Annotated in this window: 53 protein-coding genes; 19 read left to right on the top strand and 34 right to left on the bottom strand. The window is 73.3% G+C overall.

The features are described from left to right. The first annotated feature begins 141 nt into the window (after positions 1 to 141). Positions 142 to 924 (top strand): lysophospholipid acyltransferase family protein, encoded by a 783-nt coding sequence (locus tag VM324_07190; GenBank protein ID HVL99059.1) that lies wholly within the window; start codon positions 142 to 144, stop codon positions 922 to 924. 117 nt (positions 925 to 1,041) lie between these two features. Here the strand turns inward: VM324_07190 and VM324_07195 are convergent, their stop codons facing one another. The 5 genes from VM324_07195 to VM324_07215 form a co-directional block, all read right to left on the bottom strand. Then, positions 1,042 to 2,100 carry a L,D-transpeptidase family protein gene (locus VM324_07195; protein HVL99060.1) on the bottom strand — a complete coding sequence of 353 codons (1,059 nt, stop codon included), beginning with the start codon at positions 2,098 to 2,100 and terminating at the stop codon, positions 1,042 to 1,044. Between the two features lie 178 nt (positions 2,101 to 2,278). Further along, positions 2,279 to 5,011 carry a pyruvate dehydrogenase (acetyl-transferring), homodimeric type gene (aceE, locus tag VM324_07200; GenBank protein ID HVL99061.1) on the bottom strand — a complete coding sequence of 911 codons (2,733 nt, stop codon included), beginning with the start codon at positions 5,009 to 5,011 and terminating at the stop codon, positions 2,279 to 2,281. A 23-nt stretch (positions 5,012 to 5,034) separates the two neighbouring features. Continuing rightward, a complete protein-coding gene (locus VM324_07205) occupies positions 5,035 to 5,724 on the bottom strand; it encodes a UdgX family uracil-DNA binding protein (GenBank protein ID HVL99062.1) in 690 nt (229 codons plus the stop codon). Between the two features lie 102 nt (positions 5,725 to 5,826). Continuing rightward, positions 5,827 to 6,075, bottom strand: coding sequence for a DUF6504 family protein (locus VM324_07210; protein HVL99063.1), 249 nt, complete (start codon positions 6,073 to 6,075; stop codon positions 5,827 to 5,829). Between the two features lie 163 nt (positions 6,076 to 6,238). Next, positions 6,239 to 7,156, bottom strand: coding sequence for a glycine betaine ABC transporter substrate-binding protein (locus tag VM324_07215; protein HVL99064.1), 918 nt, complete (start codon positions 7,154 to 7,156; stop codon positions 6,239 to 6,241). Between the two features lie 82 nt (positions 7,157 to 7,238). On the opposite strand from VM324_07215, the gene VM324_07220 reads away from it, so the two are divergent. Further along, a complete protein-coding gene (locus tag VM324_07220) occupies positions 7,239 to 8,129 on the top strand; it encodes a hypothetical protein (protein HVL99065.1) in 891 nt (296 codons plus the stop codon). A gap of 11 nt (positions 8,130 to 8,140) precedes the next feature. Here the strand turns inward: VM324_07220 and thiE are convergent, their stop codons facing one another. Together thiE and VM324_07230 are read right to left on the bottom strand one after the other, a co-directional pair. Next, the gene (gene thiE / locus VM324_07225) at positions 8,141 to 8,794 is read right to left on the bottom strand and encodes a thiamine phosphate synthase (protein ID HVL99066.1); all 654 of its coding nucleotides are present in this window, start codon (positions 8,792 to 8,794) and stop codon (positions 8,141 to 8,143) included. A gap of 82 nt (positions 8,795 to 8,876) precedes the next feature. Next, complete coding sequence (locus tag VM324_07230) at positions 8,877 to 9,224, bottom strand: hypothetical protein (GenBank protein HVL99067.1); 348 nt, start codon at positions 9,222 to 9,224, stop codon at positions 8,877 to 8,879. 72 nt (positions 9,225 to 9,296) lie between these two features. On the opposite strand from VM324_07230, the gene pknB reads away from it, so the two are divergent. From pknB to VM324_07245, 3 genes are all read left to right on the top strand, one after another. Continuing rightward, positions 9,297 to 11,216 (top strand): Stk1 family PASTA domain-containing Ser/Thr kinase, encoded by a 1,920-nt coding sequence (gene pknB, locus VM324_07235; GenBank protein ID HVL99068.1) that lies wholly within the window; start codon positions 9,297 to 9,299, stop codon positions 11,214 to 11,216. Between the two features lie 98 nt (positions 11,217 to 11,314). Beyond that, positions 11,315 to 11,818 (top strand): M48 family metallopeptidase, encoded by a 504-nt coding sequence (locus tag VM324_07240; GenBank protein ID HVL99069.1) that lies wholly within the window; start codon positions 11,315 to 11,317, stop codon positions 11,816 to 11,818. Between the two features lie 257 nt (positions 11,819 to 12,075). Then, the gene (locus VM324_07245) at positions 12,076 to 13,677 is read left to right on the top strand and encodes a hypothetical protein (GenBank protein ID HVL99070.1); all 1,602 of its coding nucleotides are present in this window, start codon (positions 12,076 to 12,078) and stop codon (positions 13,675 to 13,677) included. A 530-nt stretch (positions 13,678 to 14,207) separates the two neighbouring features. Here the strand turns inward: VM324_07245 and VM324_07250 are convergent. After that, on the bottom strand, positions 14,208 to 15,251 hold the full coding sequence (locus VM324_07250) for a GntG family PLP-dependent aldolase (protein HVL99071.1): 1,044 nt from the start codon (positions 15,249 to 15,251) through the stop codon (positions 14,208 to 14,210). Beyond that, positions 15,244 to 16,281 (bottom strand): ATP-dependent 6-phosphofructokinase, encoded by a 1,038-nt coding sequence (locus VM324_07255; GenBank protein HVL99072.1) that lies wholly within the window; start codon positions 16,279 to 16,281, stop codon positions 15,244 to 15,246. The genes VM324_07250 and VM324_07255 overlap by 8 nt, the downstream gene beginning before the upstream one ends. Positions 16,282 to 16,441: 160 nt before the next feature. Here VM324_07255 and glpK point away from each other — a divergent pair, with 160 nt between their 5' ends. Continuing rightward, positions 16,442 to 17,932 carry a glycerol kinase GlpK gene (gene glpK / locus VM324_07260; GenBank protein ID HVL99073.1) on the top strand — a complete coding sequence of 497 codons (1,491 nt, stop codon included), beginning with the start codon at positions 16,442 to 16,444 and terminating at the stop codon, positions 17,930 to 17,932. A gap of 4 nt (positions 17,933 to 17,936) precedes the next feature. Here the strand turns inward: glpK and VM324_07265 are convergent, their stop codons facing one another. Both VM324_07265 and VM324_07270 read right to left on the bottom strand, forming a co-directional pair. Further along, positions 17,937 to 19,127, bottom strand: a complete 1,191-nt coding sequence (locus VM324_07265) for a glycoside hydrolase family 3 N-terminal domain-containing protein (protein ID HVL99074.1) — start codon at positions 19,125 to 19,127, stop codon at positions 17,937 to 17,939. 11 nt (positions 19,128 to 19,138) lie between these two features. Further along, a complete protein-coding gene (locus tag VM324_07270) occupies positions 19,139 to 19,897 on the bottom strand; it encodes a lysophospholipid acyltransferase family protein (protein HVL99075.1) in 759 nt (252 codons plus the stop codon). A 112-nt stretch (positions 19,898 to 20,009) separates the two neighbouring features. Here VM324_07270 and VM324_07275 point away from each other — a divergent pair, with 112 nt between their 5' ends. Then, positions 20,010 to 20,474 (top strand): hypothetical protein, encoded by a 465-nt coding sequence (locus tag VM324_07275; protein ID HVL99076.1) that lies wholly within the window; start codon positions 20,010 to 20,012, stop codon positions 20,472 to 20,474. A 1-nt stretch (position 20,475) separates the two neighbouring features. Here VM324_07275 and VM324_07280 read toward each other — a convergent pair whose 3' ends face one another. The 8 genes from VM324_07280 to VM324_07315 form a co-directional block, all read right to left on the bottom strand. Further along, complete coding sequence (locus VM324_07280) at positions 20,476 to 21,435, bottom strand: ROK family protein (GenBank protein HVL99077.1); 960 nt, start codon at positions 21,433 to 21,435, stop codon at positions 20,476 to 20,478. Then, positions 21,436 to 22,554 (bottom strand): Vms1/Ankzf1 family peptidyl-tRNA hydrolase, encoded by a 1,119-nt coding sequence (locus VM324_07285; protein ID HVL99078.1) that lies wholly within the window; start codon positions 22,552 to 22,554, stop codon positions 21,436 to 21,438. A 222-nt stretch (positions 22,555 to 22,776) separates the two neighbouring features. After that, on the bottom strand, positions 22,777 to 23,307 hold the full coding sequence (locus VM324_07290) for a hypothetical protein (protein HVL99079.1): 531 nt from the start codon (positions 23,305 to 23,307) through the stop codon (positions 22,777 to 22,779). 96 nt (positions 23,308 to 23,403) lie between these two features. Then, positions 23,404 to 23,532 (bottom strand): hypothetical protein, encoded by a 129-nt coding sequence (locus VM324_07295; GenBank protein HVL99080.1) that lies wholly within the window; start codon positions 23,530 to 23,532, stop codon positions 23,404 to 23,406. Positions 23,533 to 23,730: 198 nt separating this feature from the next. Further along, entirely contained in the window at positions 23,731 to 24,195 is a 465-nt protein-coding gene (locus VM324_07300; GenBank protein ID HVL99081.1) for a VOC family protein, read from the bottom strand. Between the two features lie 509 nt (positions 24,196 to 24,704). Next, a complete protein-coding gene (locus VM324_07305; protein HVL99082.1) occupies positions 24,705 to 25,427 on the bottom strand; it encodes a hypothetical protein in 723 nt (240 codons plus the stop codon). Next, entirely contained in the window at positions 25,428 to 25,955 is a 528-nt protein-coding gene (locus tag VM324_07310) for an SRPBCC family protein (protein ID HVL99083.1), read from the bottom strand. Positions 25,956 to 25,981: 26 nt separating this feature from the next. After that, positions 25,982 to 26,815 carry a rhomboid family intramembrane serine protease gene (locus tag VM324_07315; protein ID HVL99084.1) on the bottom strand — a complete coding sequence of 278 codons (834 nt, stop codon included), beginning with the start codon at positions 26,813 to 26,815 and terminating at the stop codon, positions 25,982 to 25,984. A 118-nt stretch (positions 26,816 to 26,933) separates the two neighbouring features. Between VM324_07315 and VM324_07320 the strand changes: the two genes are divergently transcribed. Beyond that, on the top strand, positions 26,934 to 28,229 hold the full coding sequence (locus VM324_07320) for a hypothetical protein (protein ID HVL99085.1): 1,296 nt from the start codon (positions 26,934 to 26,936) through the stop codon (positions 28,227 to 28,229). Positions 28,230 to 28,235: 6 nt separating this feature from the next. Here VM324_07320 and VM324_07325 read toward each other — a convergent pair whose 3' ends face one another. Both VM324_07325 and VM324_07330 read right to left on the bottom strand, forming a co-directional pair. Further along, complete coding sequence (locus tag VM324_07325; protein ID HVL99086.1) at positions 28,236 to 29,018, bottom strand: PIG-L family deacetylase; 783 nt, start codon at positions 29,016 to 29,018, stop codon at positions 28,236 to 28,238. 22 nt (positions 29,019 to 29,040) lie between these two features. Further along, entirely contained in the window at positions 29,041 to 30,837 is a 1,797-nt protein-coding gene (locus VM324_07330; protein HVL99087.1) for an AMP-dependent synthetase/ligase, read from the bottom strand. A gap of 264 nt (positions 30,838 to 31,101) precedes the next feature. On the opposite strand from VM324_07330, the gene VM324_07335 reads away from it, so the two are divergent. From VM324_07335 to VM324_07350, 4 genes are all read left to right on the top strand, one after another. Next, entirely contained in the window at positions 31,102 to 31,470 is a 369-nt protein-coding gene (locus tag VM324_07335; GenBank protein ID HVL99088.1) for a hypothetical protein, read from the top strand. Positions 31,471 to 31,494: 24 nt separating this feature from the next. After that, positions 31,495 to 32,298, top strand: coding sequence for a hydrogen peroxide-dependent heme synthase (hemQ, locus tag VM324_07340; GenBank protein ID HVL99089.1), 804 nt, complete (start codon positions 31,495 to 31,497; stop codon positions 32,296 to 32,298). A 94-nt stretch (positions 32,299 to 32,392) separates the two neighbouring features. Next, positions 32,393 to 34,066 (top strand): iron ABC transporter permease, encoded by a 1,674-nt coding sequence (locus tag VM324_07345; protein HVL99090.1) that lies wholly within the window; start codon positions 32,393 to 32,395, stop codon positions 34,064 to 34,066. Beyond that, on the top strand, positions 34,063 to 35,142 hold the full coding sequence (locus VM324_07350) for an ABC transporter ATP-binding protein (protein HVL99091.1): 1,080 nt from the start codon (positions 34,063 to 34,065) through the stop codon (positions 35,140 to 35,142). Before VM324_07345 ends, VM324_07350 begins: the two co-directional genes overlap by 4 nt. A 124-nt stretch (positions 35,143 to 35,266) precedes the next feature. Here the strand turns inward: VM324_07350 and VM324_07355 are convergent, their stop codons facing one another. The 6 genes from VM324_07355 to VM324_07380 all read right to left on the bottom strand — a co-directional run bounded on the left by VM324_07355 (position 35,267) and on the right by VM324_07380 (position 38,147). Continuing rightward, a complete protein-coding gene (locus VM324_07355) occupies positions 35,267 to 35,947 on the bottom strand; it encodes an ACT domain-containing protein (protein HVL99092.1) in 681 nt (226 codons plus the stop codon). A gap of 105 nt (positions 35,948 to 36,052) precedes the next feature. After that, positions 36,053 to 36,508: a methylglyoxal synthase gene (locus tag VM324_07360; GenBank protein HVL99093.1), complete on the bottom strand. Its 456-nt coding sequence runs from the start codon at positions 36,506 to 36,508 to the stop codon at positions 36,053 to 36,055. 142 nt (positions 36,509 to 36,650) lie between these two features. Beyond that, the gene (locus VM324_07365; protein HVL99094.1) at positions 36,651 to 36,926 is read right to left on the bottom strand and encodes an HU family DNA-binding protein; all 276 of its coding nucleotides are present in this window, start codon (positions 36,924 to 36,926) and stop codon (positions 36,651 to 36,653) included. Between the two features lie 158 nt (positions 36,927 to 37,084). Next, entirely contained in the window at positions 37,085 to 37,435 is a 351-nt protein-coding gene (locus tag VM324_07370) for a hypothetical protein (GenBank protein HVL99095.1), read from the bottom strand. 66 nt (positions 37,436 to 37,501) lie between these two features. After that, positions 37,502 to 37,654: a hypothetical protein gene (locus VM324_07375; GenBank protein ID HVL99096.1), complete on the bottom strand. Its 153-nt coding sequence runs from the start codon at positions 37,652 to 37,654 to the stop codon at positions 37,502 to 37,504. 133 nt (positions 37,655 to 37,787) lie between these two features. After that, complete coding sequence (locus VM324_07380) at positions 37,788 to 38,147, bottom strand: ArsC/Spx/MgsR family protein (protein HVL99097.1); 360 nt, start codon at positions 38,145 to 38,147, stop codon at positions 37,788 to 37,790. Positions 38,148 to 38,189: 42 nt separating this feature from the next. Here VM324_07380 and VM324_07385 point away from each other — a divergent pair, with 42 nt between their 5' ends. Together VM324_07385 and VM324_07390 are read left to right on the top strand one after the other, a co-directional pair. Continuing rightward, a complete protein-coding gene (locus VM324_07385; GenBank protein ID HVL99098.1) occupies positions 38,190 to 39,587 on the top strand; it encodes an amidase in 1,398 nt (465 codons plus the stop codon). A gap of 2 nt (positions 39,588 to 39,589) precedes the next feature. Beyond that, on the top strand, positions 39,590 to 40,357 hold the full coding sequence (locus tag VM324_07390) for an SDR family NAD(P)-dependent oxidoreductase (GenBank protein ID HVL99099.1): 768 nt from the start codon (positions 39,590 to 39,592) through the stop codon (positions 40,355 to 40,357). 20 nt (positions 40,358 to 40,377) lie between these two features. Here VM324_07390 and VM324_07395 read toward each other — a convergent pair whose 3' ends face one another. The 4 genes from VM324_07395 to VM324_07410 form a co-directional block, all read right to left on the bottom strand. Continuing rightward, on the bottom strand, positions 40,378 to 40,617 hold the full coding sequence (locus tag VM324_07395; GenBank protein HVL99100.1) for a glutaredoxin domain-containing protein: 240 nt from the start codon (positions 40,615 to 40,617) through the stop codon (positions 40,378 to 40,380). Positions 40,618 to 40,647: 30 nt separating this feature from the next. After that, a complete protein-coding gene (locus VM324_07400) occupies positions 40,648 to 45,192 on the bottom strand; it encodes a glutamate synthase-related protein (protein ID HVL99101.1) in 4,545 nt (1,514 codons plus the stop codon). A 126-nt stretch (positions 45,193 to 45,318) separates the two neighbouring features. Beyond that, the gene (locus tag VM324_07405) at positions 45,319 to 47,259 is read right to left on the bottom strand and encodes an ABC transporter ATP-binding protein (protein ID HVL99102.1); all 1,941 of its coding nucleotides are present in this window, start codon (positions 47,257 to 47,259) and stop codon (positions 45,319 to 45,321) included. Between the two features lie 55 nt (positions 47,260 to 47,314). Next, positions 47,315 to 49,339: an ABC-F family ATP-binding cassette domain-containing protein gene (locus tag VM324_07410; GenBank protein ID HVL99103.1), complete on the bottom strand. Its 2,025-nt coding sequence runs from the start codon at positions 49,337 to 49,339 to the stop codon at positions 47,315 to 47,317. 74 nt (positions 49,340 to 49,413) lie between these two features. Between VM324_07410 and VM324_07415 the strand changes: the two genes are divergently transcribed. The 3 genes from VM324_07415 to VM324_07425 all read left to right on the top strand — a co-directional run bounded on the left by VM324_07415 (position 49,414) and on the right by VM324_07425 (position 52,333). Beyond that, entirely contained in the window at positions 49,414 to 49,812 is a 399-nt protein-coding gene (locus VM324_07415) for a hypothetical protein (GenBank protein ID HVL99104.1), read from the top strand. 19 nt (positions 49,813 to 49,831) lie between these two features. Next, positions 49,832 to 50,044 (top strand): hypothetical protein, encoded by a 213-nt coding sequence (locus VM324_07420; protein HVL99105.1) that lies wholly within the window; start codon positions 49,832 to 49,834, stop codon positions 50,042 to 50,044. Between the two features lie 159 nt (positions 50,045 to 50,203). Beyond that, positions 50,204 to 52,333 (top strand): HDIG domain-containing protein, encoded by a 2,130-nt coding sequence (locus VM324_07425; protein HVL99106.1) that lies wholly within the window; start codon positions 50,204 to 50,206, stop codon positions 52,331 to 52,333. Between the two features lie 90 nt (positions 52,334 to 52,423). Here VM324_07425 and VM324_07430 read toward each other — a convergent pair whose 3' ends face one another. Together VM324_07430 and lat are read right to left on the bottom strand one after the other, a co-directional pair. After that, the gene (locus VM324_07430; protein ID HVL99107.1) at positions 52,424 to 53,983 is read right to left on the bottom strand and encodes an aldehyde dehydrogenase family protein; all 1,560 of its coding nucleotides are present in this window, start codon (positions 53,981 to 53,983) and stop codon (positions 52,424 to 52,426) included. Beyond that, the gene (gene lat, locus VM324_07435; GenBank protein HVL99108.1) at positions 53,984 to 55,306 is read right to left on the bottom strand and encodes an L-lysine 6-transaminase; all 1,323 of its coding nucleotides are present in this window, start codon (positions 55,304 to 55,306) and stop codon (positions 53,984 to 53,986) included. It lies immediately after the preceding gene. A 116-nt stretch (positions 55,307 to 55,422) separates the two neighbouring features. Between lat and VM324_07440 the strand changes: the two genes are divergently transcribed. Both VM324_07440 and VM324_07445 read left to right on the top strand, forming a co-directional pair. Further along, positions 55,423 to 55,869, top strand: a complete 447-nt coding sequence (locus VM324_07440; protein ID HVL99109.1) for an Lrp/AsnC family transcriptional regulator — start codon at positions 55,423 to 55,425, stop codon at positions 55,867 to 55,869. Between the two features lie 4 nt (positions 55,870 to 55,873). Beyond that, positions 55,874 to 56,461 carry a class I SAM-dependent methyltransferase gene (locus tag VM324_07445; protein HVL99110.1) on the top strand — a complete coding sequence of 196 codons (588 nt, stop codon included), beginning with the start codon at positions 55,874 to 55,876 and terminating at the stop codon, positions 56,459 to 56,461. A gap of 59 nt (positions 56,462 to 56,520) precedes the next feature. Here the strand turns inward: VM324_07445 and VM324_07450 are convergent, their stop codons facing one another. After that, a complete protein-coding gene (locus VM324_07450) occupies positions 56,521 to 57,000 on the bottom strand; it encodes a hypothetical protein (protein ID HVL99111.1) in 480 nt (159 codons plus the stop codon). Positions 57,001 to 57,270: the final 270 nt, after the last annotated feature.

The raw sequence follows: 57,270 nt of genomic DNA on the forward strand, positions 1-57,270 counted from the left end.
CCCCCGAGGGGCCCCTCAACCCACCCGCTCGACAGCCCGCCGGCCGCGGCCCGCCTCGAGGGAGTCGACCGGTACCGCCGCGCCGCGTAACCTTCGCTCTTCACGCACCCCCGCCCCCCTTGGCCCGAGGAGTCCACGCCCATGGAGCCGGTGTACACACCTGTGGTCGGTGCGGCGATCGCCTTCTTCAAGATCATGGGATGGGACCTCCGCGTCCGGGGGAGCGAGCACGTCCCGGCCGAGGGGCCCGCCGTCCTCGCCACCAACCACATCGGCTACCTCGACTTCGCGTTCGTGGGCTACGCCGCGCGCGACCAGGGGCGCCTCGTGCGGTTCCTGGCGAAGAAGGAGATCTTCGACCACCCGGTCGCGGGGCCGCTCATGCGCGGCATGAAGCACATCGCGGTCGACCGCTTCGGCCGAGCCGACGTCGCCGTGCGCGCCGCGAGCGACGCCCTGCGCCGCGGCGAGGTCATCGGCATGTTCCCCGAGTCGACGATCAGCCGCTCCTTCGTGCCGGCGGCCGGCAAGACGGGCGCCGCCCGGATGGCGATGAACGCCTCGGCGCCGCTCGTGCCGGGCGCGGTCTGGGGGTCGCAGCGGATCGTCACGAAGGGCCGCCCGCCGAACTGGCAGCGGCGCGTCGTCATCACCGTCGACTTCGGCGCCCCGATCCCCTACGAGCCCGACGACGACGCCGGGGAGGTCACCAAGCGCCTCATGGCCCGCATCGGCGAGCTCGTCGAGCGGGCCGCCGAGGAGTACCCGCAGCGACCCGCTGACGACGACGACCGCTGGTGGCTGCCCGCCCACCTCGGCGGCACCGCCCCGACGACCGCGGAGGCGGAGGAGATGGCGGTCAAGGAGCGCATCCGCCGCCGCACTCGGCGCCAGGCCGAGCGCAAGCGCGAAACGGGCGCCTGAACCCGGCCCACCACACAGCCACTGCCGTTGCCGCACGTCACCCGACGTGCGCCCCGGCGCCCGGCCGTTCCCGCCGCGGCGGGAGCGCGGTTCCTCGTCTGACGTGCCGCCGGCGCCCTACGCGCGCAGCGAGACGATGGCCGCGCCCTCACGGACGAGGTCGTAGAGCTGGACCACGTCGGTGTTCGTGAGACGCACGCAGCCCTTCGACGCGTCGGTGCCGATCGAGTCGACGTTCGCGGTGCCGTGGAAGCGGATCGCGGGCGCGTCCCAGTTGATGGCGCGGACGCCGAGGGGGTTGTTCACCCCTGGGCCGATGGTGGGCGGCATGTTGGCTCCCCAGCCGTTCGGCGAGGGGTTGACCCACGTCGGCATGTGGCGCTTCGCCGTGACGGTGTACCGCCCGACCGGCGTGGGATGGTCGCCCGTCCCCACCGCGACGTCCCAGGAGTGGGTGATCACGCCGCCCCGGTAGAGGTAGAGCTTGTGCTCGAGCTGGCGGAGCAGGAGCACCTGGTCGAAGGACGCCGTGGTGACCTCGGGCGCGACGGGGTGGACGACGAGGTCGACGGCCTCGTCGCCCTCGGTCACCGCCTCGTAGAGGCTCTCGGCGCCGGCCTCGGTGTCAACGACCCGCCCGTCGCTGCCCGCGACGATCTGCACCCAGCCCGTCGAGTAGTCCAGGGCGGCGTCCGTGGGAGCGAGGTTCACCTCGGCGGCGATCGCGTCGACGAAGTCGCGCGCGCCCTCCTCGGAGTGCGTGACGGTGACGTCCCGCGCGAAGTCGAGCTCCTCGCCGAACCAGCGCATGCGAGCGTAGCCGATCCACCCGGGGTGGGCGCTCGCGTCCACGGCTGCGGCGACTGCCTCCTCGGCGTCGCTCGTCGCTCCGAGCTCGCGGGGGGTGGTGGACCACTCCTCCGTCTGCCAGCGCACGGTCACCGGGCGGTCGAGCTCGGGCGCGATGGACTCCTCGACGGCGGCGAGCGCCTCCTCGGCCGTGAGGCCGCTGACGTCCACGCCGGCCACGGTCGCGGTCGGCAGGATGCGCCCGTCGTAGCTCCCCGCGTACGCAGCCGTCCCGTAGCCGACCACCGCACCGGCGGCCAAGGCCGCGAGCCCCACCACGGCGCCGGTCCCCCACAGCCACCTGCGCCGGTGTCCACGCTCAGGCACGACCGGCTCCCCCGCCGCGGGGACGGAAGGCGCACCCTCCAAAACGTCCGTGGTCATCGCGCCCCTTCGCCCCTGCTTGCCTTCCCTGCCCATGAGCAACATGGATCGCACCACGCCGCAGTAGAAGACGGGAGTCTAGTGCAAGCGCGCGCACCGTGCCGCTGGACTTTCGACCACGTCAAGGAACCGCAGTCGTCGCGTCGGGGTCGACGTCGTAGCGCGCGATGGCCTCGGCGACGGTCGCGTGCTTCACGTCCCCCTCGAGGGCGAGCTCGTGGAGGATCGCCACGACGATCGACGCGGCGTCGACCCGGAAGTGGCGACGCAGCGCGGCACGGGTGTCGGACCGGCCGAAGCCGTCGGTGCCGAGCACCCCGTAGGGCCTCGGCACCCACCGGGCGACGAGACCGGGCACGGCCGCCTGGTAGTCCGACACGCCCACGACCGGTCCCTCGGCGTCCGCGAGGAGCTGCGTGACGATCGGCCACCGCGGCTTGTCGGTCGGGTGGAGCTGGTTCCAGCGGTCGCAGTCGACCCCGTCCCGGTGCAGCTCGACCCAGCCGGGGGCGCTCCACACGTCCGCGTCGACGTCCCACTCCTCGCCGAGGAGCCGGGCGGCCTCGAGCGCCTCGCGCATGATGCTGCCGCTCGCGAGGATCTGCGCGCGGTGGCTGCGTTCCCCCTCGGCCTGCTGGTAGCGGTACAGGCCCCGGAGGACAGCCCCCTCGTCGAGGCCCTCGGGCATCGGCGGCTGCACGACCGGCTCGTTGTAGACGGTGAGGTAGTACATGACGTCGGGCGAGCGGCCGGTCGCGTCGCCGAACATGCGCCGGATGCCGTCCTCGACGATCACCGCGATCTCGTAGGCGAACGACGGGTCGTAGGCGACCACCGCCGGGTTCGTGGCCGCCATGAGCAGCGAGTGGCCGTCCTGGTGCTGCAGGCCCTCCCCGTTCAGGGTCGTGCGGCCCGCGGTCGCGGCCATGAGGAACCCGCGGGCACGCTGGTCGGCTGCGGACCAGATCGAGTCGCCGGTGCGCTGAAAGCCGAACATCGAGTAGAAGACGTACACCGGCAGCATCGGCTCGGCGAACGTCGCGTAGCTCGTGCCGGCGGCGTGGAAGGAGCCCATCGAGCCGGCTTCGGTGATCCCCTCGTGGAGGATCTGGCCGTCCCTGGCCTCGCGGTAGGCGAGGAGCATCTCGCGGTCGACGGGCTCGTACTGCTGCCCGTGCGGCGAGTAGATCTTCTGCGACGGAAACAGCGAGTCCATGCCGAAGGTCCGCGCCTCGTCGGGGATGATCGGCACGATCCGCCGGCCCAGCTCGTCCGCCTTGAACAGGTCCTTGAGCAGCCGCACGAACGCCATGGTGGTTGCGACCTCGTGCTTGCCCGAGCCCTTCTTCAGCTCCGCGTAGGCGTCCTTCGCCGGCAGCTTCAGGGGCTTGGCGCGCAACACCCGTCGCGGCAGCGAGCCGCCGAGCTCGCGGCGACGGTCCATCATGTACGCGATCTCCTCGGAGTCGCGGCCGGGGTGGTAGTAGGGCGGCAGGTCGCCCTCGAGCTCGGCGTCGGAGATCTCGAGGTAGAGACGGTCGCGGAACTTCTTCAGGGCCTTCTGGGTGAGCTTCTTCATCTGGTGGGTGGCGTTGCGCGCCTCGAAGTCCGGCCCGAGCGTCCACCCCTTGATGGTCTGCGCGAGGATGACCGTCGGCTGCCCGGTGTGCTCGACGGCGGCCTTGAACGCGGCGTAGACCTTGCGGTAGTCGTGCCCCCCACGGTCGAGGACCGGCAGGTCCTCGTCGGTGAGCCCGCTCGCGGCGAGGATGCGCTGCAGCTCGTCGCTGTCGAAGAACTGCTCACGGATGTACTTGCCGCTCGAGGTCGTGTAGGTCTGGAACTGGCCGTCGGGGGTCTCGTTCATCTTGCGGACGAGCTCGCCGTCGCGGTCGTGGGCGAGCAGCTCGTCCCACTTGCGGCCCCACACGACCTTCACGACGTTCCAGCCCGCGCCCCGGAAGTAGGCCTCGAGCTCCTGGATGATCTTGCCGTTGCCACGCACGGGGCCGTCGAGGCGCTGGAGGTTGCAGTTGATGACGAAGGTGAGGTTGTCGAGCTCCTCGCGGCCGGCCACGCCGAGGGCGCCGAGGGCCTCGGGCTCGTCCATCTCGCCGTCCCCGAGGAAGCACCACACCCGCGAGCCGGAGGTGTCGGCGATGCCGCGGTTGTGGAGGTAGCGGTTGAACCGGGCCTGGTAGATCGCGTTGATCGCGCCGAGCCCCATGGAGACCGTGGGGTACTCCCAGAAGTCGGGCATGAGCCGGGGGTGTGGATAGCTCGACAGGCCCTCCGACGAGCTCTCCTGGCGGAAGCCGTCGAGCTGGTCCTCACTCAGGCGGCCCTCGAGGTAGGCGCGCGCGTAGATGCCCGGCGAGGCGTGGCCCTGGATGAAGATCTGGTCACCCGCCTGGGTGGTGTCGTCCCCGCCCGCGGCACCGCTGCCGCCCTTCCCCGCGGCACCGCTGCCGCCTTTCCCCCGGAAGAAGTGGTTGAACCCGACCTCGTAGAGCGACGCGGACGAGGCGTACGTGGCGATGTGGCCGCCGACGCCGATCTCCGGACGGTTCGCGCGGCTGACCATGACCGCGGCGTTCCAGCGGATGTAGGCGCGGATGCGCCGCTCGATGTGCTCGTCGCCGGGGAACGGCGGTTCCCGCTCCGGCGGGATGGTGTTGATGTAGTCGGTGGAGGTGAGCGCCGGCACGCCGACCTGGTTGGCCTGCGCCTCCTGGAGCAGCCGCAGGACGAGGTAGCGCGCGCGATCACGCCCGTGGGCGTCGATCACCGCGTGGAGGGAGTCGAGCCACTCTCGCGTCTCGGCGGGGTCGGCGTCGGGCAGCTGGCTCGGCATCCCGTCGACGATGACCTTGTCGCTCACCGTTCCCTCCTCGATCGCGGGCCGTTGTCGTCCAACCCTAGTGCGCCCGACCGGCCGAGGAGGCGGGCCGCCGCGGTGAGATCATCGACGAAGTCGGCGCGAGCCTCGGCGCGGGCGTCCTCGTCGGGTCGCCCGCCCCCGCGGGCCCGAAGGATAGACGAGGGGTGCACGGTGGCGATGACCGTGCGCCCGTCCTCCCACGCGATCGGCTCACCGCGCTGGGCCGTGACCCGGAACGACCGGCCGAGCAGGGCCTTCGCGGCGGTCGCCCCGAGCACGACGATCACCTTCGGGTCGACGACCGCGATCTCGGCGTCGAGCCACGGGCGGCAGGCGGTGATGTGCTCGGTCTTCGGCGTGGCGTGGATCCGCCGCTTGCCGCGGGGGGTGAAGCTGAAGTGCTTGACGACGTTGGTGACGTACGCGGCCTCACGGTCGATGCCGGCGGCCTGCAGCCCTTCTCCGAGCTCGCGGCCCGCCGGGCCGACGAAGGGGTGACCCTCCCGGTCCTCGCGGTCGCCCGGCTGCTCGCCGAGGAGCATGAGCGGCGCGGGCGCCGGCCCCTCGCCGAACACCGTCTGGGTGGTGCCCTCCCACAGGGCGCAGGCGCGGCAGCCGGCGGCGGCTTCGCGCAGCTCGGGCAGGGTCGCGCGCTCGGGGACGAGGGGCGCGGCGGCGGCGCTCACCGGGCCGGCCCCCCCGATGCGCCGAGCGCGACTCGCACGACACCTCGTCGGGGGATCATGGCAGCGGTGTGCCCGCGCTGGCGCCGCGTTGAACGTCGGTCGCTAGTCCCACACCCGGTCGAGGCGCCAGGCGCCGGCTTCGTGGACGAGCTCGTACACCCCGCCCCCCGCCTCGACCCGCCAGAGGTCCCGCTGGGGTACCTCGATCGCCCCGCCCGACCAGTAGCCGGCGTCCTCCCTCCAGTGGCCGAGCACCGCCCGCACCCGGTAGCTGGCGCCACGCCAGGAGAACCGCGTCGGGCCCGTGCGGTCGACGTCGACCTCGACCGGTTCCCGGTAGCGCTTGGCCATTCGTCCCTCCGCGGTTGCGCGGCTGCGCGAGCGGCGTGGACGTGGCAGCGTGGCGGCCGGCTCACGCCTTCCCTCGCGTCCGGCCGCCACGCCGTGGTTGCCAGGACCGAATCGAACTTCCGTTCGATCCCGACGGGCACGGTACGCCCGCGACCAGCCCGCGTCAAGACGGTGGGGGGAGGACCTCGTCGAGGAGCTCCTCGGCGAGCTCCTCGGGCTCGGCGCCGCCCACGACCTCTCCGTTCAGGCGGGCGAGGCGGTCGGTGTCGAGCAGCGCGACGACCGGGGCGAGGGCAGCCGCGACCTCCGGCGCCCGCTCGAGGGTGCGGCTGCGCGCGACCGGGGCGACGACGAAGGCAGGGAACACGACGAGGTCGTCGCTCACCGGCACGAGACCGGCCCGCCGTGCGGCCCCCGAGGTGGCCGTGGCCAGACCCGCGTAGCACGAGCCGTCCGCGACCTGCTCGATGGCCTGTTGCTCGTCCGCGGCCACGAGCTCGACGTCGTCGACGTTGAACGCGTACGCCCGGGCGAGGTCGGCGAGCCCGCCGGGCCGCCGGATGAAGTCCCGGTCGGCGCAGAGCCGTTGCCCGGACAGCCCACGTGACAGCCACGAGAGCGTGGCCGGCTCGTCGGCGGGCAGCTGGGACTCGCGGACGAACAGGGCGAGGGTGGCGTTGGCGGCAGCCGGCTCCAGCCAGGTGAGGTTGCGCTCCTCGTCGGCCCGGCGCACCCGCTCGTAGGACTCCGTGGGGTCAGCGGGCGGGGTCTGCTGGTGCAGCCCGAGCGCCCACGCGGCGCCCGTGTAGTCCCAGAACAGGTCGATGTTGCCCCGGATGGCCTCCCGCCGCAGGTCGACGGTGCTCCCGAGGTCCGCGCGGATCTCCGGGGCGAGGCCCGCGCGGTCGAGGGCGACGATGCTGAGCGCCGCGAGCAGGCGCTGCTCGTCGGTGGAGCCGACCCCCACGACAACCGTCGGGGACGGACGCGACGTCGCGGGCAGGCACGCCGTGACGGCGAGCACGCACGCGACGAGGGCGGCGAGCACGATGCGGGGCCGATGCGGAGCGCAGGGGCGCATACGGCGAGTCTGCCGTCAGTTGCCCGGTGCCGCCGACGCTACGCTGGTCGGCGCCCTCCCTTTCGAGAAGGACCGTAGCCGCATGCACCGAAGAGCTCTGCTGAGATCCGCCGGCCTGGCAGCGGGGGCTCTCGCCGCCGGTGGAGCCCTCGGCGCGTGCGGCGAGGAGGCGCAGCCCCCCGGGCGACCCCCCGGCAAGGCGTCGGTGGAGACGAGCACCGGCGAGGAGCAGAGCCTGGTCGTGATCAGCGCCTCGTTCGAGACCCTGGCCGGCACCGACCGGCGGTTCGCGTTCGGGGTCACGACCGCCGACAGCGTCCCCCTGCGCGAGGCAGACCTCGACGTCCGGGTCCACGACCTCGAGGGCAACGAGCTCGCGGGGCCGTTCCCCGCGGAGTTCGTCGACGCCGGCGGACCGCTCGGCGTCTACGTCACCCGCATCGACGTCCCCGAGCCGGGACGCGTCGTCGTCGTCGTCCGCGACGGGGACGCCGTCGGCGAGGTGGCGGTGAGCGTCGTCGCCCCGGAGGACAGCAAGCTGCCGGTGCCCGGCGAGGCCGCGCCCGTCACCGCCACGCCGACCGTGGCCGACCCGATGGGCCTCGAACGGCTCTGCACCCTCGAGCCCGAGGCCTGCGGCATGCACGAGGTCAGCCTCGACGAGGCGATCGCCGGCGGCCGGCCCGTCGTGCTCCTCTTCGCCACCCCCGCCTATTGCCAGACCGCGGTGTGCGGGCCCGCCGTCGAGAACCTCGAGGCGGTGCGCACCGACGGCGACTGGGGCGACGTGGCGTTCGTCCACGTCGAGATCTACAGCGACGCTGGGCGGAGCCTCACCCCGCCCGTGGTCGAGTGGAACCTGCCGAGCGAGCCCTGGGTGTTCACGATCGCGGGCGACGGCACGGTCGTCGACCGCCTCGATGCCATCCTCGTCCCCCAGGAGCTGCGCGCAATGACGAGCGCGCTGCTGTAGAAGGTCCCTGGTCAGGCCCGGCGCAGGAGGGCCGCGAGCTCGGCGGCTGCGGCGGCGGGTCGGGCAGCCTCGCTGAGGGCGCGGACCACCACGAGGCGGCGCGCGCCCGTGGCGAGCACCGCGGGGGCGGTGGCGGGCGCCATGCCGCCGGTCACGAACCACGGCCGGTCACCGGCGACGGCCGCGGCGTGACGCAGCGGCTCGAGGCCGATCGGTGGCCGGCCCTGCTTCGTCGGCGTCGCGTGGACGGGTCCGACGGCGAAGTAGTCACAGTCCTCGACGAGCGCCCGGTCGATCTCCGCGACGGTGTGCGTGGAGCGGCCGACGATCCGCTCGACCCCGACGATCACGCGCGCCTCGGCGGGCAGGGCGTCGTCCTGGCCGACATGCACACCGTCGGCGTGGACCTCCACGGACAGGGACGGGTCGTCGTTCAGCACGAACAGGGCACCGTGGCGCTCCGCGGCGGCCCGGAAGACCGCGGCGGCCGCACGCAGCTCGTCGACGCCCGCGGCCTTGTCGCGAAGCTGCACGACGTCCACCCCGTTCGCGAGGACCGCGTCGAGCAGCTCGGGCAGGTCGCCCTGCTCGGCGCGCCGGTCCACGCACAGGTAGAGCACCGCGTCGGCGAGCCGCCGCCGCCGCCAGTCCCCGTCGCGGGTCACGGCCCGCGGCTCCCCACGGGCGCGCCGGGCGCGGCCTCGGCGGCGGGGTCGCGCAGGGGCCCGTCGCCGCACCCCCGGGTCCTCACAGGGCCGGGTCGGCGAGGTTCAGGCCGCTGAGACGTGACTCCAGGCGCGCCACCTCCGCCGCGACCGCATCGATCTCGCGGGTGAGCTGCACGTCGAACTGCGGGTAGAGGATGTGCAGGCTCGTCTCGGCCGCCCCGATCTGCCACCCGGCGGCGTCGCAGTACTCACCGAGGGCGAACTCCCAGGTGAAGAGTGCCTCGGAGCCGTCGTCGTGCACCCACTCGGTGAGGTAGCTGTTCGCCCGGCGCGCGTACTGCAGCACCCCCCGGCGGTCCTTCTGCACGGCGGAGAAGCCGAACGCCACGAGATCGTGGTGGAACCCGTCCGGTCGCGCGTCGGTCATGGGGTCGCAAGGATAGGGCAGCGCTCTGCCTCCCGCGAAGCGCGCCCACCCCGCCGTAGACTCACTGCCGGTATGGACATCACCTCGAGGACCGTCGCCGGCGACGGCTCCGTCACGGTGGGCAGCCTCGTCGCAGCCCGCTACCGCCTCGTCGCACGCATCGGCGCCGGCGGCATGGCGACGATCTTTCGCGCCCGCGACGAGACCCTCGACCGCGATGTCGCGGTGAAGGTCCTCCACGGCCACCTCGCGGACGACGCCACCCTGCTCGAGCGGTTCCGCTCCGAGGCCCGGCTGGCCGCCTCGCTGCTCCACCCCTCGGTGGTCAACGTCTTCGACCAGGGCGTGGCCGACCTGCCCTACATCGTCATGGAGCACGTCGACGGGCCGTCGCTGCGCGAGATCCTCACCGCGCGCGGGCGACTCCCCCCGGGGGAGGCCCTCGCGGTCATCGAGCCCGTCTGCCACGCGCTCGCCCGCGCGCACGCGTCAGGGCTGATCCACCGGGACGTGAAGCCCGAGAACGTGCTCATCGCCCCCGACGGGACACCGAAGGTGGCCGACTTCGGCATCGCGCGGGCGGTGGCGGAGACCGGGCACACGCAGACGGGTGCGCTCATCGGCAGCGTGCACTACCTCGCCCCCGAGCTCGTGGACGGCCGGGAGGCCACGCCGGCGAGCGACCAGTACGCCGTCGGGGTCGTGCTGTTCGAGCTGCTGACCGGCCGCAAGCCCCTGCCGGCCGACAGTCCCATGGCGATCGCCGTGCGCCACGCACGTGAGAGCGTGCCCCCGCCGAGCGCGTTCGTGTCCGACTCCTCGCGCGCCCTCGACCGGGTGGTCACCCGCGCGACGGCGATCAACCCCGACAAGCGCTATCCCGATCTGCTCGCCCTCGTTGCGGCGCTCCGCGCCGCCGTGCCGGGCGGTCCGCGACCGGTCACCGTGAGCGCCGCCGACGGGGCCGAGCGCACGCTCGTCATCCCCGCGGAGACGGCGGAGACGGTGTCGGTGCCCGCGGTCTCGTCTGCGGAAGACGGCGCCGGGGCGGCTCCGCGGCGCCGTCGGCCGGCACGACTGCGCAGGGCGCTCGTCGCGTTGCTCCTGCTCGCCGCCGCCGTGGGTGGCGCCTTCGCCGTCTGGAACTTCCTCCTGGCACCCGTCACCGGGGTGCCCGGGCTCCTCGGCACTTCCCAGGAGGAGGCCGCGGCCGAGCTCGCGCGCCTCGGCCTGGAGCTGACGGTCGCCGGCAGCGAGCACGACTTCGCCATGCCGGCCGGCCACGTGCTCGCACAGGATCCCGGGCCGGGCGCGCGGCTGCGTCGCGGCGGGTCCGTCGCGGTCGTCGTCTCGGCGGGCCGGGCACCGGTCGTCATGCCGGGTGTCGCGGGCTTGGAGCGGGAGGAGGCACTCGCGCTGCTCCAAGGCCCCGAGTACCGCTTCGAGGTGCGCGTCGACGAAGAGCACTCGCGCGTGCCGGCCGGCCAGGTGCAGGCGCAGATGCCCCCCGAGGGTGAGGCGCTCACCCAGGGTGACGCCGTCGTCATCAACGTCTCGCTCGGCGTCCGGCAGGTCACCGTGCCCGACTTGTCCGGCATGGACCGCGCCGAGGCCGAGGAGGCGCTCGCCGAGGCCGACCTTCTCGCGGCGTTCACCGGCGAGTACAGCGACGAGTTCCCCACACCCGGCGACGTCATCCGCCAGTCGGTCGGTCCCGGGACCGAGGTCGACGAGGGCTCGACGGTGACCGTGACGGTCTCCCGGGGCCCGGCGACGGTCGAGGTGCCCGACGTGCGCAACGACCCGGTGGCCGACGCGGTGGCCGAGATCGAGGGCGCCGGCCTCGTCGCGCGGGTCGTCGCCGAGCCACGCCCGCGCCTCGGACCGTTCCCCGCCGGGCGCGTCGGGCGCATCGAGGTGCAAGACCCCGCTCCCGGGACGAAGCTGCGCCGGGGCCAGACGGTGACGCTCTACACCTTCTCCGAGGGCTGAGCGCCTGCCGCTCCCCCGAGGCTCTCCCCCCGGGCAGTCACACCCCCCGCGTACGGTCGTCCCATGACCCGCCTGACCCTGCCGCAAGGGGCCCCACGATGAGCGTTGTCGACCGCATCCCCGAGCTTCCCGTCGAGGTCGTCCGCAGCCCGCGGCGGCGCAAGACCGTCGAGGCCCGCATGGTCGGCGGCGTGCTGCGCGTGTCGATACCCGCCGCGATGACCGCCGCCGAGGAGGCGCACTGGGTCAGGGAGATGAGCCGGCGGGTCGCCCGCAAGGTCCGGTCCGGGGCGGTCGACCTCGACCGTCGCGCCGCGGATGTCGCCGCCCGCTACGGACTGCCCCGCCCCGCGGCGATCCGCTGGGTGGACAACCAGGAGTGGCGCTGGGGCTCGTGCACGCCCGCGCACGGCACCATCCGCCTGTCCCGCCGCCTGGCGGCCTACCCGCCGTGGGTGCTCGACTACGTCATCGTTCACGAGCTCGCCCACCTCGCCGAGCCGAACCACAGCCGAGCCTTCTGGGCGCTCGTCGGCCGTTACCCGAAGGCCGAGCGCGCACGGGGCTTCCTTATCGCCAAGGGTGACGACCCCGACGACTAATGTTGCGGCGGTCTCCTCCAGGCGACCAATTGACGCATCACTCCGGTTCGAGTACGGTCCCGCCACGGATGCAAGGCATCCAGCGGGGCGCAAGGCGGGATGGGACTCGGGGGAGGAACGCTTTCTTCACCCTGTGTCAACCCTGCCCGATCGTGCCGACTTTGTCCTGTTTGAGGCGCACACGGGGGGTAGCGATGCTCCAGGGAAATGCTGTTCAGCAGAATGCAGCTCGTGGGCTGCGCGCCAGTCTGGCGGCAGTGGTCGGTCTGTTGCTCCTGCTTGCGCCGATGCCGGCGGAGGCGGCGCACAACGCCCTGCCGGAGATCACCTCGGCCGGGCCGCTGGAGCGGATCATCATCAGCGACGAGCTGAACTGCCAGGTCAAGCACGCGGCGGACTCGGTCTTCTCCTTCTACCCCTCGTCTGACCCCACCGGGGCCTGCGCCACGCTGGTGGCGACCGGCGGGACGCTGTACGGACCCACACACATCGCGGCGGGAAGCGGCGCGACACCGCGCACAGCGTTCACGCGCGTGAGCCAGAGTGCGGTGACCGGGACCGGCACCGGCGCAGACCCCTACCGCCTCGTGACCGTCGTCGACCTCGGGGACACGGGTCTGCGCCTGAGGCAGACGGACTCGTACGTCGTCGGTGAGGAGAGCTACCGCACCGACGTGCGCCTGGACAACACCGGCAGTGCCGCCGCCCCGGCGATCGTCTACCGCGCCGGTGACTGCTACCTGCAGGGCAGCGACTTCGGGTTCGGGCGTGTGGACGCCAACGGGGCTGTTGCCTGCACGACGTCGACCGCGCCGGGCGCCCGGATCGAGCAGTGGCTGCCGATCACCCCGGGCAGCAACCACTACCACGCCGGCTACAGCCAGGTGTGGTCGCGCATCGGTGCGCAGCTGGCCTTCCCCGACACCTGCCGGTGCAACGAGCTCATCGACAACGGGGCGGGGCTCAGCTGGACGGTGACCGTGCCGGCCGGGGGTGCCTTGACCCTCTCGCACCTCACGACCTTCTCCCCGATCGGCAACGTGCCGCTGACGACCACGAAGACCGCGGCCTCTCCGACCACCCCCGCCGGTGGTCAGAACTCCTACACCATCACGGTGACGAACCCGAACGTTGCCGCCGCGACCCTGGACACGATCACCGACACGCTCCCGGCAGGCTTCAGCTATGTCGCGGGGAGTTCGAGCGGTGCCACCGTCACCGATCCGGCGGTGGTCGGCCAGGCGCTCACGTGGAGTGGCCCCTTCACGGTTCCCCCCGATGGGGGCACGACGTCCCTGGCGTTCAACGTCGTCGTGGCCGCGACACCGGGCACCTACCACAACGAGGCACACGCGACTGCGAGCGGGCTGACCGTGAGTCCCACGGGGCCGACCGCGCCGGTGGAGGTGACCGCGGGGCAGACTCCGACGGAGGAGCAGTGCACGCCGCTGCTCGCGGGCCAGACGATCAACGTCGGCCAGGTCTGCGTCAGTCACGACGCCACCGACCTCATCGTGACCTACCGCACGACCGGCGGCTGGGTGCTCACCGAGACCCACCTCGCCGTCGGGAACGAGGTTGGCGACATCCCGGCCACGCGGCGCGGCGCCAACGCGGGCCAGCCCACCCCGGGCCACTTCCCGCACAAGGCTCGGCATAGCCCGGCCGTGAACACCTACTCCTACACGATGCCGCTGGGAGATCTTGACCCGGCGGAGGGCATGGTCGTCGCCGCGCACGCCAAGGTGCAGCGGGTCGTGGACGACACGACGGCGGAGGAGTCCGCCTGGGGGGCGGGGCAGCGGTTCGTCCAGCGTGGCAACTGGGCCACCTACTTCTGGTACTCCTCGACTCCGTAGGCGCGGACCGACACCGACCAGGGAGACCACCAGGCGAGATCGGTGGTCTCCCTTCATTGGGAGCCTGAGCATCTCGTGGTCCGTCGACGGTGGAAGCGTCGAACAGATCCGTCGTGCCGTTGCGCTCATAGTCGTGGGTCATCGTTCCGGCCCGGCCGGGTTCCATCGGCAGAGACGGCTGGGTACGGTCAGCGCCTGCGTTTGGGTCCGGACGACGCGCCAGCCCCTACGAGGCGCTCGCCGCATTCACGTCCCGCATGATCGGGACGACGCCCGGCAGCGGGATGCTCGTCGAGATGGCCCCAACGGTCGCGAACGCGGTGGGCGCCGGGGCAGGAGAGGTGTGGTTGCGGGGCGGCTCGCAGCTGCGCCGCTCGGCCCGCTGGCCCGGCGCCGCCGGACAACCGCAGCGACGTCAACGCCGCGCAGGTGCGGCTTGTCAACACCGCCTCGAGTGGGAGCAAGATCGTCTCTGCGGTGCCGGACCAGGGCACCTTGCACGATAAGAACCCGGCCTATTGGCGCGCGCGCTAACCTCCCGACCCGCCGGTGCGCAGGACGCGGCGCAGCGCCTCGGCGGCGAGGCGGCAGTCCGCGCGCGACACGTCGGGGTGGGTGACGAGGCGGACCGTGCGCGCGTCCATGGCGCCGGCGAGCACGCCGAGGTCGGCAAGGGCCCCCACGACGAGGTGCGCGTCGACGTCCTCGACGTAGACGATGTTCGTCTGCACCTGGGCGAGGTCGACGCCCTGCGGGCAGACCTCCTTGGCCGCCTCCGCGAGCATCCGGGCGTTCGCGTGGTCCTCCGCCAGCCGGTCGACCATCTGCTCGAGCGCGACGAGCCCGGCCGCGGCGATCACCCCCGCCTGGCGCATCGCCCCGCCGTAGCGCCGCCGCCACTGGCGGGCCTCGGCGATCGCGTCGGCGGCGCCGACCATGAGGCTGCCCACCGGGGCGCCGAGCCCCTTGGAGGTCGAGAACATGAGCCCGTCGACGAGCCGGCCGTACACGTGGGGCTCGACGCCGGCGGCCACGCACGCGTTGAAGACGCGGGCGCCGTCCATGTAGAGCGGCACGCCGGCAGCCGCGCAGACGCCCTTCAGCGCGGCTAGGTCTTCGACGCCGTAGTAGGTGCCGCCCCGGCGGTTGTGGGTGTGCTCGACCCACACGAGCGACGTCGGGGTGAGGGGGAAGGCGTCGGGGCGGATCGCGGCGGCGACCTGCTCAGGGCTCAGCAGCCCGTAGGCGCCCGCCACAGTGCGGAACTGCACGCCGGCGAGCAGGGCGCCCGCGCCCGCCTCGTAGTTCACGACGTGCGCGTCGGCCTCGACGACGACCTCCGTCGCGGGGCGCGCGAGCACCCGCAGCCACAGCTGGTTGCACATCACCCCCGACGGGCAGAGCAACGCGGCCTCGCGGCCGAAGCGCTCGGCCGCCACCTCCTCCAGGCGCGCGACCGTCGGGTCCTCGCCGTAGACGTCGTCGCCCACGACAGCCGCGGCCATGGCCGCGCGCATCGCGGGCGTCGGCCGGGTCACCGTGTCCGAGCGCAGGTCGACGACGGCCTCAGCCAAAGAAGACCTCGGCGACGCGGTACACCTCCGGCGGCACGGTCTTCAACGTCGCGGTGGCCTCCCGCAGCGGCACGGGGACCACCGCGTTGCCCTGCAGGCCGACCATGGCGCCCCACTCGCCGCGGGCGACGGCGTCGACGGCGGCGACGCCGAGCGTCGACCCGAGCACGCGGTCGAAGGCGTTCGGCGAGCCGCCCCGCTGCACGTGCCCCAGCGTGGTGACGCGCGTGGCGAAGCCGGTGCGCTCCTCGATGATCGGTGCGAGCACGTTCCCGAGGCCGCCGAGCACCGGCCGGCCGAACTCGTCGCGGTCGTAGTCGGGTAAGCCGACGGTCCCCTCGACGGGCACGGCCCCCTCGGCGACGACCACGATCGAGAACGGTCGGCCCATGCCGTGGCGCCGCTTGAGATGGCGGGCCACGCGGTCGATGTCGAAGGGGTGCTCGGGGATGAGGATGGCGTCGGCGCCTCCGGCGAGTCCCGCGTAGGTGGCGATCCAGCCGGCGTTGCGGCCCATGACCTCGAGGAGCATCACGCGGTTGTGGCTCTCCGCCGTCGAGTGGAGGCGGTCGACCGCCTCGGTCGCGATGTCGAGGGCCGTGGAGAAGCCGATGGTGAACTGCGTGCCGGACAGGTCGTTGTCGATGGTCTTCGGCACCCCGATGATCGGCACACGGTGCACCTCCCACAGCGCCGTCGCCGCGGACAGCGTCCCCTCGCCGCCCACGACGATGAGGCCGGAGAGCCGGTGGATGTCGAGCGCCTCGCGCACCCGCTCGACGCCCCGGTCGGCGGCCTCGGGGTTCGTCCGGCTCGTGCCGAGGACCGTGCCGCCCCGGTGGAGGATCCCTCGGGTCGACTCGAAGGTCAGCGGCTCGGCGGCGCCGTCGAGCACCCCGCGCCACCCGTTGCGGAAGCCCGAGACCGCGATGTTGTGCTCGTCGATCCCGCGGCGCACGACCGCGCGGATGACCGCGTTGAGGCCGGGGCAGTCACCCCCGCCGGTGAGGATGCCCACCCGCGTGCTCATCGCACGGCGGAGGGTCGCGCACCGCGGACGGTCACGTCTCCCCCTTCGGATCGGGTCGGCACCGGGTCTCCGGCTCGCGGCAGGTTACCGAACCGCGCCCGGGCGCTGTCACCGCGCCGCGGTGCCATGCTACGGGGGTCCGGCGGCTACGGGAGCGAGCGTGACGAGGATCCTGACGATCGACGCGGGCACGACGGGCATCACCGCCCTGGTCCTCGACGAGAACGGCACGGTGCGCAGCCGGGGCTACCGCGAGTTCCCCCAGCACTTCCCCCGCCCCGGCTGGGTCGAGCACGACCCCGACTCGATCTGGAGCGCCACACTCGAGGCGGTCATCGAGTCGCTCAGCCGCGCCGGGACCACGGCCGGCCAGCTCAGCGCCCTCGGCATCACCAACCAGCGCGAGACGACGGTGCTGTGGGACCGGGCGTCGGGCAGGCCGGTGCACCGCGCGATCGTGTGGCAGGACCGCCGTACCGCCGGCCACTGCGACCGCCTGCGCGGCGAGGGGCACGTCGACACGGTGCGGGCGCGTTCGGGGCTCGTGATCGACGCCTACTTCTCCGGCACGAAGCTCGCCTGGCTGCTCGACCACGTCGAGGGCGCGCGCGCCGCCGCCGCGAGCGGCGACCTCGCGTTTGGCACCGTCGACACGTGGCTCCTCGCCCGGCTCACCGGAGGACGCCTGCACGCCACCGAGCCTTCGAACGCCTGCCGGACGATGCTCTACGACATCCGCGCGGGCGCGTGGTCCGAGGAGCTCTGCGCCCTGCTCGGGGTGCCGACCGCGGTCCTGCCCGAGGTGCGACCCTCCGCCGGCGAGTTCGCCCGCACCGACCCCGACGCCTTCCTCGGCGTGGAGGTGCCCATAACCGGTGTCGCCGGCGACCAGCAGGCCGCCCTGTTCGGGCAGGGCTGCTGGACACCCGGCACGTCGAAGAACACCTACGGGACCGGCAGCTTCGTCCTGCTCAACACCGGCACCGACGCACCGTACAGCCAGCGCCTCCTCACCTCCTGCGCCTGGGAGGTCGACGGGCGCATGACCTACGTGCTCGAGGGGTCGATCTTCGTCACGGGCGCCGCCGTCCAGTGGCTCCGCGACGGTCTCGGGCTCATCTCCTCCGCACGCGAGACCGGCCCGGTGGCCGAGACGGTCGACGACACCGGCGACGTCTACCTCGTGCCGGCGTTCACGGGGCTCGGTGCCCCGCACTGGGACCCCTACGCCCGCGGCACGATCGTCGGGTTGACCCGCGGGACCTCCCGCGCACACCTCCTGCGCGCCGCCGTCGAGGCGATGGCCTTCCAGACCCGTGACGTCGTGGAGGTCATGGAGGCCGACTCCGGCGTCGCGCTCAGCGAGCTGCGGGTCGACGGGGGCGCCTCGGCCTTGGACCTGCTCTGCCAGTTCCAGGCGGACCTGCTCGGCGTCGACGTGCTCCGTCCGACGACCGCGGAGACGACCGCACTCGGTGCCGGCTACCTCGCGGGTCTCGGGGCGGGGGTGTGGGGGTCCACCGACGAGCTCACGGAGCTCTGGCGCCTCGACCGGCGCTTCACCCCCGCGATGGCGCGCGGGGATGCGGACCGCCGCCAGGCACGGTGGCGGGCGGCCGTGGAGCGCAGCCGGGGCTGGGCGCGCGACTGACGGCTCAGTGCTCGGGGCGCCGGCCACGGCCGAAGACGGGCGGCCCTTCGGCGCCGCGGCACACGACGGGCATCGGGTCCTCGCCCTTCAGCGCGAGCACGCGCGCGGCGGCCTCGTCGAGGCGATCCGCGTCGACCCGGCCCGTCTCGACCGCCTCGACGAGGGCGTCGCGCATCGCGCGGGCGTGGTTGCCGTCGGTGGCGAGCACGGCGTCGGCGCCCGCAGCGACGGCCATGACCGCCGAGCTGGGGAAGTCCCAGGTCCGGTGGACGGCGCCCATGCCCGTCGAGTCGGTGATCGCCACGCCGTCGAAGCCCATCCGCCGCAGGAGCGCGTAGGCCGGCGGGGCCAGGCTCGCCGGCAGGTCCGGGTCAAGGGCCGTGTACGCGACGTGGCCCACCATGACGAGCGGCACGCCCGCGTTGATCTGCGCGGCGAACGGCAGGAGATCGGACGCCTCGAGCTCGTCGAGGGAGGCGTCGACCACCCCGAGCCGCCAGTGACTGTCGACGTCGCTGCGCCCGTGGCCGGGGAAGTGCTTCGCGGTGGGCAGGACGCCCGCCGCGGCGAGCCCGGCGGAGAACGCGAGCCCGTACTCGGCGGCGCGTTCGGGATCGCGGGAGAACGAGCGGTCGCCTATGACGCCCCGGGCGGGACCGTCGTCGACGTCGACCACAGGCGCGAGGTTCGCGTCGATCCCGAGCTCCGCCAGGGATTGGCCGAGGTCGCGGGCGAACCGGCGCACGTCGGCCGGGTCCCCGCGCGCCGCGAGGGTGCGCGCCGAGCTCGTGCGGCCGAGCAGGGCCCCGAAGCTCGAGACCCTGCCGGGCTCCTCGTCCGTCACGACGAGGAGCCCGTGGCGTGCCCCGCCCCGCAGGCCGCGGACGAGTTCACGGACCTGCCATTCGTTCTCCACGTTGGCCTTCGTGAGGAAGACCCCGCCGACACCGACCTCGCGCACCTCGGCGACCAGCCGGTCCCCGGGTGCGAGGACCCCGGGCAGGCCGACGATGAGCACCTGGCCCGCGCGCTGCTCCAGCGAGGCGCCCGCACAGGTGGGCTCTGTGGGCGGCGGCGCCGGGGCCGGGCGGTCCGCCGCCAGCGCGGGCGCTTCGGCGGGGCTCTGCACCCCGATGACGACGGCTGTGCCGAGGCCGACCAGGAAGCCGACCGCCAGCAGCACTGGCAGAACCACCCTGCCGCCCACTACCCTGCCTTGCGGATGACGAGCTCGTCGTCGTCGAGCATCTCGCCGAGCTCGTCGAGGTCTCCCGAGCCGATGATGACCTCACCGGACTTCACCTTCGCAGCGTACTCGTCGACGTACTCCTGGCCCGACAGCATCATGAGCTCGTACATGAGCTCGTCGGTCGCGCTACGCAGCGCGAAGCGGTCGGAGTCGGCGGACCCGTACCGGCCGGCGATGTCGAGGGGCCGACCGACCCGGATGCCCGCCCGGCGGATCTTCGGCACCTTCGCCGTGGGCGGGAGGATCTCGAAGGTGCCGATCATCGCGACGGGAATGAGGGGGGCGCCGGTGCGCATCGCGAGACGCGCCGGTCCGGTCTTGCCCCGGTACAGCCGCCCGTCCGGGGAGCGGGTGCCCTCCGGGTAGATGCCGAGCAGGCGCCCGGACTCGAGGATCTCCTGGCCCCTGCGCAGGCTCGCCTCCCCCGCGTTGCCGCCCTGGCGCGCCACCGGCATCACGCCGACGTTCTCGAAGAAGTAGCGCTTCCAGCCCCTGAAGTAGTCGCTCTTACCGAGGAAGAACACGGGCCGGTCGATGACCGCGGGCAGGAAGACGGAGTCGAGGAACGACAGGTGGTTGGACGCGAGGATGGCTGCGCCCGAAGCAGGGATGTGCTCGAGCCCCTCCGTCCTCGGCCGGTAGACCGCGTTGACGACCGGGGGGATGACCGCGTGCAGGACCCGGTACAGCGGCGGACCGCGGTCCTGCTTGGCCACTGGGTCATCCTCTCCGCGGTGGCGGCCCGCGCGGGCGGCCGCTGCGTGGCCGGGCAGGGGTAATCTCGACGGGAGTTTACGCGAACCCGCGCCTGCCATCGCCGGAGAACCCATGCCATCCGACCGCGAGACGACCACGCAGCTCGCCACGTTCGACCCGTCCCTGGCGGAGGCGGTCGCAACGGTGCTGCGGCGCCAGGGCGTACCGGCCGTGACCGGGCCCGCGCCGGGTCCCGGCCCCGACGACGACGTCGAGGTCCGCGTGCCGCCCGAGCGCCGCGACGAGGCGCTCGGGCTGCTCGCCGGTCACATGGAGGAGATTCGCGCGATCGTGCACGCCGGAAACTCGGTGACCGCCACGCCGCTGCCGCTCGTCGAAGGGGACGCCGAGCAGGTCGGCACCCCGCTCGTCATGTCCCGCGTGCGGTCGATGGGGCTCGGCGTCGCGGTGCTGCTCGTGCCGCTGCTCGTCGTGACCCTCGCCCAGACGGGCCTGCCGGTCGGCTACGCGATCGCCGTGTTCTTCGTCGGGCTCGTCGCCGTCGTCTACTGGCGCAACCGCGACGACCGGGCGTAGGTCACGCCCCGGTCGTGGCGGCGACGTCCATGGCGAGGAGCGCCGCGCCCACGAACCCGGCCGCGTCGGCGAGCCCGGCGGGCTCCAGGAGTGGCAGCGGCCGGTGCGCACGGCCCATGAGCCGCTCGGCGAAGGCGGCGCGGGCCGGTTCGAGCAGCAGGTCCCCGGCTTCCATGGCGCCGCCACCGACGACCACCATCTCGGGGTCGAGGGCGTTGACGAGGGAGGCGATGCCGACGCCCAGCCAGAACCCCGCGCGGGCGAGCAGGCCCTCGGCGAAGGGGTCGCCGGCTTCCGCCGCCTGTGTGACGGTCTTCCCCGTCAGGGCTGCCGGCGCCGCGCGCGCAAGCGGGGAGGCGTGCGGCATCTCCCCCGCCGCGAGGGCCTCGCGGGCTGAGCGCCCGATCGCTGTCCCGCTCGCGAGCGCCTCGAGGCACCCGCGGTTGCCGCAGGGGCACGGCGGACCGCCCTCGAGGAGGATGACGTGCCCGAGCTCGGCGGCGAGCCCGTGGGCACCCCCGACGAGGCGGCCGTCGAGCACGAGGCCGCCACCGACGCCCGTGCCGACCGTCACCATGACCATGTCGGATGCTGCCGACCTACCCGCGCCGGCCCGGAACTCCCCCCAGGCAGCGACGTTCGCGTCGTTGTGAACGGTCACCGGGGTGCCGAGGGCGCGCGCGAGCTCGTCGCGCAGGGGGTAGTCCGCCCACGCGATGTTCGGCGCGTAGCGCACGACGCCGACGCGGTCGATGATGCCGGGGGCTCCGACGCCGACGGGCAACACACCCACCCCCGCCTCGTCGCACAGCTCCCGGACGATCTCGACGACGAGGGGGGCGACCTCGCGGGCGTCGCCAGGGGTGGCGTGGCGGCGGGCGGCGACGACCACGCCGTCGGCGCGCGCCAGCCCCGAGGCGATCTTCGTGCCCCCGATGTCGACGCCGACGGCGAGCGCCACTTAGAAGCGGAGCAAGGCGGCCACGGGGTGCCCGTCGAGGCGCACCTCGTCGCGGAAGAACTCGATGTGGGTGTCTGCGCGGACGGCCTCGTCGATCATCTCGTCGACGAGGTCATCGACCGGGGTCACCGGCGTGCCGTAGGCCGCAGCCTCCTGCTCGTGCAGGGCGAGCGCCCCGCTGCTGCTGCGGTAGCCGGGGACGCCCGCGCCCTCGACGACGAAGAGCACCTCGGCACGCTTGCCGTTGATGGCCTCGATCACGTGACGGATGCCGCGGGCGGCCTTCTCCGCCTGGCCCTGGGCCGCGGCGAGCCGTTCGAGCAGGTGGCTGCGCCGCGCGCTGACGAGCTGCTGCTCGACCTGCTGGAAGCGGGAGAGCAGGTCGTGGGCCTCCACCTCGAGCGGCAGGCTCATCGGCTCCCCGTGCACGACCCGCTGCAGGTGGGGGTGGAGGTTGCGGGAGAACTCCATGACCTCGTGGTGGGGACCCGCGAGCACCAGGGCGTCGATGGTCTGGTCCTCGTGCAGGCGGAGGAGGATCTCCCCGGTGTCCTTCATGTGGTGGAGGACCTGGTGCTCGATGTTCTTCTCGAATCGGCGCGCCGACCAGCCGCCCTTGCGGTGCTGGCCGTGGACGTCGGACTCGATGCCCTGGTACTCCCAGACGACCCCGAGCTGGTAGCGGAAGATGCGTGCCTTGTCCCGCTCGATGATCGCCAGCGCGAGGTGGTGGTGGCGGCCGAGCAGCGCCTCGAGGGGGACGACGTAGGGTCGGTCGTTGACCCGCACGATGTTGCGCACGCCCAACGCGAGCTGGACCTGTTCGAAGATCAGCCCGTCGGAGGAGAACAGCCCGATCCCGCGGATCCCGCTGCGGTCGAACTCGTCGCGGACCCAGCGGGTGATGGCCGTGGCGTCGGCCTCGACCGCGCTCCGTGCCGGCTCGCCCAGTGTGTCGGCCTGGCGCCGGGCCTGGCGGAGCAGCCCGTCAAGGCGCGCCTCGTAGTCGGCTGATCGGGGGAGTCGTGCACCGTCGGTGTTGAGGTACACGCTCGTCACGGGAGCTTCGGTGGGAGGACGGTCGACGAGCTTGCGGATCTCGGCAGCGGTCAGCTCCACGGGCATCTCCTTCCGTCGCGGGGTGATCTGCCCCGCTCAGTCGATGTCTGCCGACCTCCGGCCGGGAGGTGGTCATCACCTGCAGCAGGACGCACACCGGGCAGTGGGCGCACCCGCCGTTGCCGCCGGATGCGGCGTGCTCGTGCGCGTCGTTTTCCCACGCCGGTCAGTGTAGAGGCCCGCGTCGTGCTCGCCGCACGTGGTGCGCGCTGGCCCTGAGGGTCAGGCGGCGCCCTGGTCGCCGCCCGACCCGACGCGCGCGTCGTAGACCTCCTCGGCCGGCAGGGCGAGCAGCCGGCGAGCCATGTCCTCCTTCGCCCGGACGAGCGTCTCAGCCTCGGCCGGCGTCGCGGGCCCCCGGCCGGCGAGCTCGAGGAAGTCGTCGCTCATATGCCCTGGGCGCAGCGTGAGGTCGGCGGACCGGCCGCGGTAGGCGAGACGGAAGAAGAAGGGCCCCTCCGGGCCGGGCGGCGCGTCCCGAGGCGCGATCTCGGGCGCGAGCCGGTAGCGGTTGCCGGTCACCGCCCGGGTGACCATCTCGAAGGCGTCGCGGGTGCCCGCCCCCGCGAAGGCGCTGTCGACCGTGATCGCGTAGCGCTCCGGGGGTTCGTCGGCGAGCAGGGGGAACGCGCGCTCCATGACCTTGAAGCCGTGCGCGAGACCGGCGATGGAGCTGCGGCCGTGGTACTTCACGAGGTCGTCAAAGAACACGACGATGAGCTCGCCGTGGTCGAGCACCTCCAGCGTCGCCATGGTGGTCTCCTCGGGTTCTGGCGTCTCGAGGGTGCCCTCGACGCCGGGCAGACCATTCTGCGCCCGACGGGTGTGCGCGGCGATCAGCCGTCGGGGTCAGCGCGCGCGGGCGCCGGGGGCGTCGAGCGGGTCGCCGAAGGCGGTGCCCGCAGCGGCAAACCACGTGCCCGCAGCCGCCCAGTGGTACTGGCTCGAGAGCCAGGACCCGGCGGGTCCGGCGCGCACGATCCCGCCCTCCATCGCCAGCAGGAACAGGTGACCGGGTCACTCGAGTGCACCGCGACGAGGTCGCGAACCCCGCTCACCACATCGGAAGCGGTGACGGCGAGGTGGTGGCGAGCCACAAGGCGCGCCCGGCGCTCGGCGGTCGTGATGCGCGGGCGCGGCGTCACCGCGCTGGACCGCCGGCGGGCCGCCCGCTGGTCACCCGCCGGGCGTCCACTCGGCCGCACGTCGGGCCATCTCCTCCTCGGAGACGTCCTCGACGTGGCTGGCCACGCCCCAGCGGTGCCCGAAGGGATCCTCGAACCTCCCGGAACGATCGCCGTAGAACTGGTCAGCGACCGCTTCGAGCACGCGTGCGCCCGCCTGCACGGCGCGATCGAAGACCGCATCGACGTCCTCGACGTAGACGTGGAGGCTGACCGGGCTGCCGCCGACCGTTCGGGGGCTCGGCATGTCGGTGCCGGGCTGCTCGTCGCCGAGCATGATGACGGAGTCGCCGATCACGAGCTCGGCGTGCGCCACCGTGCCGTCGGGACCCGCCATGCGCATCCTCTCCGTCGCCCCGAGCACCGCGACGTAGAAGTCGATGGCGTCTGCCGCGCCGGCAACGATCAGGGCGGGTATGACGCGCGGATAGCCCTCGGGAATGGGGTCGACGGGCATAGGCTCTCCTGTTCATCGCAGCCGTGTGGCGGGTAGCGAACGTATGTTCGTATACCTTAGCAGAGCGCTCGCCGCCAGGCAAGGGACACTTCGGCCGACCACTCGGCGCCGAGGTCGGCGAGCCGCGCCGCCACCTCCCATGCCGCATGGGACGCGCGGCCTGCGCTGCGGCGGCTTCGAGCCGATGAACCCGCCGCAGCGTGGCCGTGCGGAACTGCGGCGCGTGACCGCAGCATCGCCGCGTCGCACCGAGAAAGCGACCCGGCGAAGCCGCCACCGTAACGGCGGAGTGTGACGGCGACGCTCCGAGCGTGTTGCGATCAGGTGAACGGTGGGGAGCGTGGCCGCAGGTCTCCGCCGTCGGTGGGCAGTCCATGACGAGCAGGTCGGGGTAGGTGGCGAAGTCGGCGATCACGTCCGGACGGCGTCCGGGCCGGCCTCCACCGTGATGCTGTCGGATACGGCGTCGGACACCTGGCGCTCGTGGGGCTCGGGAAGCTCCCGCGGGGTCATCCCACGCGGGCCATCTGCAGTCCCGGGGCGCCCGCAGCTGCGGTGAACAGGCCGAGGATCGACAGGGCGAGCACGGCGACGACGAGCCAGAGCAGCGTGCGGCCGCCGAGCAGCTCCCTGCGCCGGTGCTTGAGCGCCCGCAGGTCGACGAGGCTGCCGGCCCAGAGCAACCCGGCTCCGGCGAGCATGGGTCCCCCGGCGAGGCCGCCCCCGGTGCGCCACAGCACCACACCCCCGGCCGTCCACACCGCGAACAGCACCGCCCGGGCGAACCCCGAGCTGTAGCGGCCGAGCCCGATGTGGCCCGCGCCGGGCACGACGGCGCTGAGCGCGAAAGCCGCGGTCCACGGCTCGGCGAAGCGGCGCTCGAGCCCGGGGGGTCGGTCGTCGGCAAGCTGCCAGCGCGCGGACAGCGGCGTGGCGCACGCGCCGCACTGCAGGGACTCCACGCTCGTCCAGCGCCGACAGGCGGGGCACTCCCACTCGATGATCGCGCCGCGCCGGCGGAAGCCCTCCGCAGCCGGGTGCCCCCCGCCGTCGCCCTTCCCGGTCGGGGCCGGGTGCCCCCCGCCGTCGCCCTGCCGGGCCGCGTCGACCGCCGGGGGGGCCACCGCCCCTTCCGGCACGTCGGGCGCCGTCGGCGCGACCAGCGCGGCGTAGCACTGGCTGCACCAGTCCGCCGACTCGGCGTTCGTGGCCCCGCAGGCCGGGCAGCGCACCTACCCCTCCTCCGGGGCGACGGTCCGGCGGGCGCGGGCCCGCGCCTCCCGCTCCTGCACGGCGAGCGCCTCGTGCTGGTGGGCGAGCAGCGCGGGGTCGGGTTCGCTGCCGGGGGTCCGCCCGGCCTCGAGGCGGTCCTTCAGGCGGTGCAGCGCCGCGCGGACCGTCGCACGGTGAGCGACCAGGCGCCGCCTCCCGCCCCGGTCGGCAACGTCGACGTCGAGCAGGTAGTGCACGACGGAGCCGGTCGGCTCGTCGAGGTAGTACCACTCCGCCGCGCCGTCGAAGTCGCCGGTGTAGCGCATGCGGATGCCCTTGGCCGCACGGTTCTCGGTGACCTCGACGAGCAGGTGCTGCGGGCGCCGGATGAGCCCCGGTGGACGCAGCGTGAGCGCGACGCGCCCGTCAGCCGCGCGGCTCGTGGCTCCCGGCCACCAGAGGCCCCACCCGGCCACGTCGGCGACGACGAGGTGCACGTCGGCACGCCGCGCACGCACGAACACCGAGTCCCAGGCCCTGATGCGCATCGTTGTGAGGGTAGGCCGCCGGAGCGCTACAGGGCGACGAGCGCAAGCGCGGCTGCGCCGACGAGCGCCGCCACGACCGTGCGCAGGAGGCCCACGCGGGATCGGTCTCTCAGCGAGAACCACAGGAACGCGATCACGAACCCGGCCACGAGACCACCGAGGTGCGCCTCCCAGGCGATCCCGGGCACGAACAGCGGCAGGGCGAGGTTCAGCCCGAGCACGAGGAGCAGCTGACGCAGGCCGGCCGCACCGGCCGGAGTGTGGCGGCTGCGCAGCGACGCCGCGAGCCATGCGCCGAACAGGCCGAAGATCGCGCCGGAGGCGCCGACCGCGACGCCGCCGGGCGAGGAGAGAGCGAACGCGGCGCCACCGGCCAGCGCCGAGGCGAGGTAGAGCGTGGCGAACGGCACGCTGCCCGCCTGACGCTCGAGCTGCGGCCCGAACAGGTAGAGGGCGAACATGTTGAACAGGATGTGCGTGAAACCGGCCGGAGAGTGGAGGAACGCCGCGGTGAACAGCCGGTACCACTCGCCCCGTTCGACGAGGGGGTTGACCTGGGCGCCGGCGGCGAAGATCCGCTCCCCGACCTCGGGCAGCACCAGCCCGACGACGTGCACGGCCACGGCGACGGCGAGGATGGTGAAAGTCACCGGCGTGGCGCCACGCGCGCCGGCGCGGACGTCGCTTGCGGTGATGACCCGCGCGTTGCCCTCCGGCGCCGCGCAGTCACGGCACTTCTGGCCGACGGGGGCGCGCTGCACGCAGTCGACGCACGCGGGCCGCCCGCACGATGAGCATGCCAGGCGGGTCTCGCGGTCCGGGTGGACGTAGCAGGTCGGGAGGGAGGTGTCCGCGCTCACCGGCCCCACCCTACCCCCGCCTCCTGCGCCGGGCCCCGCAAGCACCACGGCGCACGTGGTTCACTGCGGGTGAGAGGGACGTGGCCGTTCCGGCACGGTCACGGCAGGGGGAGGCCGCGTGGACGAGCCCGGGTGGCAGGAGGCGAGGGAGCGGCCGGCTCGGCGCCTGCCGGTGGTGCTCGGGCTGCTCGCGGCGGTGGTCCTCGTCGGCCTGCTCGTGCGCGTCGACGACGGTTCGGGTGGCGACCGCAACCTCGAGGTCGCCGACGACCCCGAGCCGCGGCCCACGCCCCGGCGGACCCGCTCGCCGCGGCCACCGCGCAGCCCCCCGCCGGCTCCGCCCGAGGCGTCGGGGACCTGGACGGCGGGAGCGGCGCTGCCGCTGGCTCCGCGCGACGTCCACGGCGTGTGGTCGGGCACCGAGCTGCTGCTGTGGGGTGGGGAGCTCTGGGGGCCCGACGGCGGCCGGCGCACGTTCCTCGGCGACGGGGCCGCCTACGACCCCGCGGCGGACCGCTGGCGCCCGATCGCACCCTCGCCGCTCGCCGAGCGGGCGGGTCACGCGGCGGTGTGGACCGGCGGTGAGCTGCTCGTGTGGGGCGGCAGCGGTCCCGTCGGCTACTTCGCCGACGGGGCGGCCTACGACCCGGCGGCTGACCGCTGGCGCCCGATCGCCCCCTCGCCGCTGTCACCGCGGGCCGGCGCGAGCGCGGTCTGGACCGGCGAGGAGGCGCTCGTGCTCGGGGGGTTCGACAACGCCGGGCCGCTCGGCGACGTCGCCGCCTACCACCCCGCCCGCGACGCGTGGCGCGTCCTACCCTTCCCCGAGGCTATTGCCGGTATCGCCGGTTACCAGGGCATGGAGAGCCTCGAGGCCCTGTGGGACGGCCACACGGCGGTCCTCTGGCACCGCTGGGACTACCATCCCGGGGCTGCGCGCGTCGCGCGCTACGACCCGCGGACGGGCTCCTGGACCGACCTGCCGCCCGTGCCGGCCGCCCGAGGGTCGGCGCCGGCCACCAGGCAGCTCCTGTGGACCGGATCGGAGCTCGTGGCGGTCCTCTTCCGGGGGGACGGCCGGCCGGCGGACGTCGCGCTGCTCGCTCCCGGCGACGGCGACTGGCGGGTGCTCGAGCTGTCCCCGACCCGCTGGCGCACGTCGTCGCAGGGTGAGGGCGCGGTCGTGTGGGGTGGTGACCGCCTCTACCTGCTCCTCGGTTCGGCGCGCGGCATCGCCCTGGACGTGCACCGGGGGGAGTGGGCGCTCCTGCCCGACGCGCCCTGGCATCGCCGGGGGTGGGCGCAGTCCGCGGTGTGGACCGGTGACGCCCTGCTCGCCTGGCAGCGGGCGGACCCTCACGCCGGCCCCGACCGACCCTGGCTCGAGGTCGCGCTCTGGCGCCCTGCCGGCTGAGCCCGCTCAGGTCACTCCGGCCCGCGCGGCGAGCCGCGCGTGCTCCGCGGCCGCGAGACGGATGAACGCCTCCGCGTGGCCCCGGCCGCCGAGACCCCCCGCGGCGCTGCGGTAGGCCGCCAGGCCGGCGGCGGTGCGGACGTAGTCGACGGACTCCAGGGCCACGGCGTAGCAGCGCAGCGCCGCCTCCTTGCGCGGGTAGACGCCGGTGACGTCGAGCAGCACGTCGGCGGGCGCGGGCGTCCACACCTCGTAGCCGTAGACGTCCGCGCCGAGCCCCGCCGCGACGAGGGCGGTGTTCGCAGCGCGGTGGTCGCGGTGGGGGTCGAGCAGCGACGGGGCGTACACGGCCGCGCAGTCCCGCCCGTGCTCGGCGATGACCGCCGCGAGCGCCACGGCATGCTCGGCGAGCGCGCCGTCGGGCAGGCGGGCGAACACCGGCTCGCGGGCTCCGAGGGTCGCGCAGGCCGCCCGGCACTCCCGCTCACGTTCGCCGCCCACGCGCCGACCGGAGCGTGACCCGCCCGAGGTCGCCTCGCCGCTGGTCGCGACGAGCACCGTCACGGCGTCGCCGCGGTCGACGTGACGGGCGATCGCGCCACCGCAGCCGATCGTCTCGTCGTCGGGGTGCGGCGCGACGACGAGGACCGGCCCGGTCGGCGGTCCGGGAAGGAGGGCAGGGCCGTCGACGGCGCGGGCGGCGAGCGCGAGCCCGACCTCCCGCACCGCCGGCGGCAGTGACCGCGCGGCCCGGCGGGCGACGCCACAGGCGATCCGCCGCAGCGCCACCGCGCGACCTGCTGACCGCCGTCTACTGCGTGTAGAGCTCCTCGATCTGGGTGGCGAAGTGGCTGTGGACCTCGCGGCGTCGCAGCTTCAGCGTCGGCGTGAGCTCCCCCTCGTCCTGGCTGAAGTCGCGGTTGAGGATGACGAACCTGCGGATCGACTCGGCCTTGCTCACCGCGCCGTTCGCGTGGTCGACCGCCTTCTGCACCTCCGCCCTGACCGTTGGGTCGTTGTGGAGCTGGGCAGCGCTGGTGGCCGACAGCCCCTGTTCCTTCGCGTAGGCGGCGAGCTGCTCGGGGTCCAGCGTGACGAGCGCCGCCACGAAGGGGCGGTCGTCGCCGACCACCAGGGCCTGGCTCACGAGACGGTGCGCCTTCAGCCGCTCCTCGAGGGCCGCGGGCGCCACGTTCTTGCCACCGGCCGTGACGATGATCTCCTTCTTGCGGCCGGTGATCTTCAGGAAGCCGTCGTCGTCGAGCTCGCCGAGGTCCCCGGAGCGCAACCAGCCGTCGTCGGTGAGGATCTCCTTCGTGGCGGCCTCGTTGTGGTAGTAGCCGGCGAAGACGTTGCCGCCCTTGATGAGGATCTCGCCGTCCTCGTCGATGCGGATCTCGACCCCGGATATCGGCCGTCCCACCGTGCCGATCCGCAAGGCGTCGGGCATGTTGACGGTCGCGGGGGCGGTCGTCTCCGTGAGGCCGTAGCCCTCGAGGATCGTGACGCCCGCCGCGTGGAAGAAGTGGGCGAGGTACGGTGCGAGCGGTGCGCCACCCGACACGCAGTAGGTGATGCGCCCGCCCATCGCGTCCTTGAGCTTGGAGTACACGAGCTTGTCGACGAGGCCCCTCTTGAGGTTCGTGGCGAGACCCGGGTCACGCCCTTCGTTCACCGCCGTGGACCATTGCTGGCCGGTTGCGACGGCGAAGTCGAAGACCTTGCGCTTCGCGCCCTCGGCCTTGCGCTGCGCGCCGTTGAAGACCTTTTCGAACACCCGGGGGACGGCGAGGAGGAAGGTCGGGCGGTACGAGACGAGGTCCTCCGCGAGCTTGTCCACCGAGCGGGCGTAGCCCATCTGCACGTCCGCCTCCAGGCAGGCGAACTGGATGAGGCGCGCGAACACGTGCGCGAGGGGCAGGAACAGCAGGGTCGAGTCGTCGGCGCCGAACAGCGCCTTGAGGTTGACCTCGACCTGGCGGGCCGTCCACACGAGGTTGCCGTGGGTCAGCATGCAACCCTTGGGGTTCCCCGTCGTGCCCGACGTGTAGATGATCGAGGCGAGGTCCGTGGTCGTGAGTGCCTGCGAGCGCACCGTGACCTGCTCGGCTTCTGTGGGCCCTGCCCGCTCGGCGAGGGCGTCGAGCCCACCGTCGTCGATCACGAAGATCTCCCCGAGGTCGGGTGCGTCGTCGCGCGCGATGTCGAGGCTCTTGGCGTGGGTGGCGAGCTCGGCGATGGCGACCCTCGCCCCCGAGTCCCGCAGGATCCAGGCGCACTGCTCGGGCGAGCTCGTCTCGTAGATCGGCACGGTGACGCCGCCGGCCGCGAGCACGGCGAGGTCGGCGATGGTCCACTCCAGCCGCGTGCCCGACATGAGCGCGACGCGGTCGCCCGGCCCGACACCGAGGGCGATGAGCCCCGCGGCGACCTTGCGGACCCGCGTGCCGAGATCCTTCCAGGTCACCCCCCGCCAACCGCCGCCGTCGTGGTAGCGCAGGATCTCACGGGCGCTCGACGACTCTGCCCGTTCCCACAGCCTCGTCGCGAGGTGCTGGTCGGTCCCGACGTCGACGGGATCCGGGCCTTTGGCGTGCGTCTTCACCATTGCCGCTGCTCCTGTTTCGCGTCACTCGATCTGGTCACCTGACACTACCCAAACCGCCGACGCGGCGTGGGCGACCCGACGATTCCTCGGGCCCCACCGGGTCATTTCCGAGGGGTGTCAGCGGTCACGGTGGACTAGTCGCAGGGCCCCCACCAGCGCCTTTTCTCCCCGACGTCCGCGCAAGGGCCTGAAGGGACAAGTTCGACCCGCAGGGGATCCGCGGGACCATGCGAGAAACCGTCGCCGACCGGGAGGGACCATAGGATGAAGCCCGAACGCCAGCTGAGCGCACCGCTGTACATCCCCGAGGAGCTCCAGCTCGCCTACGGCGCCGAGGCCCGACGCCAGGTGCGGGACAGCTGGGCGGCCGCCGTCCAGCGCGACGACGACGGCCCGTCCCGGGCGGCTCCGCCGCCGCGCGGACTTCGGGCCGCACTCGTCCTCGCCATGGTCGCGTGGGGCTGCCTCGTCGCCGTGTGGTGGGGGCTCGCGCAGCGCAGCGGGTCACCGGTGTGGAGCGCCGTCGCCGTCCTCGGCGCGATCGTGTTCGTGCTCGCCACCGTGGCGCTCCCGCGCACGCTGTCGCGGGCGTGCGTGCCCGCCCGCGAGCACGCCGCCGCCTCGCTGGACTGAGGAAGCCGCCGCTACGCTTGCGGCATGGCAACCAAACCCGTCGTGCCCAGCGAGGGCTGGGGAGTGCTCCACCTCTTCTTCCACGTGCGCAGGGAGCTGCTGGAGGACGCCGGGAGCGCCGGTCGGGACTTCGTCGGCCGCCTGCAGCGCTTCAACGCCCGCGACGACTACCAGGTCCTGGCCTTCAGCGTGCTCGGGCAGAAAGCCGACCTCGGACTCGTCGCGCTCGGCCCTGACCTCGCCGAGCTCGACCAGCTCAGCATCGAGCTCACGGCCTCCCCGCTCGGCGCCGCGCTGCTGCCGGCCGCCTCCTACGTGTCGCTCACGGAGCTGAGCGAGTACACCTCGAACGCCGACGACGAGGCGCGGCGGCTCGTGGAGGAAGACGGCATGGCAAAGGGGTCCGCCGAGCACGCCGAGGCGCTCGAGGCGTTCCGTGCCCGCATGGCGGGCTACGCCGAGCACCGCCTGCATCCGAAGCTGCCGCACCGCCAGATGATCGCCTTCTACCCCATGAGCAAGCGGCGGGCGGGGCAGGACAACTGGTACGCGCTCGACTTCGCCGAGCGCAAGCGGCTCATGGCCGGTCATGCCCGCGTGGGGCGCACCTACCGGGGGCGGGTGCTCCAGCTCATCACCGGGTCGGTGGGGCTCGACGACTGGGAGTGGGGGGTCACACTGCTCGCGGACGACCCCAAAGCGCTCAAGGACATCGTGTACGAGATGCGCTTCGACGAGGTGAGCGCCCGCTACGGCGAGTTCGGGCCGTTCGTCACGGGTCTCGTCATGCAGCCCGAGGACCTGCTCGACCATCTCGGGCTGACGTAGAGCCCAGGACTTGCGCGGACGCCCGTGTGGCGTCACAGTGGACGCACCCTTAGGTTCGCCTAACCTCTACGCGTCCGGAGAGCTAGAGCCGCCCATGTCCGACCTCGCCGTCGACCGCAGGCCGGCGACCGACAGTCCCGTGGGCCCGTCCCGGCCGGCCCGCCGGGAGGGGCGTCCACGCCGCCGCGCTCGCCGTAGCCGAGCGCCGGCGTGGCTGTGGGTGCCTGCCCTGCTCGTCGCGGTCGTCATGCTCCTGCCACTCGTGTACCTCGCGGTGCGCGCCAGCGAGGCAGGCCGGCAGGGGCTGGCGATCGCGGCGGACCCCGCCACGGTGCGGGTACTCGCCAACACGGCGCTGCTGGCGGGTCTCGTAACGGCTGCCGGCGCCCTCCTCGCGATCCCGCTCGCGTGGCTCACGACACGCACGAACCTCCCCGGCCGACGGCTCTGGTCGGTGCTCACCGCCCTCCCGCTCGTCATCCCCTCCTACGTCGGGGCGTTCACCTACATCGCCGCCTTCGGCCCCCGCGGGATGCTCCAGTCGGTGCTCGCACCCCTCGGCGTGGAGCGGCTGCCCGACATCTACGGGATGCCGGGCGCGGTGCTCACGCTCACGCTTTTCACCTACCCCTACCTCCTGCTCACCGTGCGCGGCGCGCTGCTCGGCATGGACCCCGCGCTCGAGGAGGCCAGCCGCAGCCTCGGCCACTCCCCCGCCCGGACGTTCCGGCGCGTGACCCTGCCGCAGCTCCGACCGGCCATCGGTGCCGGCGCGCTCCTCGTCGCGCTCTACACCCTGAGCGACTTCGGGGCGGTGAGCCTCATGCGGTTCAACTCTTTCACGCGGGCGATCTACGTGCAGTATCAGGCGGCGTTCGACCGCACCCCGGCCGCGGTGCTCGCGGCCTTGCTCGTCCTGTTCACCCTCGCCCTGCTGGCCGTGGAGGCACGCACCCGCCGCCGCGTGCGCTACCACTCGTCGCACGCCGGCGCCCCGCGGAGCCAGCCGGTCGTCGAGCTCGGCCGGTGGCGCGGCCCGGCGCTCGCCCTGTGCTCCACCGTCGTGGTGCTCGGCCTCGTCGTGCCCCTCAGCGTCATGGGCTTCTGGCTCGCCCGCGGCCTGCGCGCCGGCGAGCCGCTGCGCCTCGTCGCGACGGCCGCCGTCAACTCCGTGCAGGCCGCCGGGCTGGCCGCCGCGGTGGCCGCCGCCGCGGCCGTCCCCGTCGCCCTCCTCGCGGCACGCCACCGCAGCCGCGTCGCGACCCTCATCGAACGCGCGACCTACCTGGGCCACGCACTGCCCGGCATCGTCGTCGCGCTGTCGCTCGTGTTCTTCGGCGCCCGCTACGCCGGCCGGCTGTACCAGACTCTCGCGCTGCTCGTGTTCGCCTACGTCGTGCTCTTCCTGCCCCAGGCGGTCGGGGCGACGCGCGCATCCGCCCTGCAGATCCCGCCGTCGGTGGAGGAGGCCGCCCGCGGGCTGGGTCGCCGCGTCCCCGCGGTGCTGCTGACGGTCACCGCTCCCCTCATCCGCCCGGGCGTCCTGGCCGGCGCGGCCCTCGTCTTCCTCACCGCCATGAAGGAGCTGCCCGCGACGCTCCTGCTCGGCCCAGCCGGTTACACGACCCTTGCCACGAGCATCTGGATCGCGACGAGCGAGGCGTTCTTCGCACGGGCCGCCGCCCCTGCGCTCATGCTCGTCGCCCTCGCCGGTGTGCCGCTGGCGTTCCTGCTCGCCCGTCATCACCGGCTGGGAGGCACGGCGTGACCGATCCGGTGATCCGACTGGAGGGCGTGCGCAAGTCCTTCGGCCGCGCGTCCCGCAAAGCCACCACCGCCAAGGGCGCGACGCCGGTGGTGCGGGCAGTCGACGGGGTCGACCTCGCGGTGACCGGCGGCCGGGTGCTCGCGCTGCTCGGCCCGTCGGGATGCGGCAAGACCACCCTCCTGCGGCTCATCGCCGGGTTCGAGCGGCCGGACGCCGGCAGCGTCACGATCGCCGGCGCGGAGGTTGCCGGGGCCCGCACCTGGGTGCCGCCCGAGCGGCGGCGGGTCGGCATGGTCTTCCAGGACTACGCGCTGTTTCCCCACCTCACCGTCGGAGGCAACGTCGCGTTCGGGCTGCCGCGGCGCCGTGCCCGCGCGCGCGGCGCCCTGCCGGGGCGGGTGACCGAGGTGCTCGAGCTCGTCGGCCTCGGCGGCCTCGCCGACCGCTACCCCCACGAGCTGTCGGGTGGCCAGCGCCAGCGCGTCGCGCTCGCGCGCGCCCTCGCGCCCGAGCCCGCCGTCGTGCTGCTCGACGAGCCGTTCTCCAACCTCGACGCCGGGCTGCGGGCGCAGGTGCGCGCCGACATCCACCGCATTCTCTCGGTGGCGGGCGCAACCGCGCTGTTCGTCACCCACGACCAGGAGGAGGCCCTCTCGGTGGCCGACGAGGTCGCGGTCATGCACGCCGGGCGCATCGTCCAGCAGGCGACGCCCGAGGACCTCTACCGCTCCCCCGCCGACCGCACGGTGGCGGCCTTCGTCGGCGACGCGGAGCTCCTGCCTGGCCACTCGGTGGGCCTGTCCGCCGAGACCGACCTCGGTATGGTCGCCCTCACCGGGCCCGTGCAGGGAGCGGTGGAGGTCGTCGTCCGACCCGAGAGCCTCGTGCTCACGAAGGACCAGACCGGGGACGCGGTCGTCGTAGCGCGGGAGTTCTACGGCCACGACCAGGTTCTCCACCTGCGGCTCGCCTCCGGCCGCCTCGTGCGGGCGCGTCTCGGGCCCGTGACCGACCTGCTGCCGGGCGACCGCTGCAGGGTCACCGTCCCCGGCTGCCATCCCGCCTTCCCCGCGTAGGCCCTGAACGGAGAACGGACTGGGCTGTCCTCGACGGCCTTGTGGACCGCTGTTGCGGTGGGGAGCCGCTCACGGCCCGTATCCCCCCTGCCGGTATGCGGCGCCGCTGTTGGGGAATTCCGCGTCAGGGAGCCGGCGCCGCGACGCCGCTCGTGTCCCCCCGGCGGCCGGCGGTGAGCCTGGCGAGCAGGGCGATCTCGCGGAGCTCGGCGCTCCGAAACCGCGGGCCGAACTGGCGGGCCACGAGGAGCGCCTCGTCGGGGCCGCCGAGAGGGACGGCGGCGACGGCGTAGCGCTGCTCGCCGTTGCTCCACGTCGGCGGCATCCACGGCGCCGGTTCGAGCCGCCGCGGCTCGGTCAGCGGCAGCCAGGGCGTCTGCGCGCTCACGAACGAAGGCCCTCCGACGCTCGCCGTGACGACCGCGGGCCGACGCGCACCCGCGCGGAGCACCGCCGCCCACGTGAGCCGCGCGGCGTCGGGCAGCTGCTCCACGAGCACGTCGAGCGCCCGCTCGGCAGGTGTCCCCGAGAGCGCGACGGCGAGCTCCAACGGGGAGCCCCCCGACCGCTCGGCGAGCGGTCGGACGTCCTCGACGACGACGCCGTGGAGCTCCTCGAGGACGTAGCGCAGGTCGACCGACTTGCCCTCGCCCACGTCGACGACGAGCTCGTCGACGGCGAAGCCGTCCTCGACGTCTACCACCTCGAGGGAGCGGATGTCCGCACCCCGCCGACCGAGGCTGGCGGCCACGGCACCGAGCGCGCCCGGCCGGTCGGGAAGGGAGATACGGACCGAGCACCGCACCGCCGTCCTCCTTGCCTCACCTTGCATCGACAGGCGCACACGGTAACGGACGCACGTTTCCGGCACGTTGAGCGCAGACTACGCGCCTGCTACGGCCCGTCGCGGTCAGACGACGCGCCGCAGGTCGCGGGGCTGGTCGGACGGATCGCGCCTGCGGGGCGCGTAGTCGGCCGACATGAGCGGGGAGGAGATGAGGAAGTCGGCGCTCGTGCGGTTGCACGCGACGGCGATGTTCCACACGACGGCGATGCGGAGCAGGGCCTTCACGTCGGGGTCGTGCGGTTGCGTCTCGAGAGGATCCCAGAAGAAGACGAGGACGTCGACGCTGCCCTCGGCGACCATGGCACCGATCTGGAGGTCCCCGCCGAGCGGTCCGCTCTGCAGCCGCTCGACGTGCAGACCGAGCTCGTGCGTGAGGATCGTGCCCGTCGTGCCGGTCGCGACGAGCCGGTGCTCGGCGAGCCCTCTGCGGTTGAAGTCCGCCCACTCGACGAGGTCGGCCTTGCAGTTGTCGTGCGCCACCAGGGCGATCGTCCTGCGCGAGCGCAGTGGATCCTTCATGGGTTGCACCGGGCGGTGCGGCGCCCGCGGGTCATGTTCCCTCCCCGTCTCGTCGCGTGTCTTCGACGCCAGGTGTAGCACCGGGCTGTGGCTGCGCCGTTACCGGACGGTGACGACCCGCGAAACGGTTGCTCCGGGCCGTTCAAACGTTCACCGCGTCCTTGAAGGCCTTCCCGGGCTTGAACGCGGGCGCCTTCGACGCGGGGACCTGCATCTCCTGGCCGGTCTGCGGGTTGCGGCCGGTGCGGGCGGCACGCTCGCGCAGCTCGAAGTTGCCGAACCCGGTGAGCGCCACCTTCTCGCCGTTCTTCACGGCCTGGGTGATCTCTTCGAGGACGGAGTCGAGAGCGCGCTGCATGTCCGCCTTCGGCAGTCCTGCCGACGCGGCCGCCGCGTCGATGAGCTCGGCCTTGTTCATCACATGCTCCTGTGGTCGGGGGGCGAGGAAGGAGGTCAACGGGCTACGTTGCCCGCTTCTCGACGTCATGGCAAGCCCGCCCCCCCGTCCGTATGGCTGCACGCCTGCCCGTCGGCGGCGCCGAGAGCCGCCCGGGGTGTGCGCGCCGGGGGCCGCCGTCAGCCCGACGGCCCGTGCGCGAGGGGGCACGCCACCCCGTGCGGGCACATGCGGGGCGCGGCCTCCCGCAGCAGGCCGATGGCCCGCGCGCGCATCGCCTCGGCGTCGTAGGGCTCCCGCTGCTCCTGCTGGCGCAGCAGGTCGGAGACGGCGAACATGTGCCCCGCCGTCTCGAGCATGTGGTCGGTGCTCGCGAGCATGACGGCCTTCACCTCCCCCCAGGGAGCGAAGTCGGATCCGTGCTCCGTGCGGTAGGTGATCCCGCGGTCGTCGAGCCGGGTGACGTCCGCGGTCAGCACCGCCCCGCTGCGCAGGGTGATGCCGGCGGTGAAGTCCATGTCCTCTGGCACGCTGGCCTCCGCGTCGACGTGGGCGGTGGTGGACGATACGCGCCGGCGCCCGTGCGGGCGTGGGCGTCAGGGCGAGGTGGTCTCCGGCGGGTGGGCGACGTAGGTCGCCACGGTGAACGACGCGGTCACCGCCACGGGCTCGGCAAGCGCGGTGCGGGGCGAGCTGGCTGTGCACCCGTGCCGGGCGACGTCGAAGGCGTGGTTCCTGATGCAGCGCACGGCGCCCTCCCAGGGCCAGCCCCCCGGCGCAGTGGGGACAGCGCAGGTAGGCGAGGACGTGGGAGAGCACTGCTCGCTTCCCCCTTTCAGGTGCCGCTCCGCCCGCGTCAGGCCCCCCGGACCGCCGACGACCTCAGGCGCCCCGCGCGGCGTCGGCGAGGCGCTGCCAGCCGTCCGGGTCGTCACCCACGGCGAGCTCGGTCCCGCACCGGACCAGGGGCAGGGCGAGCGCCGACGGATCGGCGGAAAGGCGCTCCACCCAGTCGTCCGGCGAGGCGGACACGTAGCGCAGTCCCTGCTCCTCGTAGGCCTTCGACGCGGGATCGAGGACGGCCTCGACGCCGAATCGCTGGACCCAGCGGCGCAGCTCACCCGGTGCCGGGTTGCGCCTGCGCAGGTCGACGAAGTGAACGGGCACCCGCCGCTCGCTGAAGAAACGCCGGGCCTTGCGGGTCGCCTTGGACTTCGCGGTGCCGAAGAGCTGGACGTCCATGACGCGCCGATGGTAGCGGCTCGTCTGCTACAACCGGCCCCCATGGAACCTGACCTCGCGTTCGCTCCGGCCGTCGCGCTGGCCGGCATGGTCCGTGACCGCGTGATCTCGCCCGTCGAGCTCGTCGACGGCTACCTCGACCGCATCGACCGCATCGACCCCCACCTCAACAGTTTCGTCACCCTCGACGCGGACCGCGCGCGGGACGCCGCCCGTGCCGCCGAGGCCAGCGCGGGCCGTCCCGGCACCCCTGCCTTCCACGGCGTGCCAATCGCCATCAAGGACCTCCACGTCACCGCCGGCCTGCGCACGACGTTCGGGTCGAAGGCCCTTGCCGACTTCGTCCCCGACTTCGACGAGGAGAGCGTGCGGCGGATCCGCGCCGCCGGCTTCGTCATCCTCGGCAAGACGAACGTGCCGGAGTTCGGTTCCCTGCCCGTGACCGAGCCCCTCCTCCACGGCCCGTGCCGCAACCCCTGGGACACCGAACGGACCCCGGGCGGCTCCTCGGGCGGGGCGGCGGCGGCGTTGGCCGCCGGCCTCGTCCCCGTCTCGCAGGGCTCCGACGGCGGCGGGTCGCTGCGCATCCCGGCGTCGAACTGCGGGGTGTTCGGCCTGAAGCCGGCGCGGGGGCGGGTGTCGAACGCCCCGCTGTTCGGGGACCGCCTCGCCGGCCTGTCGACCACCGGGGTGCTCGCCCGCCACGTCGTCGACGCCGCTGCCCTGCTCGACGTCATGGCCGGCTACGCCCCGGGTGATCCGCACTGGGCACCGCCACCCGCCCGTCCCTTTGTGAAGGAGTCCGCCACCGACCCGCCGCCCCTGCGGGTCGGGGTCGTGACGTCCTTCCCGCTCGCACCCTTCCAGCGCGAGCCCCTGGCGGCGGTGGAGTCGGCGGCGGGCCTGCTCACCGATCTCGGTCACCACGTCGAGCCCTTCGCGCTGCCGGTGGACGCCGGCGTCGCCGAGCACTTCAAGCTCGTGTGGGCCACGGGCATCGCCGCACTGCCCGTCGACCGCGCTCTCCTCGAGCCGTTCAACGCCGGCCTGTACGACCGCGGCGGCACCGTCTCCGCGCCCCGTCTGCTGCAGGCGATCAACGCGCTGCAGCTCGCGTCGCGGACGATCGTCGGCGCGAGCCTCGCCTTCGACGTCGTCGTCTCGCCGACGCTCGCCGAGCCACCCCTGCACATCGGGGAGATGCGCGGCCTCGACGTCGATGCGACGCTGGCACGCGCCGCGGCCTACGTGGGCGTGACGCCCGTGGCGAACATCACCGGCCAGCCGTCCATGAGCCTGCCTCTCGGCTGGAGCGTCGAGGGGTTGCCGATCGGCGTCATGGTCACCGGCCGCCCCGCCGGCGAGGCGACGCTTCTCCGCCTGGCCGGGCAGGTCCAGCGCGCCGCCGACTGGTCGGCGGCGCGACCCCCCGGAGGCTGACCGTGCTCGTCGACGCAACCGTCCTCGTCACCGGCGCGTCCAGCGGGATCGGTGAGGCCTGCGCCCGGGCGTTCGCCGCCGCGGGCGCGCGACTGCTGCTCTGCGCGCGGCGGGAGGAGCGGGTGCGCGCGCTCGCGGGGCGGCTCGACGCCGAGACCCACCCCTTCCGCCTCGACGTGCGCGACCGCGAGGCCGTGAACGCCGCCGTCGAGGGACTGCCGGAGGGCTGGCGCACCATCGACGTGCTCGTGAACAACGCGGGCCTCGCCGCCGGGCTGGCCCCGCTCCACGAGGGCGACCCCGACGACTGGGACCGCATGCTCGACACGAACGTGCGGGGCCTGCTCAACGTCACTCGCGCGGTCACGCCGGGCATGGTGGCGCGTGGACGCGGCCACGTGGTCAACATCGGCTCGGTCGCCGGGCGCGAGACGTACCCCGACGGGGCCGTCTACTGCGCCTCCAAGGCGGCGGTGGACCGCATCACCCGGGGTCTGCGCATGGACCTTCTCGGCACGGGCGTGCGGGTCTCCACGGTCGACCCGGGCCTCGTCGACACCGAGTTCAGCACGGTGCGCCTCCACGGCGACCGCGACCGGGCCGAGGCCGTCTACGCCGGCATGATCCCGCTGACGGGCGACGACGTCGCGGAGGCGGTCGTGTGGGTCGCCGACCGTCCCGCCCACGTGCAGGTCGCGGAGGTCGTGATCCTGCCCGCCGCCCAGGCCTCGGCGACGCGCGTCGCCCGCGACGTGAACGGCGCGCACTAAACTGGGTGCCTACGCGGGCGTTACGCGGCTTTCGCGGCGGCGAGCACCTCGGCGGCGGTGGGGTTCACGAAGAAGCGCTCACCGACCTGCACGGTCGGCACGATCTCGTCCCCGCCGGTGGCGGCGCGCACGATCTCCGCCTTGTCGCGGTCTCGCCAGATGTCGACGTCGGTGAAGGCGACGCCATGCCGGGCGAGGTCCCGCTTCAGGACCTCGCAGTACCCGCACATCGGCCGCCAGTACAGGATCACGGAGTCCATGCGCGCCACTGTTCCCTGCGCGCGGGTGCTCTACGCCGGCGCGCCCACCGAGCCTTCGTGCGCCATCTCGACACGGGCCATCTCCCCGCGGGGTGCGACGCGCCAGAAGGCCATCGACTGGCGGTCCCAGTCGTCGAGCAGCGCGACGGCCCGTACGGAGCCGGTGCGCTCGGCGTGGCGGCTCACGAGCTCGCGCAGCCGCGCGAGCTGGACGCTGTCCGGGCGGCGGGCCTCGACGAGCTGACCGTTCACCCGCGCGAGGATCTCCGACGTCGCGTCGAGCGCGTAGCACTCCCCGCCGGTCATCCCGGCGCCGACGTTGAACCCCGTGGGCCCGAGGATGACGACGACGCCGCCGGTCATGTACTCGCAGGCGTGCTCGCCGACCCCTTCGACGACGGCCCATGCCCCGGAGTTGCGCACCGCGAACCGCTCGCCGGCGCGGCCGGCCGCGAAGAGCTCGCCCCCGGTGGCGCCGTAGAGCACGGTGTTGCCGAGCAGGACGGGGTTGCCCGCGTCGTCGTCCGGCGGGCGGATGACGATGCGCCCACCGGCCATGCCCTTGCCGACGTAGTCGTTGGCCTCGCCGGTGAGCACGAACTCGACCCCGTGGGAGAGGAAGGCGCCGAAGCTCTGGCCGGCCTGACCGGAGAAGCGCACGCTCACGCTGCCCGGCGGCTTCGTCTCCTCACCGAACTCGAGCCCCACCGCGCCGCCGAGGCGTGCGCCGACGGTCCGGTCGGCGTTGCCGATGTCGTACTTGAGGTTGAGCAGCGTGCCGTCCCACAGCGACTCGAACGCGTCGTCGAAGACCTGGTCGCCGAGCGCGCTGCGCGGCGCCTGCAGCGGCAGGGAGGTCGCGTACGAGCGGACGTCGCCGTCCGGGACGACGAGCAAGGGGCTCGGGTCGAGGGACAGGGCCCGGCTGGCCTCGTGGTCGAGCTCGCGGCGCCGGAGCAGGTCCACGCGCCCGACCGCCTCCTCCATGGACCGCAGGCCCATCGCCGCGAGCCCTCGCCGGACCTCCTCAGCCACGAACAGCAGGTAGGCCGCCACCATCTCCGGCGTGCCGCGGTACTTCTCGCGCAGGTCGGTGCGCTGCGTGGCCACGCCGACCGGGCAGGTGTCGCGGTGGCAGGCGCGCGCCATTATGCAACCCTCGGCGAGCAGTGCGGCCGTCCCGAAGCCGTACTCGTCGGCGCCGAGCAGGGCGGCGAGCAGGACGTCACGGCCGGTCTTGAACCCGCCGTCGACCTGCACCCGGACCCGGCCGCGCAGGCCGTTCGCGACGAGGGTCTGCTGGGTCTCGGCGAGGCCGAGCTCCCAGGGCAGGCCGGCGTGCTTGATCGACGACAGCGGCGACGCCCCCGTGCCGCCGTCCGCGCCGGCGATCTGAACGGCGTCGGCCAGCCCCTTCACGACGCCCGCGGCGACGGTGCCCACCCCGGCGCACGACACGAGCTTCACGCTCACGGTCGCGAACGGGTTGACCTGCTTGAGGTCGTAGATGAGCTGTGCGAGGTCCTCGATCGAGTAGATGTCGTGGTGGGGCGGGGGGGAGATGAGCGCGACACCCGGCTGGGTGTGCCGGAGCTTCGCGATGAGGTCGGACACCTTGTGGCCGGGCAGCTGGCCGCCCTCGCCCGGCTTCGAGCCCTGAGCCATCTTGATCTGCAGCTCGTCGGCGTAGGCGAGGTAGGTGGGGGTCACGCCGAACCGTCCCGACGCGACCTGCTTCGACTTCGAGTTCCTGTCCCGTGCCGTGCCCCGGGTGGCGTAGCGGGCGGGGTCCTCGCCACCCTCACCGGTGTTCGACGACCCGCCGAGGAGGTTCATCGCGATGGCGAGCGTCTCGTGCGACTCCGGGCTGAGCGCCCCGAGCGACATCGCCCCGGTGAAGAACCGCTGCACGACCGAGGTGGCGGCTTCCACCTCGTCGAGCGGCGCGGGGGTGTCAGCGCGCACCATCTCGAGCAGGTCGCGGGGGGTGGCCGGCGGCCGCTCGTTCACGAGGCGGGCGAACTGCTGGTAGAGCTCCCAGCGGCCCTGGTCGGTCGCGAGGCTGAGGAGGTGGGCGGCCTTCAGCGTCTCGCCGTCGGCGCCGAGCGGTGCGAGGTCGCCCTCCAGACCGACGGTGCGGTGCAGGGCGTCGACGACCTCGGGGTTCGTCATGTGGTAGTCGCCACCCCTCTTGAACTTGTAGAAGCCGGGGCTGTCGAGCTTGGCGGCCGGCGAGAAGGCCTGAGCGTGACGTTCGAGGACGTCCTGCCCGAGCTCGGCGAGGCCGATCCCCCCGATCTTCGACGGCGTGCCGACGAGGCAGGTGTCCACGACGTCGGCGGACAGGCCGATGGCCTCGAAGATCTGCGCCGACCGGTAGGAGTCGAGCGTGGAGATGCCCATCTTCGACATGATCTTCAGCACCCCGTCCTCGATGGCGCGGCGGAACGCCTCCTGCGCCTCGCCGGCGTCGCCGCTGTCACGACCGAGACGGCCGGCGTCGACGAGCTCGGCGATGGTCTCGAGCGCGAGGCGGGGACAGATCACGTCGGCCCCGTAGCCGAGCAGGCAGGCGAAGGTGTGCGTCTCGCGGGCGTCGTCGGTCTCGCAGATCAGGCTCGCCTTCGTGCGCAGCCCCTCGGCGACGAGACGGTGGTGGATCGCGCCCACCGCCAGCAGGGCGGGCACGGGGGCCCGCTCCTCATCGGCGCTGCGGTCGCTGGCGATGAGCAGCACCGCCCCGGCGCGCACCTGCGCGACGGCCTCCTCACCGAGGGCTCGCAGCCGCCCCGCGAGGCCATCCGGCCCCTCGGCGACGGCGAAGGTCGCGTCGAGGCCGGCGACGGAGAAGGGGATCTTCGGGTCGAGGATGAGGTCCTGGAGGCCCTGGGGGTACATGACGAAGCCGTCGAGGGCGAGCACGCGGGCGGCCTCCGGCTCCTCGGAGAGGATGGGGTGGCGGGGGCCCAGCTGCGTGCGCAGGCTCATGACCTGCCACTCACGGAGGTGGTCGATCGGCGGGTTCGTCACCTGGGCGAAGCGCTGCTTCAAGTAGTGGTAGACCGTGCGCGAGCGGGAGGCGAGCACCGCGAGGGCGGTGTCGTCGCCCATCGAGGAGATCGGCTCCTTGCCCTGCGTCGCCATGGGGCGGAAGACCGTGGTCTGCTCCTCCTTGGTGAACCCCGCGCAGACCTGGCGGACGAGCAGGTCGGGGGCGGCGCCGACGACCGGCTGGCCCGGGAGGACCTCGCGCTGGTGCGTGCGGACCCACTCGCCGTAGGGACGGCGCCCGGCCAGGCGCCGCTTTATGGCGTCCTCCTCGACGATGCCCCCCGCGGCGGGGTCGACGAGCAGCATCTGGCCGGGGCCGAGGCGTTCGCGGCGCACCTTGCCGTGACCCGTCATCGCGACGGCGCCGACCTCGGAGCTCGCGACGACGAAGCCGTCGTCGCAGACGAGGTAGCGCAGGGGCCGCAGCCCGTTGCGGTCGAGCGCCGCGGCGACGCGGCGCCCGTCGGTGAACACCAGCCCGGCCGGGCCGTCCCAGGGCTCGACGAGCGCGGCGTGGTAACGGTAGAAGTCCCGCACCTTCGGGTGCAGGTCGCGCCGCCCCTCCCACACCTGCGGGACGAGCATCGCCATGACGTGCGCGAGGTCGCGGCCGCCGCGCACGAGCAGCTCGAAGACGCTGTCGAGCTTGGCCGAGTCGGAGTCCGAGGCGTCGATGAGCGGCTCGAGCAGCGCCTCGCCCTCGTCGCCGAGCTCCGGCCAGGCCGCCCCGAGCCGGCCGACCCGTGCGCGCATGAGGTTGACGTTGCCCTCGACGGTGTTGATCTCGCCGTTGTGACAGAGGAAACGGAACGGCTGTGCCCGCTCCCACGTCGGTGAGGTGTTCGTCGAGTAGCGCTGGTGGAAGATCGCGAACCAGGCGCTCATCCCCCGCTCGCGCAGGTCGGGGTAGAAGTCAGCGAGCTGGTCGGCGGCGCTCATCGCCTTGTAGGTCACGGTGCGGAAGCTGAACGAGGCGAAGTAGGCCCGGACACCGGCCTGCCGGCAGTCGGCCTCGGCGCGCTTGCGGGCGAGGTAGGCGTGGCGCTCGGCGCGGTCCACGTCGAGGTCAGCGGGCCGGCTGAAGACGGCCTGCGCGATGTGGGGCATCCCGATGCGCGCGACGTCGCCGAGCGCGGCCGGAACGACGGGCACGTCACGCCACCCGAGCAGGTCCAGCCCCTCGGTCCCCAGCGCGTCCTCGACGCACGTGCGCGCCTGCTTGCGCGCCCGGTCGCCGTCGTCGTCGTCCGCCCCGTCGAGGAAGCACATCGCGACGCCGACCCGGTCGGCGTCGAGCTCGCCGCGACCGACCGCTCCGGCGAAGAACGCGCCGGGCAGCGGCAGGAGCAGACCGGCGCCGTCGCCGGTCTTGGCGTCGGCGGCGACGGCCCCGCGGTGGCGGACGCCGCAGAGGCCCGCGAGCGCGGCGTCGACGATGGCGCGTGACCCGGACCCTCCGGCGTCGGCGACGAAGCCGATGCCGCACGCGTCACGCTCGAAGCGAGGGTCGTACAGCCCGGTCATGCGATCTCCTCAGGATGAAGAAACGGCGCCCGCAGAGTGCGGAGCGCCGTCGCTCGTTGCCGCTCATGGTACCGCCTGCGGGGCGGCGCTCCAACCGCGCAGCCGGCGCCGCGCCCCACCCCGGCGTCAGGCGGTGCGGGCGAACTGCGTGCGGTAGAGGTCGCGGTAGGGGCCCCGGTCGTGGAGCAGCTCGGCGTGGGTGCCCCGCTGGACGACCCGCCCGCCGTCGAGGACGAGGATCTCGTCCGCCCCGACGATGGTGGACAGGCGGTGGGCGATGACGAGGGACGTGCGGCCGCGAAGGGCCGTCGCCAGTGCCTGCTGCACGGCGGCTTCGGACTCGCTGTCGAGGTGCGCGGTCGCCTCGTCGAGGATGACGATCGCCGGGTCCTTCAGCAGCACCCTGGCGATGGCCAGCCGCTGCTTCTCGCCTCCCGACAGGCGGTAGCCCCGCTCCCCGACGAGGGTGTCGTAACCGTCGGGAAGGGCCGCGATCACGTCGTGGATGTGGGCCGCCCGGCAGGCCGCCTCGATCGCCGCGTCGGAGGCGTCGGCACGCGCGTAGCGGAGGTTGGTCCGGATCGTGTCGTGGAACAGGTGCGGGTCCTGGCTCACGACGCCTACGGCGCGGGCGAGGGAGGCCATCGTGAGGTCGCGCACGTCGTGGCCGTCGATGCGCACGGCGCCGGTGGTCACGTCGTACAGGCGGGGGACGAGGTTGCAGACGGTCGTCTTGCCGGCGCCGGAGTGGCCGACGAGCGCGACCGTCTCGCCGGGGCGGGTCCTGAACGACACGCCGCGCAGCACCGGCGCCCCGGGCCGGGCGTCGAGCAGGTCGCCGAACCCGCGCTCGAGCGACGCGATCGACGAGTCGGCCGCCGAGGGATAGGCGAAGGTGACGTCGTCGAAGGCCACCTCCCCGGCGGCGTCGGACAGGTCGACCGCGTCGGGCGCGTCGGCGATCGGCTGGCGCACGTCGAGGATCTCGAAGACCCGGTCGAAGCTCACGAGGGCGGTGAGCACCTCGACGGGGGCGTTGCTCAGCGCGGACAGGGGCCCGTACGCCTGCCCGACGAGCAGCGCGAACCCGACGACGTCGCCGGGCTGCATCCCGCCACCGATCACGAGGTGGCCCCCGAGCCAGTACACGACCGCGGTGCCGATCGCGCCCATGAGCGTGAGCGTGACGTAGAAGAGGCGGCTGACCACGGCGCTGCGCACCCCGACGTCGGCGACGCCGCGTGCGGTCTGCGCGAAGCCGGCCGACTCGCGGCGCGCGTCACCGAAGAGCTTGACGAGCAGGGCCCCCGCGACGTTCAGGCGCTCCGACATGAGGCTGTTGAGGTCGGCGTTGAGGGTCATCTGCTCACGTGTGAGCCCCTGCAGGCGCCGCCCCACGGCCTTCGCGAGCATGACGAACAGCGGCAGGACCGACAGCACGAGGAGGGTGAGCCGCCACTCGAGCGCGAGCATGACCCCGACGGCGGTGACGACCTGCACGACGTTCGCGGTGAGCGTGCCGAACGTGCCCGTCAGCGCCCGCTGGGCTCCCTGGACGTCGTTGTCGAGCCTGCTGATGAGCGCGCCGGTCTGCGTGCGCGTGAAGAACGCGAGCGGCATGCGCTGGACGTGGTCGAACAGACGGCGGCGCAGGTCGAGCACGAGGTGCTCGCCGATCCACGCCACGAGGTAGCGCTGCCACAGGCTGAACGCCGCCGCGACGAGGGCGAGGCCGACCGCGACGAGGGCGAGGAGGTTCAGGTCGCGGACGGCGGCCGGCCCGGGAGCGGAGATGACGTTGACGATTCCCCGGAAGACGAGCGCGGGAACGACGGTGAGGGCCGAGGCGCCGACGATGGCGACGATGAGCATGCTGAGCCGACGGCGGTAGGGGCGGGCAAACTCCCGCCACACCCGGCCGACGAGCCCCTGCGGCAGCTTGCCGCCGGGCGGCAGCTGCGCCCCCTCCCGCACGAGCCGCGTGCCCGGTACCATGCCGCGGCCGCCCCCCAGGCGGGCGGAGCCCATGCCGAGCGGGCCCATCCCGTGGCGGTCCATCCGGGGCATGCTCACGTCCGCCAGCATGGCACAGGCGCCGGCGGGCGCGCGGCCTGGCGCGACGTCACACGGAGCTGACCCGCGCCGTCGCCTCCTCCACGGCGAGGTAGGCCCGCTCCCACTCGGCGGTGAGGGTCGCCGCACGCTCCTTCGCGTCGTCGTGCGCGGCGATGAGCGCGGTGACGCGCGTGCTGTCGTCGTACACCGCCGGGTCCGCGAGCTGGCGGTTCAGCTCGGCCACGTCCGCCTCCGCGGCGGCCAGGTCCTCCTCCACCTCCGTGAGGCGCTCGCGCAGCTCCCTCGTCTCACGGTAGAGCCGGTTGCGGCGCTCCGCCTCGGCACGCTTGTCCGCCGCGGCCCTGCGCGCCGGCTTCCCCCGGGCGGCGGGCTCGTCGGCGGAGGCCTGCGCGCCGGACCGGTCGCGGCCCCGCGCGGCGTGGGCCGGCCCGTCCTGCCCGGGGGTGTCGTGACCGGTCTTGTCGACGTAGTAGTCGTAGTCGCCGGGGTACAGCCGCGCCGTGCCCCCCGCGACCTCGACGATGGTGTCGGCCACCGAGCGGATGAGGTGGCGGTCGTGCGTGATGAGCACGACCGTGCCGGGATAGGCGACGAGCGCATCCTCGAGCACGTCGCGGCTGGCGATGTCGAGATGGTTGGTCGGCTCGTCCATGCAGAGCAGGTTCGCGGGGTTCGCGAGCATCTTCGCGAGAGCCAGGCGCGACTTCTCGCCTCCGGAGAGCACCCCGACGCGCTTGTCGACGTCGTCGCCTGAGAACAGGAAGGCGCCGAGCATGCTGCGGGGGTTGACCTTCGCGGTGTCGACCGCGGCGGACAGCTCGGCGAGCACGGTGCTGTCGGGATCGAGCGCGTCCACCTGGTGCTGGGCGAAGTAGGCCACCGACACGTTGTGGCCCGGCACCCGCCGGCCGCCCTCGACGGGCAGCACGCCGGCGAGGATCTTCAGCAGCGTCGACTTGCCGGCCCCGTTCGGCCCGACGAGCGCGACCTTGCGCCCCCGCTCGAGAACGAGGTCGAGCCCGTCGTAGACGGTGTGGTCGCCGTAGCGCTTGACCACGCCCTCCAGGCGGAGGACGTCGCGCCCCGAGCGGGACGGCGGCGGGAAACGGAAGCGCAGGGCGCGGGGGCTGTCGTCGGGGGCCTCCACCCGTTCCAGGCGCTCCAGCTGCTTCACCCGGCTCTGCACCTGCCGGGCCTTCGAGGCCTTGTAGCGGAAGCGCTCGATGAACCGCTCGGTCTCGGCGACCTTGCGATCGGTGTTGCGCGCGGCCGCCTGCAGCTGCTCCATGCGCTGCGCCCGCGCCTCGACGAAGTCGGCGTAGTTGCCGACGTACTCGGTGGCGGTCGCATGGGCGATCTCGAGGACTCGGTTCGCGATCGTGTTGATGAAGTCCCGGTCGTGGCTCGTGAGCACGACCGCGCCCTGATAGGCGCCGAGGAAGGACTCCAGCCACGACACGCTCGCGAGGTCGAGGTGGTTGGTCGGCTCGTCGAGCAGGAGGACGTCGGGGCCCGCGAGCAGCAGCCGGGCGAGGGCGACGCGCATCATCCAGCCCCCCGACAGCTCGCCGACGTCGCGGTCGAGGTCGGCGTCGGCGAAGCCGAGGCCGCCGAGCACCCGGCGCGCCTCCGCCTCGAGCCCGTAGCCGCCGAGCTGCTCGTAGCGTTCCTGGGCCCGCCCGTACTCGGCGAGCAGCGCGTCCAGCTCCTCGCGCCGAGCGCGGGCGACCTGCGCCTCGAGCACGCGCATGCGCTGCTCGAGGGCGGTCGCCTCCGCCGGCCGCCCTCCGCCCGTCCCCCGCCCGGCCGCGGCGAGGACCTCCGCGAGCACCGGCCGGCCGGCCGCCTCGGCGACGTCCTGGGGCAGGTAGCCGACCACGGCCCCCCTGGCGCGCGTGACCTGTCCCGCGTCCGCGCGCTGGTCCCCCGACATGATCTCGAGCAGGGTGGTCTTGCCCACGCCGTTCGCGCCGACGAGCGCGATCCTCCGGCCGGGGACGACCTGCAGCGAGACGTCGCGGAACAGGGTTCGCAACCCGTGCGCCTTCGCGACACCGGACAAGGTGAGCATCCTGCGAGGGTAGCGCCCTGCCGACGTGCTCCCCACGCGTGACCCCCGGGCACCCTCGGCGGTAATGTGCCGCCATGAACCTCACCGCCATCCACGGCTACATGCTCGGCTTCGCCGTCATCGGCAGCTGGCTGATCATCGGCTTCTGGGCGCTGGCGCTGCGGTTCACCCGCTACGAGGAGACCCCGACCTTCTGGCGCGCGGTGTCGATCGCCCAGCTGCTGCTCGTCGCGCAGGTGATCGTCGGGGTCGTGCTGCTCGTCCTCGGACGGATGCCCGGACCCGAGGGGGGGATGGGCACCTTGCTGTTCCACCTGTCCTACGGGCTGTTCTCGCCGCTCGTCGTGCTCGTCGTGGCGCATGCGTGGGCGCGCTCGGGCCGGTTCGACCCGCACGCGATCTTCGCGTTCGTCGGTCTTGTGAACTTCGGTCTGATGGTCCGTGCCTGGCAGGTGGGGGTCTGGGGCGCATAGCCGCAGAGGGGAGACGGCGATGGACGAACGCGAACCCGGTACGCACGCGGCGCTTGTCGAGCAGCTGCGGGACAGCGTCGCTCGCCTGCGCCTGGACCTCGAGGCCCGCACCGACCCGCTGCTCGAGGAGGTCGCGCACGCCCTGGAGCTCGTCATCGAGCTCAACGCGCACGTCCACGACCATGCGCTGGCCAACCGCGAGCGGATCGAACGGCTCGAGAGCGGATCCTGACCCCCCCGGCCTGCTGCAACGCGGGCACGCGCCGACGGGTGTACCGTTCGGGGTTGGACCTTTCGCACCGCCGCCGAGGGAGGAGGTGACAACCTGGCGTCCTTCCGTGGCCCGCAGGGGCTTCATGGCCTGCTCGCCGTCGCGCTGATGGTGCTCGGTGTGCCCGCCCTCCTCGGGGTCTCCGAGTTCCTCCAGGACACCCCGATCCGCGTCGGAGAGCCCTCCCCCCGGACGGTCGTCGCGCCGGACACCATCCGGGTGGCCGACCCCGATGCGACCGCGCGCGCGAAGCGGGAGGCCGCTGAGGCGGTGGCGCCGGTCTTCCTCGACGACGAGGACGCGAAGGCGGCCATCGTCGAGCAGGTCAGCGACGTGTTCGCTCGGGCGGCCGCGGCGCGGGAGGCCGGCGGGGACGAGCGGGCGCCGACCCGCGGGGAGCAGATCGAGGCTCTGCGCGACCGCCTGCCGATGCTCGACGAGGAGGGGCTGACCCTCCTCGTCGGCCTGTCCGACGAGCAGCTCGCCCGGGTGGCCGCAGAGTCGACGCAGATCGCCCAGCAGTTCGCCCGCCAGTCCATCACCGAGGACAGCGTCACAGCCCTCGCCGACGAGGAGCTGCCGACCGAGCTGGTCGTGCGGCCCTTCCCCGACGGGGTGGCGGAGGCGGTCGTCGACCCCGTCATCCGCGACGCGCTGCGGCCGACGGTGCGCCTCGACGAGAGCGCGACCGCCGAGGCCCGGCGGCAGGCCGCCAACGACGTGGCCGACGTCGAGCGGTCCTACCTCGGCGGCAGCGTGATCGTCAGCGCCGGCGAGGTCGTCGACTCCGTCCAGTTCGCCGCCCTCCAGCGCCGCGGGCTCGAGGGCCGCGAGCCGTGGGGCAGCCTCCTGCGGGGGCTGCTGCTGTCGACGCTCCTCACCGTCGCGGTCGCCACCTACCTGCGCGCCTACCGCCCGCACGTGTGGCGCTCCGGCAAGCGGCTGCTGCTGCTCGCGGTGCTCGCGGTGATGTTCGCCGCGGCGCTGCAGGGGGTGGTCCTCACCGCCCCGTCGTCGGGCTGGCTCTACGCGGTGCCGGCGGGGGCCGTCACGATGCTCGCGACGATCCTCTTCGATCCGCCGGTCGGCGTGCTCGCCACCGTCCCCCTCACCGCCCTCGTCGCCTTCACCGTCCCGGGGGAGCCGGGGCTTGCCGCGTTCGCGGCGGTTGCGGGCCTCGGCAGCGTGCCGCTCGTGTCGCGGTTGTCCGCCCGGGGGGACCTCCGGCGCGCGGCGTGGCAGTCGACGCTCGGCTACACGGGGCTCGCCGGCACGTTCGCGCTCATCTTCTCCACCCCCGAGGGCCTCCCGACGGCGATGGCCGCCGGCCTGCTCAACGGCGTCATGACCGCGGTCATCCTCAACGGCAGCCTGCCGTTCCTCGAGTCGGTCTTCGGTGTCCTCACGGCCACGAGCCTGCTCGACCTCGCCGACCGCAACCACCCGCTGCTGCGCGAGCTCGAGCAGAAGGCGCTCGGCAGCTACAACCACTCGATCATGGTGTCGACGCTCGTCGAGCGGGCGGCCCGGCGCATCGGCGCGGACAGCCTGCTCGCGAGCGTCGCGGCGCTCTACCACGACATCGGCAAGGTCGCGCGGCCCTACTTCTTCGTCGAGAACCAGTACGGCATCCCGAACCCCCACGACGGGCTCGACCCGGCGGCCTCCGCGATCATCATCCAGCGCCACGTCACCGACGGCCTGGAGATGGCGCGCACCTACCGCCTGCCCGCCGAGGTGGTCGAGGGCATCGCCACCCACCACGGCACGACTCGCGTCGGCTACTTCTATCAGCAGGCGCTCAACCAGGCCTCCAACGGCCAGGAGATCGACGAGCAGCACTTCCGCTACAAGGGGCGCAAGCCGTCGACGAAGGAGATGGCGATCCTCATGCTCGCCGACTGCTGTGAGGGTGCGAGCCGGGCGGCGGCGCTGACCAACCGCAACCTCAGCCGCGAGGACCTCGCCGACATCGTCCACAACCTCGTCGCCGAACGAGTCGACGACGGCCAGCTCGACGAGGCGTCCTTGACGTTCCGCGAGCTCGCCACCGTCCAGGACACGTTCATCGAGACGCTTGTGGGCGTCTACCACCCGCGCATCGCCTACCCGGAGCCGAAGGGGGTCGGACAGGCTCCGGCGGCTGGTGACGACGAGGCCGCGTCCGACGAGGCGGCGCTCGCCGACCGCGCCGGGACGCGCACCGCGACGGAGGCGGCGCTCGACGACGCTGCGACAGCCGAGCGCTGACAACCGCCGCCGGGAGCACGCCGCCGACACGGTCCTGCTGGGCGAGGCCGAGATCCTCGACGCCGCCCTCCGCCTCACCTGACCCCGCCGTCAGCCGGGGAGGCGGAACGAGCGGTCGGCGGTGACCGCCGGCGTGTCCATCTGCGCCTTCTGCAGTCTGCCGGCGTAGTCCCAGTTCATCGACTGCCAGCGGGTGAACTGGTCGAGCACCCACCGGCCGGACAGGCGCCCGCCGTTGCCCGACTTGCCGTTGCCGCCGAACGGCAGGTGCGCCTCGGCGCCCGACGTGGAGTTGTTCACGCTCACCATCCCCGCCGACACCCGCTCGCGGAAGCGGAACACCGCGCGGGGCGAGCTGGTGTAGATGGCCGCCGACAGTCCGTAGCCGTGGCCGTTGGCGAGCGCGACCGCCTCGTCGAAGTCGGCGAAGGACGCGACGCCGACGATCGGGCCGAACGTCTCCGAGCGGTAGAGCTCGTCCTTCGGCGTGACACCGTCGACGATCGTCGGGTGGCAGTAGAGGCCGGCGTCGGGGTCGCCGACGAACCCCGGGCGCGGGTTGTCCGCCGTGATGCGCCCCACGCCCGGCGAACCGAGCAGCCGGTGGTGGCCCTCGACCAGGTCGAGCCACCCGAGGAAGCGGTCGCAGAAGCGCTGCGAGATCATCGGCCCGTACAGCACGTCGGCCATCGGGTCGCCGACCGGCGCGGACTCGACCGCGGCGGTGAAGCGGTCGAGGAACGCGCCATGGACCGCCTCGTGGACGATGACCGTCCCGAGCGAGGTGCAGCGCTGGCCGGCCGTGCCGAAGCCGCTGAACAGGGCGCCCTCCACCGCCAGGTCGAGGTCCGCGTCGGGCATCACGACGAGTGGGTTCTTGCCGCCGAGCTCCAGGCAGGGCGTCTGCAGGTGCCGCCCGCACAGTTCGCCGATGCGCCTGCCCACCTCGGAGGAGCCCGTGAAGCCGACCTTGTCCACCAGGCCCGCGTCGAGCGCCGCGGACAGCCCCGTGAAGGTCGTCGGCCCGTCGGCGAACACGACGTTGACCGCGCCGGCGGGGAAGCCGGCGTGCAGGAACAGCTCAGCGAGCGCCTCGCCGACCGCCGGGGTGTAGTCCGCCGGCTTCCACACGACGGTGTTGCCGCACAGCAGGGCAGGGACGAGGTACCACGCCGGCACGGCCACGGGGAAGTTGCCGGCGGTGACGACCGCCGCCACGCCAACCGGCACGCGGAACGTGAAGAGCTGCTTGTCGGGCATCTCGCTCGGCACGGTCTGCCCGTACAGCCGCCGGCCCTCACCGAGGAAGAACTCGGCGGTGTCGATGACCTCCTGCACCTCGCCGAGCGCCTCGGCGTAGGGCTTGCCGATCTCGCGGGTCACGAGACGCGCGAGCACCTCCTTGTTGTCCTCCACGAGCCGTCCGAGCTGCCCGACCGCCCGGCCGCGCACGGGTGCGGGCACCGCCGACCAGGTCCGCTGCGTCTCGCGGGCCACGCGGCACGCGTCGACGAACGTCGCCGTGTCGGCGAGGCGCACCTCGGCGACGACCTCGTCGGTGTGGGCGGGGTCGACCGACGCCGACTTGCCGCCGGCAGCGTCGGGCCGGCGCTGTCCGTCGATGATCGAGGAGACCGTGCGGGCCAACACTCACACTCCGGCGATCGCCGAGAGAACGCGGTTGAGGGCTGCGCACGCGATCGCGAGCTCCTCCTCCGTCACGGTCAGCGCCGGCCGGAAACGCACCGAGCGGGCGCCGCCGGGAAGGACGAGGACGCGCTCGTCCCGATAGAGCCCCCGCACGACGGCGTCCCGCGTCGGCCCGTCCGGCAGGTCAATGGCGCACATGAGCCCGCGTCCGCGCACGTTGTCGACGCCCGGATGACGGGCCGCCACACCGTCGAGCAGATCGACGAAGACCTTGCCGAGGGTTGCCGCCCGCGCCACGAGGCCCTCCTCCTCGACGACCTCGAGGATGCGCCGGGCGCGCACCATGTCGGCGAGGTTGCCGCCCCACGTCGAGTTGATCCGCGACGAGACCTTGAAGACGTGGTCGCCGACCTCGTCCAGGCGCCCGCCGCCCATCACGCCGCACACCTGCAGCTTCTTGCCGAACGCGACGAGGTCGGGTTCGACGCCGAGCTGCTCGTAGGCCCACCCGCTGCCGGTCAGGCCGCAACCGGTCTGCACCTCGTCGAGCACGAGCAGCGCGTCGTGCTGGCGGCACAGTGACTGCATCGCCTGGAGGAACTCGGCGCGCAGGTGGTTGTCACCGCCCTCGCCCTGGATCGGCTCGGCGAGGAAGCAGGCGACGTCGTGGAGATGCGCGGCGAACGCGGCCTGGGCCTGCTCGAGCGCCCGCGCCTCGGCGGCCTCGACGTGATCCCGATGATCCTCCATGGGGAACCGCACCGCCGGCACGTCGACGCGGGGCCAGTCGAACTTCGGGAAGCGGTCGGTCTTGACCGGTTCGGTGTTCGTGACCGACAGGGTGTAGCCGCCGCGCCCGTGAAACGCTCGGGTGAGGTGGAGCACCTTCGAGCCGAGCGCAGGGGAACGCCCGGCCGCCTCGTTGTGGCGCGACTTCCAGTCGAACGCCGCCTTCAGGGCGTTCTCCACCGCCGGCCCGCCCCCTTCCACGAGGAACAGGTAGGGCAACGCCGGGTCGCCGAGGACTCGGGTGAAGGTCTCGACGAACTCCGCCATCGGCACGGAGTAGATTTCGGAGTTGGCCGGCTTGTTCAGCGCCGCGGCAGCCAGCTCGGCGCGAAAACCCGCGTCGTCGGCGAGCGCCCGATGGTTCGATCCGAGCGGCGACGACGCGTAGTGCGTGAACAGGTCGAGGTAGCGGTCGCCGTTGCGCGCGTCGACGAGCCAGGACCCGCGGCTGGCGGCGAGGTCGAGGACGAAGTCGTAGCCGTCGACGAGCAGGTGGCGGCGAAGCGTTGCGTGCACATCTGCGGCGCGGACCATGCTCGTCAGTGTCGCAGGCGCCACGCCGGGGGAGGGCGGGCGAAGCGTCGGACGTCCCGGCCCCGCGCGACGAAGCGTAGAATCGACCGACGATCCGTGTGTGGCGGGGAGTCCCCGTGGACGAGTTCGACCGCAGCCTCGTACAGCAGCTCCGCTCGGACGCACGGCTGTCCATGGCTGAGCTCGGACGGCGCATCGGCCTGTCACGCACCGCCACCCTCGCCCGGGTACGACGCCTGGAGGCCGACGGGGTCATCCATGGCTACCACGCCGACGTGCGCGACGCGCCGCCGGCCCGCGCGCACTGCGCGCGGGTCGGCATCGTCGTGCGGACCGCCGACCTCGCCGGCTACGTCCGGCGTCTCGCCGCCTTCCCCGAGCTGCAGGAGGCGGAGACGGTCGCAGGCGAGCTCGACCTGCTCGTGCGCTTCGCCGCTCCCGACGCCGCGCGCCTCGACGAGATCCTCGACCGGATCAACGCCTGGGCGGAGACCGTGCGCACGACCACCTACGTCGTGCTCACCCGGTACGTGGGCGGCCCGGCCGGCGAGCGGCGACACTGACGTGGTGGAAGATCAGCCCGCCAACCGCTGGCTCGCGACACGGGCGGAGTCCCGTGGCGAGACCTACGACAACGCCTTCGACGAGCTCGCCGCGTCGGGCGCCGACGTGCACGGCGAGGCGGCTTTCGTCGAGGCGCTCCGCCCACGCTCGGTCCTCGACGCCGGCTGCGGTACGGGGCGCGTCGCCGTCGAGCTCGTCCGGCGGGGGATCGAGGCGGTCGGCGTCGACCTCGACCCGGCGATGCTCGCGGTCGCCCGCCGCAAGGCTCCCGACCTGCAGTGGGTGGAGGCGGACCTCGAGACGGTCGACCTCGGGCGGCGCTTCGACGTCGTCGTCGCTGCGGGCAACGTGTTCATCTTCCTCACTCCCGGGAGGGAGGCGGCGGTTACGGCCAACCTCGCGCGCCATCTCGAGCCCGGTGGCCTGCTCGTCGCGGGCTTCCAGCTGGACGAGGACGGCCTGACCCTCGCCGACTACGACGCGTTCTGCGCCGCCGCGGGCCTCGACCTCCTCGCGCGGTTCGCCACCTGGGACCGCGAGCCCTACGAGGGCGGGGACTACGCCGTCTCGGTGTCGGGCCGCCGCGGGTGACGGTCGAAAGGGCGGCCGGTGCCGGAGCCGCGCCAACTCGAGGAGGTCCCTCCGGGTGGTCAGGCGTCGAGGACGTGGACGGTGAAGGTGTACGTGTCGCGGGCGTCCGAACCCCACGGCTTCGCGTACGTGCAGTACAGGACTGCCGTGCCCGCAGCCGAGGCGACCGCGCTGAGCACGTGGCGCGGCTCACCGGCCTCCTCGTCGAGGCGCTGCCCCGTCACCTCGACGGCCTCGCCCTCCACCTCGACGCTCCAGAGGTGGTTCGGGACGATGCGCGTTGCGAGCGTGAGGTCGAAGGTCTGGCCGACGACGATCTCGAGCGTCTGCGGGGGGCGCTCGACGATCTCGTCGGGGGGGCCGTGGACGGGACCGGCGATCTCGGCGGGGACACCCAGATCCAGCCGTCGCGCTCCTCGACCGGATACGTCGTGAGGTAGCCGGGCTTCAAGCGCTCGAGCGCCTTCGGCGACGCGTCGCGGCTCGGCAGGATGTTGCGGCCTGTCCGGGGGTCGTAGACGAACTTGTGCTGCTCGCACCGGATGTTCCCGGAGAAGATCGTCGCCCGGCGCAGGGTCGTGCCCTGATGCGGGCAGTAGGCGCCGATCGCGATCACCTCGCCGGTCGCAAGGCGGGTCAGCAGGACGCTCTGGCCGTCGACGTCGACCTCGCGGATCTCCGGCACCGCGATGGTCCCTGCGGTGGCCTGGTCGCGCAGGCGCGCCGGGCTGTCGGCGCGCGAGGCGGGGAGCGGTAGCTCCTCGGCTCGCAGGACTCGGCGAAGCGCGCGGTCAGCCATGCGGACCTCC

The sequence above is a fragment of the Egibacteraceae bacterium genome (assembly GCA_035540635.1).
Lineage (GTDB): Bacteria > Actinomycetota > Nitriliruptoria > Euzebyales > Egibacteraceae > DATLGH01.

Excerpts from the sequence above, each read along its gene's own strand:
- VM324_07380 (HVL99097.1), bottom strand. The coding sequence starts at position 38,147 with ATGGACGTCCAGCTCTTCGGCACCGCGAAGTCCAAGGCGACCCGCAAG.
- VM324_07345 (HVL99090.1), top strand. The coding sequence starts at position 32,393 with ATGTCCGACCTCGCCGTCGACCGCAGGCCGGCGACCGACAGTCCCGTG.
- VM324_07310 (HVL99083.1), bottom strand. The coding sequence starts at position 25,955 with ATGCGCATCAGGGCCTGGGACTCGGTGTTCGTGCGTGCGCGGCGTGCC.
- VM324_07400 (HVL99101.1), bottom strand. The coding sequence starts at position 45,192 with ATGACCGGGCTGTACGACCCTCGCTTCGAGCGTGACGCGTGCGGCATC.
- VM324_07230 (HVL99067.1), bottom strand. The coding sequence starts at position 9,224 with ATGACCGACGCGCGACCGGACGGGTTCCACCACGATCTCGTGGCGTTC.
- VM324_07405 (HVL99102.1), bottom strand. The coding sequence starts at position 47,259 with ATGCCCCGGATGGACCGCCACGGGATGGGCCCGCTCGGCATGGGCTCC.
- VM324_07220 (HVL99065.1), top strand. The coding sequence starts at position 7,239 with ATGCACCGAAGAGCTCTGCTGAGATCCGCCGGCCTGGCAGCGGGGGCT.
- VM324_07300 (HVL99081.1), bottom strand. The coding sequence starts at position 24,195 with ATGCCCGTCGACCCCATTCCCGAGGGCTATCCGCGCGTCATACCCGCC.
- VM324_07365 (HVL99094.1), bottom strand. The coding sequence starts at position 36,926 with ATGAACAAGGCCGAGCTCATCGACGCGGCGGCCGCGTCGGCAGGACTG.
- aceE (HVL99061.1), bottom strand. The coding sequence starts at position 5,011 with ATGCCGAGCCAGCTGCCCGACGCCGACCCCGCCGAGACGCGAGAGTGG.
- pknB (HVL99068.1), top strand. The coding sequence starts at position 9,297 with ATGGACATCACCTCGAGGACCGTCGCCGGCGACGGCTCCGTCACGGTG.
- VM324_07335 (HVL99088.1), top strand. The coding sequence starts at position 31,102 with ATGAAGCCCGAACGCCAGCTGAGCGCACCGCTGTACATCCCCGAGGAG.
- VM324_07360 (HVL99093.1), bottom strand. The coding sequence starts at position 36,508 with ATGAAGGATCCACTGCGCTCGCGCAGGACGATCGCCCTGGTGGCGCAC.
- VM324_07275 (HVL99076.1), top strand. The coding sequence starts at position 20,010 with ATGCCATCCGACCGCGAGACGACCACGCAGCTCGCCACGTTCGACCCG.
- VM324_07395 (HVL99100.1), bottom strand. The coding sequence starts at position 40,617 with ATGGACTCCGTGATCCTGTACTGGCGGCCGATGTGCGGGTACTGCGAG.
- VM324_07255 (HVL99072.1), bottom strand. The coding sequence starts at position 16,281 with ATGAGCACGCGGGTGGGCATCCTCACCGGCGGGGGTGACTGCCCCGGC.
- VM324_07215 (HVL99064.1), bottom strand. The coding sequence starts at position 7,156 with ATGCGCCCCTGCGCTCCGCATCGGCCCCGCATCGTGCTCGCCGCCCTC.
- VM324_07420 (HVL99105.1), top strand. The coding sequence starts at position 49,832 with ATGGACGAACGCGAACCCGGTACGCACGCGGCGCTTGTCGAGCAGCTG.
- VM324_07330 (HVL99087.1), bottom strand. The coding sequence starts at position 30,837 with ATGGTGAAGACGCACGCCAAAGGCCCGGATCCCGTCGACGTCGGGACC.
- VM324_07210 (HVL99063.1), bottom strand. The coding sequence starts at position 6,075 with ATGGCCAAGCGCTACCGGGAACCGGTCGAGGTCGACGTCGACCGCACG.
- hemQ (HVL99089.1), top strand. The coding sequence starts at position 31,495 with ATGGCAACCAAACCCGTCGTGCCCAGCGAGGGCTGGGGAGTGCTCCAC.
- VM324_07190 (HVL99059.1), top strand. The coding sequence starts at position 142 with ATGGAGCCGGTGTACACACCTGTGGTCGGTGCGGCGATCGCCTTCTTC.
- VM324_07385 (HVL99098.1), top strand. The coding sequence starts at position 38,190 with ATGGAACCTGACCTCGCGTTCGCTCCGGCCGTCGCGCTGGCCGGCATG.
- VM324_07415 (HVL99104.1), top strand. The coding sequence starts at position 49,414 with ATGAACCTCACCGCCATCCACGGCTACATGCTCGGCTTCGCCGTCATC.
- VM324_07410 (HVL99103.1), bottom strand. The coding sequence starts at position 49,339 with ATGCTCACCTTGTCCGGTGTCGCGAAGGCGCACGGGTTGCGAACCCTG.
- lat (HVL99108.1), bottom strand. The coding sequence starts at position 55,306 with ATGGTCCGCGCCGCAGATGTGCACGCAACGCTTCGCCGCCACCTGCTC.
- VM324_07240 (HVL99069.1), top strand. The coding sequence starts at position 11,315 with ATGAGCGTTGTCGACCGCATCCCCGAGCTTCCCGTCGAGGTCGTCCGC.
- VM324_07290 (HVL99079.1), bottom strand. The coding sequence starts at position 23,307 with ATGGCGACGCTGGAGGTGCTCGACCACGGCGAGCTCATCGTCGTGTTC.